The 56,390-nt window shown below is 71.6% G+C and carries 52 protein-coding genes (2 of these 52 running past the window's edge); 30 read left to right on the top strand and 22 right to left on the bottom strand.

Annotated elements, in window-relative coordinates:
• Positions 1-445: the 5' portion of an FAD-binding dehydrogenase gene (locus tag AB0M70_RS17355; RefSeq protein ID WP_365820829.1), read on the bottom strand. It extends 1,211 nt beyond the left edge of the window; the window shows 445 of its 1,656 coding nt (coding positions 1-445); the start codon lies at positions 443-445; its stop codon lies off the left edge, out of view.
• 128 nt (positions 446-573) lie between these two features.
• Here AB0M70_RS17355 and AB0M70_RS17350 point away from each other — a divergent pair, with 128 nt between their 5' ends.
• The 5 genes from AB0M70_RS17350 to AB0M70_RS17330 are packed head-to-tail and all read left to right on the top strand — an operon-like array spanning position 574 to position 3,275.
• Positions 574-1,200, top strand: coding sequence for a TetR family transcriptional regulator (locus tag AB0M70_RS17350; RefSeq protein ID WP_365820828.1), 627 nt, complete (start codon positions 574-576; stop codon positions 1,198-1,200).
• Positions 1,197-1,970, top strand: a complete 774-nt coding sequence (locus tag AB0M70_RS17345) for a glucose 1-dehydrogenase (RefSeq protein ID WP_365820827.1) — start codon at positions 1,197-1,199, stop codon at positions 1,968-1,970. The genes AB0M70_RS17350 and AB0M70_RS17345 overlap by 4 nt, the downstream gene beginning before the upstream one ends.
• A gap of 37 nt (positions 1,971-2,007) precedes the next feature.
• Complete coding sequence (locus tag AB0M70_RS17340) at positions 2,008-2,544, top strand: NUDIX domain-containing protein (protein WP_365820826.1); 537 nt, start codon at positions 2,008-2,010, stop codon at positions 2,542-2,544.
• Positions 2,545-2,553: 9 nt separating this feature from the next.
• Positions 2,554-2,946 carry a DUF202 domain-containing protein gene (locus tag AB0M70_RS17335; RefSeq protein WP_361052801.1) on the top strand — a complete coding sequence of 131 codons (393 nt, stop codon included), beginning with the start codon at positions 2,554-2,556 and terminating at the stop codon, positions 2,944-2,946.
• A complete protein-coding gene (locus AB0M70_RS17330) occupies positions 2,943-3,275 on the top strand; it encodes a DUF202 domain-containing protein (protein WP_365820825.1) in 333 nt (110 codons plus the stop codon). Before AB0M70_RS17335 ends, AB0M70_RS17330 begins: the two co-directional genes overlap by 4 nt.
• A 23-nt stretch (positions 3,276-3,298) precedes the next feature.
• On the opposite strand, the gene AB0M70_RS17325 is transcribed toward AB0M70_RS17330, so the two are convergent.
• Entirely contained in the window at positions 3,299-4,255 is a 957-nt protein-coding gene (locus tag AB0M70_RS17325) for an NADP-dependent oxidoreductase (RefSeq protein WP_365820824.1), read from the bottom strand.
• A 128-nt stretch (positions 4,256-4,383) separates the two neighbouring features.
• Between AB0M70_RS17325 and AB0M70_RS17320 the strand changes: the two genes are divergently transcribed.
• The 3 genes from AB0M70_RS17320 to AB0M70_RS17310 all read left to right on the top strand — a co-directional run bounded on the left by AB0M70_RS17320 (position 4,384) and on the right by AB0M70_RS17310 (position 7,170).
• Positions 4,384-4,680 carry a hypothetical protein gene (locus AB0M70_RS17320; protein ID WP_363312015.1) on the top strand — a complete coding sequence of 99 codons (297 nt, stop codon included), beginning with the start codon at positions 4,384-4,386 and terminating at the stop codon, positions 4,678-4,680.
• Positions 4,681-4,913: 233 nt separating this feature from the next.
• On the top strand, positions 4,914-5,948 hold the full coding sequence (locus AB0M70_RS17315) for a phosphotransferase family protein (protein WP_365820823.1): 1,035 nt from the start codon (positions 4,914-4,916) through the stop codon (positions 5,946-5,948).
• A gap of 7 nt (positions 5,949-5,955) precedes the next feature.
• Complete coding sequence (locus tag AB0M70_RS17310) at positions 5,956-7,170, top strand: acyl-CoA dehydrogenase family protein (protein ID WP_365820822.1); 1,215 nt, start codon at positions 5,956-5,958, stop codon at positions 7,168-7,170.
• Positions 7,171-7,176: 6 nt separating this feature from the next.
• Here AB0M70_RS17310 and AB0M70_RS17305 read toward each other — a convergent pair whose 3' ends face one another.
• From AB0M70_RS17305 to AB0M70_RS17295, 3 genes are read right to left on the bottom strand one after another with little or no spacing between them, the layout of a single operon-like run.
• Positions 7,177-7,770, bottom strand: a complete 594-nt coding sequence (locus AB0M70_RS17305) for a TetR/AcrR family transcriptional regulator (protein WP_365820821.1) — start codon at positions 7,768-7,770, stop codon at positions 7,177-7,179.
• A gap of 25 nt (positions 7,771-7,795) precedes the next feature.
• Entirely contained in the window at positions 7,796-9,514 is a 1,719-nt protein-coding gene (locus AB0M70_RS17300) for an AMP-binding protein (protein ID WP_365820820.1), read from the bottom strand.
• Positions 9,511-10,278, bottom strand: a complete 768-nt coding sequence (locus AB0M70_RS17295; protein WP_365821134.1) for an SDR family NAD(P)-dependent oxidoreductase — start codon at positions 10,276-10,278, stop codon at positions 9,511-9,513. Before AB0M70_RS17295 ends, AB0M70_RS17300 begins: the two co-directional genes overlap by 4 nt.
• 155 nt (positions 10,279-10,433) lie before the next feature.
• Here AB0M70_RS17295 and AB0M70_RS17290 point away from each other — a divergent pair, with 155 nt between their 5' ends.
• The 4 genes from AB0M70_RS17290 (at position 10,434) to AB0M70_RS17275 (ending at position 15,895) form a co-directional block, all read left to right on the top strand.
• Entirely contained in the window at positions 10,434-11,702 is a 1,269-nt protein-coding gene (locus tag AB0M70_RS17290; RefSeq protein WP_365820819.1) for a DUF1343 domain-containing protein, read from the top strand.
• 118 nt (positions 11,703-11,820) lie between these two features.
• Positions 11,821-13,146 (top strand): erythromycin esterase family protein, encoded by a 1,326-nt coding sequence (locus AB0M70_RS17285; RefSeq protein ID WP_365820818.1) that lies wholly within the window; start codon positions 11,821-11,823, stop codon positions 13,144-13,146.
• Between the two features lie 139 nt (positions 13,147-13,285).
• Positions 13,286-14,539, top strand: coding sequence for an MFS transporter (locus AB0M70_RS17280; protein ID WP_365821133.1), 1,254 nt, complete (start codon positions 13,286-13,288; stop codon positions 14,537-14,539).
• Between the two features lie 75 nt (positions 14,540-14,614).
• Positions 14,615-15,895 (top strand): serine-threonine protein kinase, encoded by a 1,281-nt coding sequence (locus AB0M70_RS17275; protein WP_365820817.1) that lies wholly within the window; start codon positions 14,615-14,617, stop codon positions 15,893-15,895.
• 11 nt (positions 15,896-15,906) lie between these two features.
• Here AB0M70_RS17275 and AB0M70_RS17270 read toward each other — a convergent pair whose 3' ends face one another.
• A complete protein-coding gene (locus tag AB0M70_RS17270) occupies positions 15,907-18,735 on the bottom strand; it encodes a penicillin acylase family protein (protein WP_365820816.1) in 2,829 nt (942 codons plus the stop codon).
• Positions 18,736-18,973: 238 nt separating this feature from the next.
• Between AB0M70_RS17270 and AB0M70_RS17265 the strand changes: the two genes are divergently transcribed.
• Positions 18,974-19,582 carry a hypothetical protein gene (locus AB0M70_RS17265; RefSeq protein WP_365820815.1) on the top strand — a complete coding sequence of 203 codons (609 nt, stop codon included), beginning with the start codon at positions 18,974-18,976 and terminating at the stop codon, positions 19,580-19,582.
• Between the two features lie 33 nt (positions 19,583-19,615).
• On the opposite strand, the gene AB0M70_RS17260 is transcribed toward AB0M70_RS17265, so the two are convergent.
• On the bottom strand, positions 19,616-20,134 hold the full coding sequence (locus AB0M70_RS17260) for a hypothetical protein (protein ID WP_365820814.1): 519 nt from the start codon (positions 20,132-20,134) through the stop codon (positions 19,616-19,618).
• 51 nt (positions 20,135-20,185) lie between these two features.
• Between AB0M70_RS17260 and AB0M70_RS17255 the strand changes: the two genes are divergently transcribed.
• Positions 20,186-20,908, top strand: coding sequence for a 3-keto-5-aminohexanoate cleavage protein (locus tag AB0M70_RS17255; RefSeq protein WP_365820813.1), 723 nt, complete (start codon positions 20,186-20,188; stop codon positions 20,906-20,908).
• Between the two features lie 58 nt (positions 20,909-20,966).
• Here AB0M70_RS17255 and AB0M70_RS17250 read toward each other — a convergent pair whose 3' ends face one another.
• Positions 20,967-21,557 (bottom strand): XRE family transcriptional regulator, encoded by a 591-nt coding sequence (locus tag AB0M70_RS17250; RefSeq protein WP_365820812.1) that lies wholly within the window; start codon positions 21,555-21,557, stop codon positions 20,967-20,969.
• Positions 21,558-21,654: 97 nt separating this feature from the next.
• Between AB0M70_RS17250 and AB0M70_RS17245 the strand changes: the two genes are divergently transcribed.
• Positions 21,655-22,794, top strand: coding sequence for an aryl-sulfate sulfotransferase (locus AB0M70_RS17245; RefSeq protein ID WP_365820811.1), 1,140 nt, complete (start codon positions 21,655-21,657; stop codon positions 22,792-22,794).
• A 4-nt stretch (positions 22,795-22,798) separates the two neighbouring features.
• On the top strand, positions 22,799-24,133 hold the full coding sequence (locus AB0M70_RS17240) for a solute carrier family 23 protein (protein WP_365820810.1): 1,335 nt from the start codon (positions 22,799-22,801) through the stop codon (positions 24,131-24,133).
• On the opposite strand, the gene soxR is transcribed toward AB0M70_RS17240, so the two are convergent.
• Positions 24,090-24,557 carry a redox-sensitive transcriptional activator SoxR gene (gene soxR, locus AB0M70_RS17235; protein WP_365820809.1) on the bottom strand — a complete coding sequence of 156 codons (468 nt, stop codon included), beginning with the start codon at positions 24,555-24,557 and terminating at the stop codon, positions 24,090-24,092. The two genes, AB0M70_RS17240 and soxR, sit on opposite strands and share 44 nt — an antisense overlap.
• 116 nt (positions 24,558-24,673) lie before the next feature.
• On the opposite strand from soxR, the gene AB0M70_RS17230 reads away from it, so the two are divergent.
• Positions 24,674-25,138 (top strand): MaoC family dehydratase, encoded by a 465-nt coding sequence (locus tag AB0M70_RS17230; RefSeq protein WP_365820808.1) that lies wholly within the window; start codon positions 24,674-24,676, stop codon positions 25,136-25,138.
• Positions 25,139-25,153: 15 nt separating this feature from the next.
• Here the strand turns inward: AB0M70_RS17230 and AB0M70_RS17225 are convergent, their stop codons facing one another.
• The 3 genes from AB0M70_RS17225 to AB0M70_RS17215 all read right to left on the bottom strand — a co-directional run bounded on the left by AB0M70_RS17225 (position 25,154) and on the right by AB0M70_RS17215 (position 27,364).
• On the bottom strand, positions 25,154-25,786 hold the full coding sequence (locus AB0M70_RS17225) for a TetR/AcrR family transcriptional regulator (protein ID WP_365820807.1): 633 nt from the start codon (positions 25,784-25,786) through the stop codon (positions 25,154-25,156).
• Positions 25,787-25,855: 69 nt separating this feature from the next.
• On the bottom strand, positions 25,856-26,152 hold the full coding sequence (locus AB0M70_RS17220; protein WP_365820806.1) for a YiaA/YiaB family inner membrane protein: 297 nt from the start codon (positions 26,150-26,152) through the stop codon (positions 25,856-25,858).
• 60 nt (positions 26,153-26,212) lie between these two features.
• Positions 26,213-27,364, bottom strand: coding sequence for an acyl-CoA dehydrogenase family protein (locus tag AB0M70_RS17215; RefSeq protein WP_365820805.1), 1,152 nt, complete (start codon positions 27,362-27,364; stop codon positions 26,213-26,215).
• 84 nt (positions 27,365-27,448) lie between these two features.
• Between AB0M70_RS17215 and AB0M70_RS17210 the strand changes: the two genes are divergently transcribed.
• From AB0M70_RS17210 to AB0M70_RS17200, 3 genes are read left to right on the top strand one after another with little or no spacing between them, the layout of a single operon-like run.
• Complete coding sequence (locus tag AB0M70_RS17210; protein ID WP_365820804.1) at positions 27,449-28,099, top strand: TetR/AcrR family transcriptional regulator; 651 nt, start codon at positions 27,449-27,451, stop codon at positions 28,097-28,099.
• Positions 28,100-28,142: 43 nt separating this feature from the next.
• Positions 28,143-28,847 carry a winged helix-turn-helix domain-containing protein gene (locus tag AB0M70_RS17205; RefSeq protein ID WP_365820803.1) on the top strand — a complete coding sequence of 235 codons (705 nt, stop codon included), beginning with the start codon at positions 28,143-28,145 and terminating at the stop codon, positions 28,845-28,847.
• 60 nt (positions 28,848-28,907) lie between these two features.
• Entirely contained in the window at positions 28,908-29,951 is a 1,044-nt protein-coding gene (locus AB0M70_RS17200) for an urea transporter (RefSeq protein ID WP_365820802.1), read from the top strand.
• Here the strand turns inward: AB0M70_RS17200 and AB0M70_RS17195 are convergent.
• The 3 genes from AB0M70_RS17195 to AB0M70_RS17185 all read right to left on the bottom strand — a co-directional run bounded on the left by AB0M70_RS17195 (position 29,917) and on the right by AB0M70_RS17185 (position 34,064).
• Positions 29,917-31,281, bottom strand: coding sequence for an MFS transporter (locus AB0M70_RS17195; RefSeq protein ID WP_365820801.1), 1,365 nt, complete (start codon positions 31,279-31,281; stop codon positions 29,917-29,919). The genes AB0M70_RS17200 and AB0M70_RS17195 overlap by 35 nt on opposite strands.
• A 276-nt stretch (positions 31,282-31,557) precedes the next feature.
• Positions 31,558-32,640, bottom strand: a complete 1,083-nt coding sequence (locus AB0M70_RS17190) for a Zn-dependent alcohol dehydrogenase (protein ID WP_365820800.1) — start codon at positions 32,638-32,640, stop codon at positions 31,558-31,560.
• Between the two features lie 35 nt (positions 32,641-32,675).
• Positions 32,676-34,064 (bottom strand): aldehyde dehydrogenase family protein, encoded by a 1,389-nt coding sequence (locus AB0M70_RS17185; protein ID WP_365820799.1) that lies wholly within the window; start codon positions 34,062-34,064, stop codon positions 32,676-32,678.
• Positions 34,065-34,393: 329 nt separating this feature from the next.
• Between AB0M70_RS17185 and AB0M70_RS17180 the strand changes: the two genes are divergently transcribed.
• Positions 34,394-35,608: a S8 family peptidase gene (locus AB0M70_RS17180; RefSeq protein WP_365820798.1), complete on the top strand. Its 1,215-nt coding sequence runs from the start codon at positions 34,394-34,396 to the stop codon at positions 35,606-35,608.
• 166 nt (positions 35,609-35,774) lie between these two features.
• Entirely contained in the window at positions 35,775-36,788 is a 1,014-nt protein-coding gene (locus tag AB0M70_RS17175; RefSeq protein WP_365820797.1) for a LacI family DNA-binding transcriptional regulator, read from the top strand.
• 191 nt (positions 36,789-36,979) lie between these two features.
• Here AB0M70_RS17175 and AB0M70_RS17170 read toward each other — a convergent pair whose 3' ends face one another.
• The 4 genes from AB0M70_RS17170 to AB0M70_RS17155 all read right to left on the bottom strand — a co-directional run bounded on the left by AB0M70_RS17170 (position 36,980) and on the right by AB0M70_RS17155 (position 42,844).
• Positions 36,980-38,269, bottom strand: a complete 1,290-nt coding sequence (locus tag AB0M70_RS17170; protein WP_365820796.1) for an MFS transporter — start codon at positions 38,267-38,269, stop codon at positions 36,980-36,982.
• The gene (locus tag AB0M70_RS17165; protein WP_365820795.1) at positions 38,269-39,726 is read right to left on the bottom strand and encodes a citrate:proton symporter; all 1,458 of its coding nucleotides are present in this window, start codon (positions 39,724-39,726) and stop codon (positions 38,269-38,271) included. Before AB0M70_RS17165 ends, AB0M70_RS17170 begins: the two co-directional genes overlap by 1 nt.
• 121 nt (positions 39,727-39,847) lie before the next feature.
• Positions 39,848-42,121 carry a molybdopterin-dependent oxidoreductase gene (locus AB0M70_RS17160; RefSeq protein WP_365820794.1) on the bottom strand — a complete coding sequence of 758 codons (2,274 nt, stop codon included), beginning with the start codon at positions 42,119-42,121 and terminating at the stop codon, positions 39,848-39,850.
• 90 nt (positions 42,122-42,211) lie between these two features.
• Entirely contained in the window at positions 42,212-42,844 is a 633-nt protein-coding gene (locus AB0M70_RS17155; protein WP_365820793.1) for a TetR/AcrR family transcriptional regulator, read from the bottom strand.
• Positions 42,845-42,945: 101 nt separating this feature from the next.
• Between AB0M70_RS17155 and hmgA the strand changes: the two genes are divergently transcribed.
• The 3 genes from hmgA to AB0M70_RS17140 are packed head-to-tail and all read left to right on the top strand — an operon-like array spanning position 42,946 to position 46,300.
• Positions 42,946-44,292, top strand: a complete 1,347-nt coding sequence (gene hmgA / locus AB0M70_RS17150; protein WP_365820792.1) for a homogentisate 1,2-dioxygenase — start codon at positions 42,946-42,948, stop codon at positions 44,290-44,292.
• Between the two features lie 34 nt (positions 44,293-44,326).
• On the top strand, positions 44,327-45,076 hold the full coding sequence (locus AB0M70_RS17145; RefSeq protein WP_365820791.1) for a GntR family transcriptional regulator: 750 nt from the start codon (positions 44,327-44,329) through the stop codon (positions 45,074-45,076).
• A gap of 15 nt (positions 45,077-45,091) precedes the next feature.
• On the top strand, positions 45,092-46,300 hold the full coding sequence (locus AB0M70_RS17140) for a type ISP restriction/modification enzyme (RefSeq protein ID WP_365820790.1): 1,209 nt from the start codon (positions 45,092-45,094) through the stop codon (positions 46,298-46,300).
• Between the two features lie 12 nt (positions 46,301-46,312).
• Here AB0M70_RS17140 and AB0M70_RS17135 read toward each other — a convergent pair whose 3' ends face one another.
• On the bottom strand, positions 46,313-47,704 hold the full coding sequence (locus AB0M70_RS17135; RefSeq protein ID WP_365820789.1) for an MFS transporter: 1,392 nt from the start codon (positions 47,702-47,704) through the stop codon (positions 46,313-46,315).
• Between the two features lie 235 nt (positions 47,705-47,939).
• Here AB0M70_RS17135 and AB0M70_RS17130 point away from each other — a divergent pair, with 235 nt between their 5' ends.
• The 3 genes from AB0M70_RS17130 (at position 47,940) to AB0M70_RS17120 (ending at position 52,881) form a co-directional block, all read left to right on the top strand.
• Positions 47,940-48,923, top strand: coding sequence for a zinc-binding dehydrogenase (locus tag AB0M70_RS17130; protein ID WP_365820788.1), 984 nt, complete (start codon positions 47,940-47,942; stop codon positions 48,921-48,923).
• Positions 48,920-49,867 carry an NADP-dependent oxidoreductase gene (locus tag AB0M70_RS17125; RefSeq protein ID WP_365820787.1) on the top strand — a complete coding sequence of 316 codons (948 nt, stop codon included), beginning with the start codon at positions 48,920-48,922 and terminating at the stop codon, positions 49,865-49,867. Before AB0M70_RS17130 ends, AB0M70_RS17125 begins: the two co-directional genes overlap by 4 nt.
• A gap of 251 nt (positions 49,868-50,118) precedes the next feature.
• A complete protein-coding gene (locus AB0M70_RS17120) occupies positions 50,119-52,881 on the top strand; it encodes an AAA family ATPase (protein ID WP_365820786.1) in 2,763 nt (920 codons plus the stop codon).
• A gap of 31 nt (positions 52,882-52,912) precedes the next feature.
• Here AB0M70_RS17120 and AB0M70_RS17115 read toward each other — a convergent pair whose 3' ends face one another.
• A complete protein-coding gene (locus tag AB0M70_RS17115) occupies positions 52,913-53,623 on the bottom strand; it encodes a TetR/AcrR family transcriptional regulator C-terminal domain-containing protein (protein WP_365820785.1) in 711 nt (236 codons plus the stop codon).
• Between the two features lie 63 nt (positions 53,624-53,686).
• Here AB0M70_RS17115 and AB0M70_RS17110 point away from each other — a divergent pair, with 63 nt between their 5' ends.
• Together AB0M70_RS17110 and AB0M70_RS17105 are read left to right on the top strand one after the other, a co-directional pair.
• Entirely contained in the window at positions 53,687-54,616 is a 930-nt protein-coding gene (locus AB0M70_RS17110) for an ATP-binding cassette domain-containing protein (protein ID WP_365820784.1), read from the top strand.
• 111 nt (positions 54,617-54,727) lie between these two features.
• Entirely contained in the window at positions 54,728-55,510 is a 783-nt protein-coding gene (locus AB0M70_RS17105; protein ID WP_365820783.1) for an ABC transporter permease, read from the top strand.
• A 30-nt stretch (positions 55,511-55,540) separates the two neighbouring features.
• Here the strand turns inward: AB0M70_RS17105 and AB0M70_RS17100 are convergent, their stop codons facing one another.
• Positions 55,541-56,390, bottom strand: partial view of an amidohydrolase gene (locus AB0M70_RS17100; protein WP_365820782.1) — the end only. It continues 878 nt past the right edge of the window; 850 of the gene's 1,728 nt are visible here — the last part of the coding sequence; the start codon falls outside the window, past its right edge — the gene reads right to left on this strand; it ends in the stop codon at positions 55,541-55,543.

Genomic DNA, 56,390 nt, shown 5'->3' with positions numbered 1-56,390 from the left:
CGGGACCCGTGCCCCAGGTGATGTGGAAGCGCGGCACGGAGTTGCCGTGCCCCTGCGCGTCATAGCCGCCGCGCTCGGCCCAGCCCACCACGGGGAAGAACCGCACGCCCTGCCCGTACAGCCAGGGCCGCTTCTCGCCCGCGGCGAAGTCGACGTACGCCTCGGCCCATTTGCGGGGCCAGTGGTCCTCGGGGCGGTCGAAGGCGGCCGTGCCCATCCAGTCCTGGAGGGCCAGGGCGCGGGAGTCCTTGATGCGGAGCCTGCGCTGCTCCGGGGAGTCGACGAAGAAGAGCCCGCCGAAGGACCAGTGCGCCTGGCCGCCGAGCGACTGCTCGGGCTCCTGGTCGACGAGGATGACCCGGCGGCCCGCGTCGACGAGTTCCGCGGTGGCGGCGAGACCGGCGAGGCCCGCGCCGATCACGATGACGTCTGCGTCGTAGGCCATCCGGGGGTTCCTCCTAAGCAGGGGCTTACTGATGAGTCAGATCCTGAGTAACCACGTGAGCGGCGTCAACCGTCTGGCTCCTGGAACAGCGCCTCGCTTTTAATAATGGCCAGCATTACAATGCCCTCATGGCCAGGACGTCAGGACCCGAGACCCGCGAGAAGCTGATCCGTGCGGGCGAGGAGGTGTTCGCCGCGCAAGGGGTGCACGGCGCGCAACTGCGGGACGTCGTGCGGCTCGCGGGCCAGAGCAACCCCTCCGCCGTGCAGTACCACTTCGGCAGCCGCGCGGGCCTCCTGGACGCCGTGATGGCCGAGCGCCAGACCCGTACGGAGAAGATGCTCACCGCCGAGCTGAAGCAGGCCGCGGACGGACTCCGCGGGCTGCTCACGGCCCTGGTGCGCGCGGAGGCGACCGAGCTCCGCTCGGAGCGCGGCCGCCGCTGTCTGCGCGTCTCGGCCCAGCTCAGCCACGAGAGCGGCGTCCGTACCCGCACCCCGCACCCGACCCTCGACGGCACCGTCTACTGGGACCTGATCGGCCGCGCGGAGGACTGCCTGACCGACCTTCCCGAGCCGCTGCGCCTTGAGCGGCTCGACCTCGCGCTCACCCTGATCGGCGCCGCCATGGCCGACCGCGCGGGCCAGTACCTGGCCGGCACCACCCCCCTGACCGACGAACCGCTCTTCCTCGCGGACCTCGTCGAGACCACCACGGCCCTGCTCCGGGCCCCCGTCCCGCGGAGAGAACCATGAGCGAAGCGCACGACCTGACCGGCAAGACCGTCGTCATCACCGGAGCCGCCCGCGGCCTCGGCGCCGAGGCCGCGCGCCAGGCGGTCGCCGCCGGTGCGAACGTCGTCCTGACCGACGTGCTCGACAAGGAGGGCGAGGTCACCGCCGCCGAGCTCGGCGAACGCGCCCGCTTCGCGCACCACGACGTGACCTCGGAGGAGGACTGGCAGCGCGTCGTGGCCCTCGCGGTCGGCGAGTTCGGCGGCGTGCACGGCCTGGTCAACAACGCCGGCATCTCCACGGGCCAGTTCCTGGAGTCGGAGTCGGTCGAGCACTTCCGCAAGGTCCTCGACATCAACCTCACCGGCGTCTTCATCGGCATGAAGAGCGTCGTCCCGGCCATGAAGGAGGCCGGCGGCGGCTCCATCGTCAACATCTCGTCGGCGGCCGGACTCATGGGCCTGGCCCTCACCGCCGGTTACGGCGCGTCCAAGTGGGGCGTCCGCGGCCTCACCAAGATCGGCGCCGTGGAGCTCGGCACCGCCCGCATCCGCGTCAACTCCGTCCACCCCGGCATGACGTACACCCCGATGACCGCGCAGGTGGGCATCGAGAGGGGCGAGGGCAAGTACCCCAACACGCCGATGGGCCGGGTCGGCGAGCCGCACGAGATCGCGGGCGCCATGGTCTTCCTGCTCTCCGACGCCGCCTCGTACGTGAGTGGCGCCGAGCTCGCCGTCGACGGCGGCTGGACCGCGGGCCCCACCGTCAAGTACGTCATGGGGCAGTGAGGGCGGACGACCGGCGGGGTGGGGTTGGATGGTCGCCATGACGTCGAACAACCGGTCCGTGCCCGATCCCGCCGAAGAGATCCTGTCCATCGTCGACGAGAACGACGAGGTCGTCGGCGAGGCCCCGCGCGGTGAGGTGTACGCGCGCGGCCTGCGCCACCGTTGCGTGTTCGTCCAGGCGCGGGACGCCGATGGCCGCGTGTTCGTGCACCGCCGCACGCCGGTCAAGTTGGTCTTCCCCTCGATGTACGACATGTTCGTCGGCGGTGTCGTCGGGGCCGGCGAGTCCTACGACGACGCCGCCCTGCGCGAGGCGGAGGAGGAACTCGGCGTCCACGGACTGCCGCGGCCCACACCGCTGTTCAAGTTCCTGTACGAGGACGGCGCGGGGCACAGCTGGTTCTCGTACCTCTACGAGGTGCGCTGCGACCTGCCGGTGGACCCGCAGGCCGAGGAGGTCGCCTGGCACGCCTTCCTCAGCGACGCGGAGCTCCAGGAGCGGCTCGGCGAGTGGGACTGGGTGCCGGACGGGCTCGCGGCGTACGAGCGGCTGCGGGAACATCGCGCCAGCTAGGGTCGGCAAGTGAGCAACTTCGTACAAAGCCTGCGTCTGTGGTTCGCGCCCGAGCGGATCCGCGACGAGGGCGACACCCCCGACTACCGCTTCTCGCTCGCCAACGAGCGCACCTTCCTCGCCTGGCTGCGCACCGCCCTCGCCCTCATCGGCGGCGGTTTCGCGGTGGACCAGTTCCTGCCGGACCTGCGCTGGGGGTGGCGCATCGGGCTCGCTCTCGCCCTGCTCGCCGCGGGCGTGCTCAGCTCGCTGCGCGCGGTCAACCACTGGGTGCGCTGTGAACGGGCGATGCGGCGCGGCGACGATCTGCCCGTCTCGCGCTTCCCGACCGTCCTGAGCCTGGCCGTCGCGGTCGTGGCGCTCGCCATGGTCGTCGTCGTGCTCTTCGGGTGGGAAGGGTGAGCGACCGGGGCGAGACGGCGGTTCCCGAGCGCGATCCGGGGCTGCAGCCGGAGCGCACCCGGCTCGCCTGGCGGCGTACGACCTTGTCCTGCACCGTCGCGGCGGTCCTCGCCGCCCGCGCCGCCCTTCAGGAGGGCACCACTGCGGTGGCCGTCGTCGCCTGCGCGCTCTGCCTGCTCCTGTGGCTCGGATTCCTGGTCGTGGCGCACCGCAGGATGACCGAACTCGCCGCGAGCAGCAGGCCGCCGCGGCTTCTGGCGCGGGCCGCGGCGACGGCCGCGCTGTGCACGATGGCACTGGCGGCGTGCGCGACGGCCATGGTGTTCTGAGCGGCCCACCGGACATCCGGTCCTCAGTGCTCGGAGGGCCCGTCCTCCGCCCTCCAGTCCACCGTGACGACGATCTTGCCGCGGGTACGGCCCTCCGCGTTCAGGCGGTACGCGTCCGCCGCCCGCTCCAGCGGGAACGTCTCGGAGACGTGGACCGTGACGACGTCCTGCTCCACGAGCTGCGTGAGGCGCCGGAGATCCTCCGCGTCCGGCCGTACGAAGCAGTAGTGGCCGCCGAGTCCGATGACCGCGCCGTCCGCGATCGACGCGAGGCGGCCGTCGGGCGCGAGGAGTTCGGCGGACACCTTGAGGGTGTCGCCGCCGACCGTGTCGAAGGCCGCGTCCACCCCGTCCGGGGCCAGGGCCCGCACGCGGTCGGCCAGACCGTCGCCGTAGGTGACCGGCTCCGCGCCGAGTTCCCGCAGGTAGTCGTGGTTGTGCTCGCTCGCGGTGCCGATGACGCGGGCGCCCGCGTGCCGGGCCAGCTGGACGGCGACCGAACCGACGCCGCCTGCCGCCGCGTGCACGAGGACGACGTCCCCCTCCGTCACCGCGAGCGTCTTGACGATCACCTGATAGGCGGTGAGCCCGGTGAGCGGCAGGCCCGCGGCCTCCTCGAAGGTGAGGTTGCGCGGTTTGCGGGCCAGGGTGCGCACGGGGGCCGCCACGTACTCGGCGAAGGTGCCGCGGGAGAGGAAGTCCTCGCGTACGTAGCCGATGACCTCGTCCCCCACCACGTACTCCGGGACGGAGGCGCCCGGCTGCACCACGACGCCCGCGACGTCCCAGCCGGGGATCACCGGGAAGACGGGGTCGAGGATGCCGTCGAGGTGCCCGGCCATGCACTTCCAGTCGACGGGGTTCACCGACGCGGCGCGGACTTTCACGAGGACGGAGTCGGGGCCGACCTTGGGGTCGCGCACATCGCCGTACTCGAGGACTTCGGGGCCGCCGTACCGGCGGTAGCTGATCGCCTTCATGGGGTCGGCTTCCTGGGAGCGCCTTCGCGGGGTGACGGAAACATCAACGAGGCTTCCATATCCCCATCAAAGGGGCATTGAGTACTAGCCTGAGAGGGTCACCCCCTCCCACAGAAGGTGTAGGCGCCATGACCACGCTCCACCACGAACACCCCGTCCACGAGCATGTCCACGGCCCGGCCTGCGGCCACCCCGAGGTGCCGCACGGCGACCACGTCGACTACGCGCACGACGGCCACATGCACCGCCTGCACTCCGGCCACTGGGACGAGTGCGAGCCGGACGAGCACTCCGTGCACGAGGGGCACGACCACCGGCACGGCGAGGGCTGCGGGCACAGCTCGGTGCTGCACGGCGACCACGTGGACTACGTGCACGACGGCCACCGGCACGCGGCGCACGACGGCCACTGGGACGATCACTGAGGCCCGGGGGCCGCACCGAGGAACCGCCTCCGCCGACTTCCCCCGCACGGGCGCCGACTGGCAGTCTGTGGCGGGGGATCGGCCTGTCCGGAGGCTTTCGTCCGCCGCGATCCTGATCACGTTCCCCCTGCGCTCTGGACTACATACCGACTGGTCGGCATCATGAACGTCAGCGCGACGCCGCGCGTCAGCGCCGCGGCATCCAGACGACGACCGTCCGACCAGGAGCGAAGATGAGCTCAGACCATCCACCAGGCCTCGACCTCGACCAGTTGCGCGGCCATCTGGACCGCGAGCGGCCGGGCCTCGTGGGCGGTCCGCTCACCGCCCGGCTGATCGAGGGCGGCCGGTCGAACCTGACGTACGCCGTGACGGACGGCCGCGCGCGCTGGGTCGTACGGCGGCCACCGCTCGGGCACGTCCTCGCGACCGCGCACGACATGAAGCGCGAGCACCGGGTGATCAGCGCCCTGCACCGCGGGACCGAGGTTCCGGTGCCGGCGCCCGTGCTGCTCTGCGAGGACGCCGACGTGCTCGGGGCGCCCTTCTACGTCATGGACTTCGTGGACGGCACGCCGTACCGCACCGCCGAGGAGCTCGCGCCGCTGGGCGCCGAGCGCACCCGCGCGGCGGTCCTGGGGCTCGTCGACACCCTCGTCGACCTGCACTCCGTGGCCCCGGAAGCGATCGGGCTCGGTGACTTCGGACGGCCCGACGGCTTCCTCGACCGCCAGCTGCGCCGCTGGGGCAAGCAGCTCGACGCCTCGCGCAACCGCGACCTGGCGGGGATCGACGAGCTGCACGCCGCCCTGGGGCGGCAGCTGCCCGTCTCCCCCGCGCCCACGGTCGTGCACGGCGACTACCGGCTCGACAACGTCCTGATCGGCGAGGACGACCAGATCAAGGCGATCCTCGACTGGGAGATGTCCACCCTCGGCGATCCGCTCACCGACCTGGGCCTGCTGGTCATGTACAGCACCCGCCTCGAGCTGCCCGACTCCCCCATCAGCACCACGGCCGGCGCACCGGGCCACCCGCAGGCCGCCGAGCTGATCGAGCGGTACGCCGCGCGCTCGGGGCGCGACGTCTCAGCGGTCTCCTGGTACACGGCGTTCGCGTGGTTCAAGCTCGCCGTGATCCTGGAGGGCATCCACTACCGGTACACGCTCGGCCAGACGGTCGGCGCGGGCTTCGACCGCATCGGGGAGCTGGTCCCCGTCTTCATCGAGCACGGCCTCACCACCCTCCAGGGACGACAGGAAGGCTGAGACAGCCATGGACTTCGCATTCGACGCCCGCACCGAAGAGCTGCGCGACCGGCTCCTCACCTTCATGGACGAGCACGTCTACCCCGCGGAGAAGGTCGCCGATGAGCAGCGCGCCCAGCTCGCCTCCCCCTGGGACACCCCGGCGATCGTCGGCGAGCTGAAGGCCGAGGCCCGCAAGCAGGGCCTGTGGAACCTCTTCTTGCCGGACGCCGAGCACGGCGCCGGGCTCACCAACCTCCAGTACGCCCCCCTCGCCGAGATCACCGGCCGCTCCCCGCACCTGGCGCCCACCGCGCTGAACTGCGCGGCCCCGGACACCGGCAACATGGAGGTCCTCGCCCAGTTCGGCAACGACGAGCAGAAGAAGCAGTGGCTCGAGCCCCTGCTCGCGGGCGAGATCCGCTCGGCGTTCGCGATGACCGAGCCCGAGGTCGCCTCGTCCGACGCCACGAACATCACCACGCTCATCGAGCGCGACGGCGACGAATACGTCATCACCGGGCGCAAGTGGTACATCTCCGGGGCGATGAACCCGGACTGCCAGATCTTCATCCTGATGGGCAAGACGAACCCCGAGGGCTCCGACCCCCGCCGCCAGCAGTCCATGGTCCTCGTCCCGCGCCACACCCCCGGCGTCGAGGTACGGCGCGCCATGCAGGTGTACGGCTACGAGGACCACTCCCACGGCGGGCACGCCGAGGTCGTCTTCGACGGGGCCCGCGTCCCCGTGAGCAACCTGATCGGCGAGGAGGGCGGCGGCTTCGCCATCGCCCAGGCGCGGCTCGGTCCCGGCCGCATCCACCACTGCATGCGCCTGATCGGCATGGCGGAGCGGGCCATCGAGCTGATGTGTCAGCGTGCGGTGGCGCGTACGGCCTTCGGCAAGCCGCTCGCCCAGCAGGGCGTGGTCCAGGAGTGGATCGCGGACGCCCGGGTCGCGGTGGAGCAGCTGCGCCTTCTCGTCCTGAAGACCGCGTGGCTGATGGACACCGTGGGCAACAAGGGCGCGCACACGGAGATCCAGTCCATCAAGATCGCCACCCCGCGCACGGTCGTCGACATCCTCGACCAGGCGGTCCAGCTGCACGGCGCGGGGGGTGTCAGCCAGGACTTCCCGCTCGCCGAGCTGTGGGCCTCGGCGAGGACCCTGCGGTTGGCCGACGGTCCGGACGAGGTGCACCAGCGGTCGCTGGCCCGACGCGAGCTGAAGAAGTACCTGTAGGTACCGCTACGGCCGCAGCGCCCTCAGCAGCAGGTCCGCCAGGTGGTCGGCGACCTGCTGCGGGGTCAGCGGGCCGTTCGGGCGGTACCAGGTGGACAGGTGGTGGACCGAGCCGAAGTGGTAGTCCACCACCAGGTCCGCGGGGGTCGCCTTGGAGAAGACGCCGGCGTCCTGGCCCTCCTCGATCAGCGCGCGGAACCGCTCGTGATAGCGGCGGCGCTCGGAGCGCACCTGCTTGTTCTTCTCCGGGCTCAGATGGTGCATGGAGCGGAAGAAGATCGAGGCGTCGTCGAGGTTGTCGATCGTCGTGACGACCACGTCCGCCGCCGCGTCCCGCACCCGCTGCTCGATGGGCGCGTCCGCGTCCGCGTAGGCGTCGAGACGCTCCTGCTGGACGCGCAGCACCCGCGCGTACACCTCGTGCAGGAGGTCGTCCTTCGAGCCGAAGTAGTGGTAGAGCGCGCCCTTGGTGACGCCTGCCGACTCCACGATCTCCTGCACCGATGTGCGGTCGTAGCCGCGGTCGGCGAAGAGCCGCGTGGCGGCGGCGAGCAGCCGCTGAGGGACGGGCGTGCCGTCACCGTCCGTCGTCCTGGCCACTGCCGCCACCTGCCTTTCGGGGTATTCAGCTCTCGTCGTGCCGAGAGCCCGTGTCGTTGCGGGAACGCAGTTCCCGCCGGAGGATCTTCCCACTTGTGGTCTTCGGCAGCTCCGGCAGGATCTCGACCGCGCGGGGGTACTTGTACGCCGCGAGCCGTTCCTTGCAGTACGCCGCCAGGTCGTCCGGCGCGACGTCGGCCTGCGGGCGCAGGCTGACGAAGGCCTTGACCGTCTCGCCGCGGTAGCTGTCCGGGACGCCGATGACCGCCGCCTCACGGACGGCTGCGTGACTGTAGAGGACGTCCTCCACCTCGCGCGGCCATACCTTGAAACCGGAGGCGTTGATCATGTCCTTCTTGCGGTCGACCACGTAGAGCCAGCCCTGCTCGTCCATGAAGCCGATGTCGCCGGTGCGCAGTTCGCCGTCGGGGAACGCCTCGTCCGTGGCCGCGGGGCGCTTCCAGTAGCCGGGCACGACCTGCGGGCCGCGCACGGTGATCTCGCCCTGTTCCCCGAAGGGGACGTCCGCGCCGTGGTCGTCGACGATCCTGACGACCGTCTCGGGGCCGGGGACGCCGACCGCGAGGGTGCCGGAGACCGGGTCGACCGGCGCCTCCTGGCCCGGCGGCACGGAGGCGCAGGGCGCGGTGCACTCGGTGAGACCGTAGCCGTTGTGGATGTAGGGGCCGAAGCCCGCGCGGAACTTCTCCACCAGGGCGGGCGGCAGCGGCGCGCCGCCCGAGGAGATCATCACGAACGAGTCGAAGTGCTCCCGTGTCGCGGCGGGGTGGGCGGCGAGCGCCATGAAGGCCGTGGAGGGGCCCACGGTGTAGGCCGGCTTGTGCTCGGCGAAGGCGTCGAGGACGACCCCGGCCTCGAAGCGGTACGCGAGCGCGAGGGTGCCCGCGTTGGTCAGGCAGGCGGCGACCTGCGCGACCATGCCGGTGATGTGGAAGAGCGGCGCCATCGCGAAGTAGCAGGCGCCTTCGGGGATGCCGGAGCCCGTGCGCTGCCGCTCGGCGTTGTAGGTGATGTTGCCGTGGGTGTTCATGGCGCCCTTGGGCTGACCGCTGGTGCCCGACGTGTAGCTGATCAGGGCGATGTCGGCGGGGCCCAGCTGCCGGTCGCCGGGGGCCGGGAGTCCCTGCCGGGCGACGGTCAGCAGGTCGTCGGCGTCGGCGGCCTGCGGGAGCCGCTCGAAGTCCAGGACGCGGGTGTCGTCGCGGGTCTGCAGGTCGAGCTGGCAGGCGGTGAGCACGACGCGCACGGGCGAGGCGGCGGCCGTCTCGCGCAGATACGTCTCCCACGCGCGGTCCGAGCAGATCAGCGCCGTCACGTCGGCGTCCGCGAGGACGTGCGCGACCTCCGCCGACTTGTACATGGGGTTCACCGGCACGACCGTGGCGCCCGCCTTCCACGCGCCGAGCAGCGCGATCACGAAGTGCGGGGTGTTCTGCAGGAGGATCGCCACCCGGTCGCCCTGCGCCACCCCGCGCGCGGCCAGGTGCCCGGCGACGGAGTCGGTGAGGGCGTCGACCTCGCGGTAGCTCAGACGCCCGTCGAAGTAGGCGAGGGCCGTGTGCTCGGGGGCCCTCAGCACCGCGGCGCGGAAGGCGTGCACGACGGACGCGGCGGGTTCGACCGGGCCGCGCTGGGCCTCGCTGAGGCGGCCGAGCCAGGGCTTGGCGGCGTATATGGACGCACCGGAGGCTGTGCGGGAGCCGGTCGTGGTGGAGTCGCTCACCGGTCCGTCGCCTCCCACTTCTGCTGGATGTGGTTCATGCCGGTGAGCCACTTGTCCGGTTCGGCGGCGCGGATGCGGTAGTACTCGGCGACCTCGGGGTGCGGCAGGATCAGGAAGCGGCCCTCCTCCATCCCGGCGAAGAGCGCGTCCGCGACGTCGGACGGCTCGATCGCGGTCGGGGTGAGCACGAGGTCGCCCGCGGTGCCGGTGGCGGCGAGCATGTCGGTGCGCACGCCCTGGGGGCAGATCGCGTGGACGTCGATCCCGCGGTGGCGGTAGGTCAGCGAGAGCCACTCGGCGAAGGCGTAGGCGCCATGCTTGGTGACGCTGTAGGGCGCGGCGCCGATCATGGTGAGCAGCCCCGCCGCCGAGACGGTGGAGACGAAGCGGCCGCTGCCGCGCTCGAGCCACTCGGGCAGCAGAGCGTGGGCCGCGCGTACGTGGGCCATGACGTTGACGTCCCAGGCCGTGGCCCAGACCTCCTCGGGCGCGGCCTCCGAGCCGCCGGAGCCGAGGCCCGCGTTGGCGCAGTACACGTCCACGGTGCCGCTGAGCGCTTCTCTCGCCTCCGGCACGATCAAGGACGCGTCGCCCGGGACGGAGACGGCGCCGATCTCGTCGGCCACCGCCTTGGCCTTGGCGGCGTCCAGGTCGTTGACCACGACGCGCGCCCCGGCGGCGGCGAACCGGCGGGCCAGCGCGGCCCCGATCCCGCCTCCGGCACCGGTGACGACAACTCCCTTGTCCTGCAGGGTCTCCACGATCAGTCTCCTTCGACTGCGGCTCCGCTGTGATCGCAGACTAACCAGTCGGTATGTTCGGATGGAAGAGGGTCGGGCAGCCAGGTTCGTTCCCCGGCCGCGGTGCGCGCGCTAGCGTGCGTGGCCATGACAGCCACCGCGCACACGGAGGTCTCTGCATGAACCTGTCCCGCCGCGACTTCTCCAGACGGGGCCTGCTGGCCGCCGGCACCGCCACGGCCCTGACATCGGCGGCCCCGGCGGCCGCCGCGGGAGGCGGGGGCGGATCGGGCGGCGGCCGGCGGCTGCGCACCGGCTTCGACCGCCTGGCCGCCGACGGCTACGCGCTCCTGGACGGTGAGCGGGTCGGCGTCGTCACCAATCCGACCGGCGTGACCAGGGACGTGCGGCACATCGTCGACGTCATGCACGCCGACGAGCGCGTGAACCTGGTCGCGGTCTTCGGCCCCGAGCACGGCTTCCGCGGGACGGCTCAGGCGGGCGGTTCCGAGGGCCGGTACGACGACCCGGCCACCGGGCTTCCGGTCTATGACACGTACCAGAAGAGCGGCAAGGCCCTCGCCGACATCTTCACGGCGTCCGGCGTCGACACGATCGTCTTCGACATCCAGGACGTGGGGGCGCGCTTCTACACGTACATCTGGACGCTCTTCGACTGCATGGAGTCGGCCGAGCTCGCGGGGAAACGGTTCGTCGTCCTCGACCGGCCGAACCCGGTGACGGGACGCGCCGCGCAGGGTCCCGTGCTGCACAAGGAGTTCGCCACGTTCGTCGGCCGGCAGCCGATAGCGCAGGCGCACGGGATGACGGTGACGGAGCTGGCGCTGCTGTTCAACGGCGAGTTCCTGGAGCGGCCGGTCGAGCTGGAGACCGTACGGATGACGGGCTGGAAGCGCTCGGACTTCTACGACGCCTCCGAGCTCCCGTGGGTGCCGCCGAGCCCGAACATGCCCACGCCCGAGACCGCCCTGGTCTACAGCGGCACCTGCCTCTTCGAGGGCACGAACCTCTCCGAGGGGCGCGGCACGACCCGCCCCTTCGAGCTGCTGGGCGCCGAGGGCATCGACCGGAAGTGGGCGGCCGCCGCGAACGACGCCGGGCTGCGCGGCGTGGACTTCCGAGAGGCCTATTTCGCGCCGACGTTCTCCAAGTTCCAGGGCAAGACGATCGGCGGCGTGCAGCTCCATGTGCACGACCGGGAGTCGTTCGACCCGGTGCGCACGGGTATCGCCCTTCTGGTGACCGCCAAGAAGACGTGGAGCGGTTTCGCCTGGCGCCCCGACAACTGGATCGACAAGCTGACCGGCACCACGCGGGTCCGCACCATGATCGACGCGGGCGCGGACACGGATGAGGTGGTGGGCGGCTGGCAGGACGATCTCACGCGGTTCCGTGCCGTGCGGAAGAAGTATCTGCGCTACAAGTAGCGGGGGGCGGGGGTGGGGCAGGCCCCACCCCGGCAGCGGGTGCCTCCTGGCTGGTGTGCCGCCGGGCGGACCGGGATCGTGATCTTCAGCTCCGTACAACCGAGTTGAGGAGGTCCACATGGCCCGGACAGCACGACGCACCGTCCCCCTGGTGGTGGCCGGCACGCTCGGCCTGGGGGTGCTCGTCGTCCCTCGGGCGACAGCGGCGCCGGCGTCCACCGATCCGGTCCCGGCGATCGAGCGCGCGGCCCATCCCCTGCGCTCGACCGATCCGGGCGGTTCCACGAAGGACCTGCGGCCGATGGGCCGGATGGTGGGTGACGCTTCGGTGGTGGGCCTGGGTGAGGCCACACATGGTTCGCACGAGTTCTTCACCATGAAGGACCGGGTCTTCCGCTATCTCGTGGAGGAGAAGGGGTTCACCACCTTCTCTCAGGAGGTCAGCTGGACCACGGGCCTGCGTTTCGACGCGTACGTGCGCGGGGGCGAGGGAGACGTACGCGAGCTGGTGCACAAGGAGCTGGCGAAGACGCCCTGGGACACCGAGGAGTACGTCGAGCTCCTGACCTGGATGCGCGACTACAACGACAAGCACCCGCACCGCCAGGTGCGCTTCATGGGCAACGACCTCAACTACCCGGAGCTCGGCCGTGAGTTGTTCGACGGCGTGGAGGACTACGTCCGCGCCCACAAGCCCGGTCTGCTGCCCAGGATCACCGAGCTGTACGCGCCGATCCGCCGGCTAGCGGACGGGGACACGTACATGGGCAGGCCGCTGAAGGAGCGGAAGGAACTGGCCGGGAAGGCACGGGAGGCGCAGGACCTGCTGAAGGAACTGCGACCCGCCTCCCCTGACCGCGCGTTCGTCCTGGCCCTGCAGCACGCCCGGTCCGTCTCGCAGACCGCCACGATCTACGCCTTCCCCTTCGACACTCCCGAGGGCATCAAGGACGGCATGCTCTACCGCGACCGGCTCATGGCGCGGAACACCGCGTGGTGGCAGCGGCAGACCGGCGACAAGGTGCTCCTGTCCGCGCACAACGCCCATGTGGGGTACGAGAGTTACGACCCCCGCTATCCGAAGATGCAGGGTGCCTTCCTGCGCGACCGGCTCGGCGAGCGCTACGTCAGCATCGGGTTCACCTTCGACCGGGGCTCGCTCATGGCGCAGAGCGCGGAGTCCGAGGTGTGGAAGCCGCGCTCCGTGGGCGCCGCCACGCGCGGGATGAACGAGCACACGCTCGACAAGGTGCGGCACGACGACTACTTCCTGGACCTGCGGACCGCCCCCGCGACCGCCCGGAAGTGGCTGGGCAAGAGCCGCCTGACCAAGAGCATCGGCACGGCGTTCCCGGACGGCCCGCACCAGATCCGGCTCGCGCCCTCGCACGACATCCTCATCCATCTGCACCGCGTCACCGCAGCTCACCGCCAGGCCCGGTGAAGCGGTCTCAATGACCGAGACAAGGCGTCCCGGGTATTGACTGTCCCCTACATCCAACGCGACAGTGCCGGTCGTGCGGAGCGAAACGACAGCAGCAGAGAAAGACCAGGTCCCGGGCGCGGACGGCAGCCCCGAGAGCATGCGCCGGGTGGCCGTGGCCTCGTTCATCGGGACGGCCATCGAGTTCTACGACTTCTACATCTACGGCACGGCGGCCGCGCTCGTCCTGAACGAGGCGTTCTTCCCGACCCTGGACCCGGTCAACGCCACCCTCGCCTCCTTCTCCACCTACGCGGTGGCGTTCGCGGCGCGGCCCATCGGCTCGGTGGTCTTCGGGCACTTCGGCGACCGGGTCGGCCGCAAGTCGGTGCTCGTGGCCTCGCTGCTCCTGATGGGTCTGTCGACGGCGCTCGTCGGACTCCTGCCCGGATACGGCACCCTGGGCATCTGGGCGCCGGTCCTGCTGATCCTGCTGCGCTTCCTCCAGGGCATCGGGCTCGGCGGCGAGTGGGGCGGGGCCGCGCTGCTCGCGGTGGAACACGCGCCGAAGAAGAAGCGCGGCCTGTACGCGGCGTTCCCGCAACTCGGCCCGTCCGTCGGGTTCTTCGCGGCGACCGGCATCTTCTGGCTGCTCTCGGCGGTCCTGACCGACGACGCGTTCCGCTCCTGGGGCTGGCGCGTGCCGTTCCTGCTCTCCTTCCTGCTCGTCGGCGTCGGACTCTTCGTCCGTCTGCGGATCAGCGAGACGCCGGTCTTCGCGAAGGTCATGGACGCGCAGGAGGCCAGCAAGGTGCCCACGCTCGACGTGCTGCGCCACCATCCGCGTGAACTGCTGCTCGGCGCGGGCGGGATGGTCGTCGCCTACGGCCTGTTCTACACGGCGACGACGTACTGCCTCGCGTACTCGACCGGCACCCTGGGCGTCTCCCGCGACACCATGCTGGGCCTCTCGCTGGTGGCCTGTCTCTTCCTCGCGGCCGGTACGTGGCTCGCCGCGACGCGCTCCGACGGCGCCGGACGCCGCAAGCTGGTCCTCGTGGGCGCCGGGCTCGCCGTGGTGTGGGGCCTGGTGCTGTTCCCGCTCCTGGACACCGAGCAGCCGGTGCTCATGGCGCTGGCGCTGGGCGGCGCGCTGTTCTGCATGGGGGTCGTCTACGGGCCGATGGGCGCCTACCTCCCGGAGCTGTTCGGCACGAAGGTGCGCTACTCGGGCGCCTCGCTCGCCTACAACCTGGGCGGTGTGCTCGGCGGCGCGGTCTCCCCGCTGGTGGCGACACGGCTGCAGTCCGCGTTCGGCTCGTCATCGGTGGGCTGGTACGTGAGCGCGATGGCCGTCGTGTCCCTGGTGTGCGTCCTCGCGCTGCCGGAGACCCGGGAGCGGGAACTGGCTTGAGCCGGTGACCGTGGTGGGCGCCTGCCCCAATGCGTGCTGCGGGACATCTGGTCAGTACACCGGGGCCGCAGGACGATGGTCGGCGTGGAGCCCTACTGGGAATTGACCTTCGACGCCGACGGGGATGTCGACACCACGCAACGCGACCATCTCCTCGCCGAGATGGCCGACGAGAACGTCACCGATCTCCTCGTCCTCGCGCACGGCTGGAACAACGACCAAGACATGGCGACCGACCTCTACCGGCGGTTCTACACGCCGTGCCGGGACCTCGCGGGACCGCGCGTACGCTTGGGGTACGTGGGCGTGCTCTGGCCCGCCATCCGCTTCCCCGACGAACGCATCCCGGACTTCGAGCCCACGGTCACGGCCACCGGGCCGGGGCCCGTGCCGGGCGCGGGCCCCCTGCTCGACGAGCCGACGCGACTGCTGCTCGCCCGCACGTTCCCCGATCACGACGACGACCTGCGGCGGATCGGGGCGCTGCTCGAGGAGCGCTCCGAGGTGCCCACGCGCCTCTACGAGTACAGCCGCCTCGTGCGCAACCTGGTCGCCGTGCACCAGAACAGTGCCGCGTGGCGCTTCGCCGACGACACCTGGACGGGCCTGCCCGCCATGCTGACCGACGACGCGGTCGAGGTATGCCAGGTGTTCGCCGCGGCGATGGAGGGCACCGGCCAGCAGGAGCTCTTCGGCAGCCTGCGCAAACGTCTCTGGAACGGGGCGCACGAAGTTCTCCGCCAGGCCAGCTACTACGCCATGAAACGCCGGGCGGGCTCCGTGGGCCAGCTGGGGCTCGGCCCCGCGATCGGACTGCTGGCCCGGGAGGCGCCGAACGTACGGGTGCACCTCATCGGGCACAGCTTCGGCGCACGGCTCGTGTCGTACGCCCTGCGCGGGATGCCGGCGTCGGTGCGCAGCGTGAAGTCCACGACCCTGCTCCAAGGGGCCTTCTCGCACTACGCGTTCTCCAAGCGGCTGCCGCACGCGCCCTCGCGCAGCGGCGCGCTCAACGGCGTGCAGCGGCGGATCGACGGGCCGCTGGTGTCCTGCTACTCCCGGCACGACGACGCCCTGGGCAAGATCTACCCCCTGGCGTCGAAGATCGCCGGTGACTCCTCGACCTTCCTCGGTCTCTGGGAGCGCTGGGGCGCCATCGGGTACGACGGCATCCGGGCGGTGGACGGCGCCAAACGCGTCAAGCTCGGCCGGGCGATCCCGGCCAAGGGGTGCGTCAGCGTGGACGCGTCGGCGGTGGTGCGGCGCGGGGGCCCGCCCTCCGGCGCGCACAGCGACATCTGCCACGAGGAACTGGCGCGTGTCGTGTTCGCCGCAGGGCGGATCCCCCTCGCGTAATTGCCCTTCCCTCAGCGGTGCTCGGGGAACTCGACGACCTGCTGGTAGGTGGGCCGGTTCTGCCACTGGACCGGCCCGTGCGTGATGCCGCCGAGCGCCCGGTGGATGATCGAGTCCGCACACCACTGCTCGCCCGGCTTGCAGCTGTCGTCGCCGGGATAGACCTCGGTCGCGGGCTTGGCTGCGGCCTGCGTCAGGGTGGCCAGGAGCGCGTCACGGCAGGCGTCCAGCTTCCCCTCGCCGCAGTACGCGTCGCCGAGCGCGCCTTCCACGGGCTGCCCGAGCACGGCCCGCAGATCCTTGTCCGCGTACCCCCACCAGCCGTACTGGAAGGCCGATCCGGCGTGCGCCCCGGTCGGGCCGTGCCCGGCCGACGGTGCCTCGTCGGTGCTCAGCTGCGCCGTGAGCGCCTCGTACAGCTCCTTGCCCAGGCCCGGCTTGAACTCCGCCTCGATCAGCAGGGGCCACCAGGCGTCCATGATGCGTACGGTGTCGGGGTGGGCGTAGGTCTTCGAGCCCGCCGCGGTCTGGTTGCGCTGCGACCCGGCCTTCTGCCATGCCTCCAACTGCTGCACGGTCTTGGCCTGTTGCGGGTCGGTGACGGGCTTGCTCCGCACCACCTTCAGGAGCTCGGGAAGCACCTGCTCGCCGCGCAGATCGGTGACCGCCGCCTCGGACATGGCCTGCGTCAGCTTGGCCCGGGTGACGCCGCCCTGCTCGGTGAGTTTCTTCACCCGTCCGTCGAGCAGGTCACCGCGGTGCACGGCGCTCACACCGAAGCCCGCCGTGCTGAAGTCCTTGGCCTGTTTGTTGTTCCAGGAGATGTAGTAGTCCTGGTTGACGGACTGCGGGTGCTGGGCCGACGGGGTCCGTGCCGATGTGTTGTCCTCCGGGTCGAAGTCCCGCCATTCGTAGGCCTTTTGAGCCTTGACGGGCAGGGCGGGGTCGATGTCCTTCGCGCGCTCGGGGTTGGCGCCGCTGTTGTAGTACGCGGTGTCGCGCGCGTCGGCGTAGAACCAGTTGAAGGCGTAGCTGATGTTCTCGGCGGCCTTCTTGAAGGTCGAGGCGTCCTTGACGTACGTCGGGTCGTTCAGCATCTGGAAGCCGATGATCGAGTCGGCCTCGTGGCGGTAGGTGGAGCGCAGCGAGACGTAGGCGACGGGCTTGCCCTCCACGCTCGCGCGGTGCGTCACGACGCCGTACTTCGTGCGGAACACCTGCATGCGGTAGGAGCCCGCGGCCGTGGAGTCGGCGAGGGTCGGCTTCCAGGCGTTCTTGCGCTCCAGCTTCTCCATGGGGGTGCAGGTGCCGTCGTGCAGATAGTGGGTGGACTGCTTGGTGGGGGCGCCGCCGCCCGGTTCGCAGAGCTCGACGGCGTACGTGTCGGTGATGTCCTGCCCGGCGGACGTGGCCGACCAGGCGTAGTCCTGGCCGCGCCCCAGCTGCACGTACATGCCGACGCCCGCGAAGGAGACGCCGCGCGCGCTGATGCCGGGGCCCTGGAGCTCCTGCTGCATGAGGAGCTGGGGGGCGAAGTAGCCGGTCTGCGGGCCGAAGACGGCGACCGGGTTTCCGCTCGCGGTGTGCTTCCCGGAGACGAGCAGAGCGTTCGACATGCCCTTCTTGTGGCCGTCCTGCCGGAACAGGTCGGCGGGCAGCACCCCGTCGTCGTACATCCCCCGGAGCGGCTCGAGCTTCTTGGGCGCCTTCACCGGGTCCTTGGGGGCCTTGCCCCCGGACGTGGGCCTTGCGCCGCCCTCGCGGTCGTACACGAGCTGCTCGCGCTCGACCGAACCGGCGTCGGGCATCGCGGTGCCGCGGGCGTTCTCGGGTTTGCCCGCGTACGGGAAGCTCGTGCCGTCGTGGAGGGTCTGCACGGCCTCGGGGTCGTTGCGGGCGCGGAAGGACTCCCAGACCTTCGTGCCCTTCTCGACGCCGTACTTCTCCTGGGACTTGAGGAGGGAGAGGGCCGCCTCGACCTCTCCGCCGCCGCCGTTGCCGAAGAGTCCGCCGACGACGGACGCGAGCGCGATCATGTCGGTGATCTTGAAGGGCTCTATCTCGCCGATGTTGGTGATCGCGTCGATCTTGCCGGTGAGGACGTACTCCCCGGGGAAGTAGCGGCCGTTCTTCGACTTCGTGCGATAGGCGTTGAGGCCGTCGATGTACGCCTGGGCGTCCTCCATGGCCTGCTTGCCGCGCTCGCCCTGCGTCGACCTGATGTACTCGACCTGCTTCTCCAGGTCCTTCTCCGTGTACGGGGCCTGCGGCCAGAACTGCTGCTCAAGGCCCTGGTTGGCGAGCGCGCCGCCCGCGAAGGAGGTCAGCTCGCCGCGGCCGATGTGCCGGAACAGGTCGATCAGCCAGAGCCGGTCCTGCCCGGCCGCGAAGCCCGCGCCGAACTCGGTGCCGTAGCGCGTGGAGCCCTTGATGTGCGGGATGCCGTACTTCTTGTCCCGGGTGATCGTCACGTCGTCGCGCGGCCTGGTGACGGAGGCGATCTGGCCATCGCGGACACCGAAGGACGCGTCGTTGAAGAATTCCGTCAGTTTGCCGTCGGTGAGTGACGGATAGCCGGAGGAGAGTGCGTCGTACGGACCCAATTGGTCATTGGCGTGCTTGGGCTGAGTTCCGAAGACGCGATGGGCGAGTATGTCGGCGAGCGTGGCGTTGCCGTTGGCGCCGGGCGGCAGCACGTCGGCACACTGCCCCTCGCAGTAATCGGTGACCGGTGGCGGCTCATCGGCCGCCGTCCCCGGCTGTGGTGAGAGGAGGGACGCGGCGAGCGCGAACGCCGCAGTGGCGGTGAGGGTTCTGAGCCGGACGATGCGTCGTCGCATGTGTGCTCCTCTGGGCTCCGCTTGTGCTCCTGTGGGGTGGAGTTGAGGCGGAGGCTACTGGCGGGTTGCCCAACCCGGAAGATGAACATGCGTCGCTTTTTCAACATGCTCACATAGCTCCAGCTCACCGCCGTCTTATGTCGTCCATCGAAAATCAGATGGAAGTCGAGGGAGCCGAATCGCAAGTCGATACGTCTACTCGGCAACGTCCGAGAACGTGCGACGGAGGTGCAGGGCGATGGCCGGATTCCGGAGTCTCGCGAGACAGGTGCGCGATCCGCTGAGCGATTTGGCACTGCGGCGGTATTCACTGCGCAAGTGCCTGGAGAGGTTCGCCCCTTACGGCCACCGGGCGACCTGGGATCATTTGTGCTCCCGGGCGGGCTTCGGGCCCGAGGACCGCTCACCCGACCCGGCGCGGCTGGTGGCCGCGCTCGACGAACTGGAGGCGGCGCGCGCGGTCTGGCTCGCCTACGAGCAGGACTTCGCGGAGCGCCGCCGCAAGGAGAAGCACGACGGTCTGCGCCGGCCGGGCAGCGTGGACGACTGGCACCGGTGCACCTGGGGCGGGTTCGGCGTCGCCTGGTGCGACGATCCCGGCATCCACCCCTCGGGACCGCTCGCCGAGGTGCTGCGGCGGCTGATCGCGGCGCTGGAGCGGGAGCCGGGCACGGTCTGCCCGGTGTGCGACCGCACCGACCTCGTCTGGACGCACGGCCTGGCGCACGAGCCCTCCGCGGGCGCCGTCTGCACGGGCTGCGGCATCGTCGTGCCGGCCCCGGTGCTCACGCCCGCCGCGATGGCGAGGGCACGGGCACGACGGACACGGCCGCTGGTCTCGGCATGAGGTGCGGCCGGAACGTGCGCGGGCGCAGGGCGGCTAGGGCGTCGCCACGTCCGTCTGTATGGCCAGCTTGAACTCGGCGAACAGGAGCGGCGCGGCGATCTTCACGTCGCCGGGGCCGCGCGCCGACATCTTCAGGCCGACCGGTGTCCGCGGGTGGACGAACATCTGCCACATGTGCGTCCGGTACTGCCCGCCCCTGGTGGGCGTCCAGTCGGTGGTGGCCGTCGAGTCGTAGCCGGTGGAGGCGCCGAACGGATCGCGCACGAAACGCGCGCGGTACTCGGTGGGCCGGTCGTCCGGCTCCCAGAAGATCATCGCCGACAGGGTGCCCCAGCCGTGATGGCTCGGCCAGATGAGCCCGGACCTGGCGTCCGGGAAACCTGACGGGCTGGTGGCGCCCTTGCCGGGGTCGTGCATGTGCCAGGGGTCGTACGACTCGTCGGTGCCCGTGTACGGAAAACGCACGAGGTGGTAACCGTCGCTGTCATAGGTGATCTTCTGCCGCCCCGAGCGCTCGGCACTCCACAGCAACGAGCAGATGGCTATACCCATCGGCCTTCCCCCTGTGAGTCGTCTGTGTGTCGTCGTCTGTGCTGTCCTGTGGTGATGCAGGTATGTCTGAACGGCGCCCGCGGCGCGGGCGATGGTGCGTTGATCCCCCTGTCGCCCGGGGCGATGGCCGAGTCCGCGGCGGCGGCCGTCGCGGCGGGCGCGCGGGACGTTCATGTTCACCCCAAGTCCCCCTGTGGGCAAGACACGTTGGCGCCACGTGCGGTTGCGGCCGCGCTGGAAGCGGTCCGTTCCGTGACCTCCGTACCGGTCGGGGTGACCACCGGTGCCTGGGCAGACCCCGACCCCGGCGAGCGGGTGGCGCACATCCGCGCGTGGACCGTGCTGCCCGACCACGCGTCGGTGAACTGGCACGAGCCCGGGGCGGAAGCGGTGGCCGAGGCACTGCTGGACCGGGGCGTGGGCGTGGAGGCCGGCATCTGGTCCGGCACGGACGGCACGGAACGCTTCATGGCGTCGGCGCTCGGCCCGCGCGTCCTGCGGGTCCTCGCGGAGGTCACGGACCCCGACCCCGGCACGGCCCGCGACTCGGCCCGCGCCCTCCTCGCCGTGATCGGCCGGGCCCACGGCCGCCCCGTCCTGCTGCACGGCGAGGAGGGCGGCACCTGGCCCGTACTGCGCCTCGCGGGCCGCCTGGGCCTCGCCACCCGCATCGGCCTGGAGGACACCTTGGTCCTGCCGGACGGCGAACGGGCGGAGTCGAACGCCCAGTTGGTGTCGGCGGCGCTCACGATGCTCGGCACGCCGTCGCGGTAAAGGGGTGCTGGCTGGACCCCGCGGTCGAGCGGTGCTCCCCCCGTGACCGGCGGCCGCGTCAGCGGCCCCTCTCGTCCGTGACGCGCACCCCGTCCGCGATCCCCACCACCAGCACCCGCGTCCCCTGCTCCAACGGGCGCCAGCGGTGCGGCAGTTCCGCCGCGCAGTACAGCGTGTCCCCGCGGTCCAGGCGGTACACGGAGCCGTCCGCCTCCACCTCCGCCGAGCCGTCGGCCACGTAGAGGATCTCGTCGTTGCGGTGGCGGTACTCGCGGCCCCAGTCGTGGTCCCCGGTGAACTCCAGTGCGTGCAGCCGCTGGTGGCCGCGGACCAGCGGACGCATCCGGGCCTCGCGGTCGCCCTCGCCCTCACCCACCGAAGCCGAGCCGCCGCGCACCACGTCCACCGGTTTCGGCGGGTCCGCCGAGGCGAGGAGCTGCACGGCCGTGGTGTCCAGGGCGTCGGCGATGCGCTGCAGGGACCCCATGCTGGGCCGGGAGCGGCCGTTCTCCACCTGGCTGAGGAAGGGTGCCGAGACCCCCGCCCGCGCCGCCACGTCCGCCAGCGTCAGGTCGAGCGCCCGGCGAAGCCTGCGGATGCCGGGACCGACCTGCGGGACCCCCGCCGCACTTTCCTCACTCGTACCCATGTCCCTCAGCCTATCCGGCGGGTTAACCTCTTCCGCACCACTTAAGAAAGTTAAGTAGGTGCGGTGGTGCGCACCTGACCGAGAGGACGGGATCTCCATGACCCGCGTGGACCAGAATCAGCGCCGCCGCCGCGGCACCGGCCTGATGGCCCTGGACGAAGAAGCCAGTTACGGCGGCTACACCCTCTTCGCCCCGCTCACCGGCAGCGGCGAGGTCTACCTCGTCGACGCCCACGGCGAGATCGCCCACCAGTGGAACCTCCCGCACCGCCCGGGACGCCACGCGCGGATCCTGCCGAACGGCAACCTCGCCTACAACGGCGTACTCCCCGACGAGCCCGCCCTGTTCCCCATGTGGCACAAGTACCGCGGCGGGATCATGCAGGAGATCGCCCCGGACGGCACGGTCCTGCGCGAGCACCGCGACCGCTTCCAGCACCACGACGCACACCACTACGGCGACGGGCGGCTCCTCTACACGGCACTCGAGCCCCTGACCGGCGAGGCCGCCGCGGCCGTACGCGGCGGTGTGCCCGGATCCGAGGCCGACGGCGGCACGATCTGGGCCGACACCATCGTCGAGGTGGACGCCGAGGGGAACACCACCTGGGAGTGGAAGGTCTCCGAGCACCTCGGACGCGCGGACTTCCCGCTCCACCCCGACTACGCCCGCGAGCACTACCCGCTGATCAACAGCGTCCTGCCGACGAGCGACGGCAACATCCTCGCCAGCTTCCGCTCGGTCTCCGCCGTCGTCGTCATATCCCGCGCCACGGGCGACATCATCTGGCGCTCGGAGCCCGGCGTCGTCTCCCAGCAGCACTGCCCCACCGAGCTGGAGAACGGCAACTTCCTCGTCTTCGACAACGGCGTCTTCCGGCCGCACTGGGACGTCCCGTTCAGCCGGGTCGTCGAGATCGAGCGCTCGAGCGGCAAGGTCGTCTGGGAGTACCACGACCCGGCCCGCGAGTCGTTCTTCGCGCCGTTCATGGGCAGCGCCCAGCGCCTGCCGAACGGCAACACCCTGGTCACCGACTCCCCCGCGGGCCGCCTCTTCGAGGTCACCGCGGACGGCTACCTCTGCTGGGAGTACGTCGTGCCGTTCTTCGGCGGCTACGAGGAGGAAGAGGTCCGCAAGCTCTTCCCGTCGGAGCCCAACGCCGTCTTCCGCGCCTATCGTTACGCCGCCTCGGAACTGCCCTGGCTCACCCCGGCTCCCGCACCAACGAAGGGCTGAGCCCGTGGTGGCCGCCGTCGACGAGCGCCTTCCGCTGCCGCGCCTCGCACCGCTCGCCCTCCAGCACCTCCTCGCCGGGATCGCCGCGCCCGTCTCCTCGGTGATCCTGATCGGCACGACGCTGCGGCTGACCACCGCTCAGACGGCCTCGCTGCTCAGCGCCACGCTGGTGCTGTGCGGCATCGGGGCGCTGCTCCAGTCCCTCGGGGTGCGGGCGCTGCGGGTCGGCGCCCGGCTGCCGTTCCTGATGCTGCCGGGCGGGGCGGCGGTGGCGATCTTCCTGCAGATCGGGAAGGAGTACGGGGCCGCGACGGCGTCCGGCTCCGTCCTGATCGCCGGGGTGTTCCTGATCTGCGTCCTGCCCTTCTACGGACGCGTGGTGCGCCTCTTCCCGCCCCTGGTGATGGGGACGACGGTCGTCCTCATCGGCATCAACATGATCAAGGTGACGGCCCCGATGGTGGCGTCGGGGCCGGGACCCGGCTTCGCGACGCTCGGCGTCATCGCGCTGCTCTTCCTCGTCCTGCGGGGCGTGTGGCGCCAGATGGCGGTGCTCTTCGGCCTCGTGGGCGGCACGGCCATCGCGCTGCTGCTCGGCACGGACATCCACCTCGCCTCCGGCGCCGCGTTCGCGCTGCCGGACCCCTTCCCGTACGGCGCCCCGCGCTTCGACCTGCTCGCGGCGATCCCGTTGCTGGTCTTCGCGCTCGCCTCGCTCGCCGAGGCCACCGGCCAGACCGTGCTCAACAGCGAGGCGGTTGGCCGCACCCCGGACGCGGGCCGGGACGTGCCGCGCATCGCCCGCGCCGACGCCCTCGTGTCGCTGGGCGCCGGTGTCTTCGGCACTTCCCTGATGGTGACGAGCGCCGAGAACATCGGCATCGTCCAACTGACCCGCGTACGCAGCAGGTTCGTCACGGCGGGCGCGGGCGTGCTGCTCGTCGTCTGCGGTCTGCTGACCCCGCTGACGCGCCTTCTCGCCGCCATCCCCGAGCCGGTGGTCGGCGCGGCGGGCCTGGTGATCTACGCGGTGATCGCCGTCCTCGGCTTCAGCATGCTGTCCCGGGTCGACCTCACGCACGGCACCGACAGCGTCGTGGTGGCTCTCGCCCTGGTCGTGGGGCTGCTGCCGGTGATGACCCCGAGCCTGTACGCGCCGCTGGCGCCCTGGGCGCACACCGTCTTCGGCAGCGGAGTGGCCGCGGGAGCGCTCGCCGCGGTGATCCTGAGCGTGACCTTCCGCCACCTGGGGCCGCGCGACCGCCCCGAAGGCACGCCCGAGGCCACGCCTGAAGTCACGACTGAGGCCGGCGCTCCGCCAACAGACGGGAGCCGGTGAGGCGTTCGCCGAAGACGTCGTCGGGGTTGGAGAGCACGCAGTTCTCCAGGGAGAGACAGCCGCAGCCGATGCAGTCGGTGAGGTGATCGCGCAGCCGCCCCAACTGCTTGATCCGCTCGTCCAGTTCGGAGCGCCAGTCCTCCGAGAGGCGTGCCCAGTCCTCGCGGGTCGGGGTGCGCTCCTCGGGGAGCGAGTCGAGCGCCTCGCGGATCGTGGCGAGCGGGATGCCCACGCGCTGGGCGGCGCGGACGAAGGCGACGCGGCGCAGCGCGTCACGGTGGTAGCGGCGCTGGTTGCCCGAGGTGCGGCGGCTGGTGATCAGGCCCTTGGTCTCGTAGAAGTGCAGGGCGGAGACGGCGGCGCCGCTGCGGGCCGAGAGCTGGCCGACCGTGAGCTCGTGGATCTTCTCTGGGATCTGGGGCACCCCTCCAACCCTAATGGCAGATCCGCCGGCCCCGATGCCCGGTCCGTTGACACACGTCACCACACGCAGCATGCTGAGCAACCGCTTAGTTCGTAATTTTTGAGGAGGCCAGGGACATGGCAGAGCCGAGGATCTTCGCGTCGGCCGACGACCTGCGCGCCGGGGTCGGCGAGCAGCTCGGGCACAGCGAGTGGCTGGAGGTCGACCAGAAGCGGATCGACCTGTTCGCCGAAGCCACGGGCGACCACCAGTGGATCCACGTGGACGCGGAGAAGGCGGCGCAGGGCCCGTTCGGGACGACCATCGCGCACGGCTATCTGACGCTGTCGCTGCTGCCGAGCCTGGTGCCGGAGGTCATGTGCGTCGAGGGCATGAAGATGGGCGTCAACTACGGCACCAACAAGGTGCGCTTCCCCTCGCCGGTGCCCTCGGGCTCCCGGGTGCGGGCGACCGCCGTGCTCAAGGAGGTCGAGCCGACCAAGGACGGCGGCGTCCAGGTCACCGCCGTGGTCACCGTCGAGCGCGAGGGCAGCGAGAAGCCCGCCTGCGTCGCGGAGTCGGTCTCCCGCTACTACTTCTGAGCCGGGCCGAGGGGCTCAGGGGGCCTGCTTCTTGGCCCCCACCATCCGCAGCACGAGGTCGGCGTAGAGCGCGCCGACCTCGTCGGGCGTCCGGGTGCCCGCGACGTTGAACCAGCGGGCCACGTCGATGCAGAGCGAGAGCACGGCGAGGGTGGTGCCCGGCACGTCGGGGACGTCGAACTCCCCGTCCCGCACCCCGTCGTTGATCATGTCCCGCACGGCGGCGTCGGACTGGCGGCGCAGCGCGACGATCTCCGTGCGGTGCTCCTCGCCGAGCGCGTCCAGCTCGTACTGGACCACGCGGGCGGTGGTGTGATGGTCGGCGTGCCAGCGCACGAAGGACCGTACGGCGTCGGCGAGCCGCTCCGCCGCGCCGCCCGGACCGTCGGCCGCGCTGCGCAGGACCCGCAGGGCCTTGTCGTGGCCGATCCGGCTGATGCGGTGAAGCAGCTCTTCCTTGGTCTTGTAGTGGATGTAGAGCGCGGCCGGGCTCATGCCGGCGCGGCCCGCGATGTCCCGGGTCGTCGTCGCGTGGTACCCACGCTCGGCGAAGGCCTCGACGGCGGCGATCAGCAGCCGCCGCGCCGCATCCGGCGTGACCTCGCCCCATGGCAGGTCATCGCCCTCGGTCTGCTCCGCCGTGCTCATCGCCCACTCCTTCCGCCGGTCGGGAGGGACACCATACCCCTGACGGTGAGCAAGCGCTTAGGACGCCGGTCAGGCCACCGGCTTGAACGGGTCGTGTTCGGCGAGAATCTTCTCCAGACGGGCCTGGTCGACGCGGCTGACGAGCTGGTCCGCCTCCTGCCGGTCCCTGATCACCTTGGCGAGGGTGAACGCCGAGGTCGTCAGGTACAGGACGGAGACGGCGAGGAAGGCGCGGATCCAGCCGCTGACGTCGAGGCTGTAGACCCCGATCGCCACGGCGCCGATCGCCACGGCGAACGACGCGATGGCCTGACCGTAGTAGGCGGTGCTGTTCTGCTGCTTGACCGGTGCCGGTGTCTCACTCATGGTCAGAGCTTCGCCCGGGAGCAGCCGCGCCACATCCGCTCCCGTACTCAGGTCACGTACTCAGAAGGCCGAGATCCCGGTGAGCGCCCGTCCGATGACCAGCTTCTGGATCTGGCTCGTGCCCTCGTAGAGCGTCATCACGCGCGCGTCGCGCAGCAGCTTGCCCGCGGGGTACTCGTCGATGTAGCCGTACCCGCCGAAGACCTGGAGGGCGTTGTTGGCGGCGCGCACCGCGGCCTCGGATGCAAACAGCTTGGCCTTGGAGGACTCCGTGGCGAAGGGCTGCCCGCGGTCGATGAGGTCGGCGACCCGCCAGGTCAGCAGGCGCGCGGCGTCCACGTCCACCGCGATGTCGCTGATCAGCTCCTGCACCAGCTGGTGTCCCGCGATGGGCTTGCCGAACTGTTCGCGCTCGGTCGCGTACGACACGGCCGCGTCCAGGGCGGCCTGGGCGATGCCCACGCACCCGGCGGCGACCGACATCCGCCCCTTGGCGAGCGCCGACATGGCCACCGAGAAGCCCTTGCCCTCGGGCGCCATCATGGCCGACGCCGGGACGCGGACGTCTTCAAGGACCAGCTCGGCGGTGGCCTGGCCGCGCAGCCCGAGCTTGCCGTGGATGGTGCGGCGGCTGAGGCCCGGGGTGTCGGTCGGCACCAGGAACGCGGAGACGCCCTTGTGCCCGGGTGCGTCGCCCGTCCGCGCGAAGAGCAGCACGACGTCGGCCCAGGTGCCGTTCGTGATGAACATCTTGGAGCCGTTGATGACGTAGTCGCCGCCGTCGCGCACGGCCTTCGTCGAGAGGTTCCCCGCGTCGGACCCGGTGCCCGGCTCGGTGAGCCCGAAGCACCCGACGAGCTCACCGGAGGTGAGGCCCGGCAGCCACTGGCGCTTCTGCTCCTCGCTCCCCCAGTACGCGATGGTCTTGGCCACCAGGCCGAGGGAGACCGACACGATGCCGCGCACGGACGAGTCGCCGCGCCCCAGCTCCTCGGTCACCAGGCAGTAGGCGAGGTGGTCGCCGCCCGAGCCGCCGTACTCCTCGTCGACGGTGAGCCCGAGGAAGCCGACCTCGCCGAGCTTCTTCACGATCGAGCGGTCGACGCTCTCGGCGCGGTCCCACTCGATCACGTGCGGGGCGATCTCACGGGCGACGAAGTCCTTCGCCAGCTGCCGGACGGCGGACTGCTCCTCGCTGAGCTCCAGGTTCATCGGGGGCACCTCTTCGGATCGACGCGTGGGACCAGATTTAAATTAGCACTGCTAGTTTCTTGCGGCAGCCCTACTATGTGCCGCATGGCCCGACCGCGCAAGCCCCTCCTCAGCAGAGATCGCATCGTCGAGACGGCGCGCGCGCTCGTGGACGCCGAGGGCCTCGCCGCCGTCTCGACACGTCGCCTCGCCGCCGAGCTCGGGGTCAGCGGACCCTCGCTCTACAACCACTTCCGCACGAAGGACGAGATCCTGGAGGCGGTCGCGGACTCGGTGAGCGCACAGGTCGACCTGTCGATGTTCGAGGCCGCCGACGCGCGCGACTGGCGGACGGCGCTGCACGACTGGGCCGTCTCGTACCGCGCGGCGCTCACCCTGCACCCCAACATCGTTCCGGTGCTCGCGAGCGGCCCCGGCCGCCGCCCGGCCGGGCTGCGCCTCGCGGACGCGGTGTTCGGGGCGATGGTCGACGCGGGCTGGCCCGCCGCGCAGGCCACGTCGATCGGCGCGCTGATGCGCTACTTCATCATGGGTTCGGCGCTCGGCTCCTTCGCCGGCGGCTTCGTGGACGACGCGACCGCGTACGACCCGGCCGACTATCCGCACCTGGGCCAGGCCCACCTCCTCGCCGACCGCCAGCAGGAGATCGACGAGCGTGCCTTCGAGACGGGCCTGCGGGCGCTGCTCGACGGGCTGGCGCTGCAGTACGCACAGGTGGCGGCGCCCGCCGTCTGACCGTTCGGCGCCGGCCGAACGGTCCCCGGCGCATCCTTGAGCCATGACCGACCCCGCCACCCGTCACCTCGCCGCGCTCGCCGGGCTCATCGCCGACGAGACGCGCGCCGCCTGTCTGCTCGCCCTGCTCGACGGCCGGGCCTGGACCGCCGGTGAGCTGGCGCGGCACGCGGGGGTCGCCGCCTCCACGCTGAGCGAGCACCTGGGAAAGCTCGTCGCGGGCGGCCTGCTCGCCGAGGAGCGGCAGGGACGCCACCGCTACGTCCGCGTCGCCGACGCGCGCGCGGCGCAGCTGATCGAGGACCTGACGGCGTACGCGCGGCCGGGCGGGGCCGTCGTCCGGCCGCCGCGCACGCTGCGGGAGTCCGGTGCGAGCGAGGCGATGGCGCGCGGACGCACCTGTTACGACCATCTCGCGGGCCACCTGGGAATCACGATCACCCGGGCGATGACGGACCGCGGCCTGCTGCTTCAGGACACGGGCTTCGCCCTGGCCGACGCAGGACTCGACTGGTTCGGCGAGTTGGGGATCGGCCTGGAGCGCACCGGCAGGCGCCCGCTGGCCCGCGCCTGCGTCGACTGGACGGAACGCAGGCCGCACCTGGCGGGGGTCGCGGGCGCGGCGCTGTGCCGCCATGCGCTGGACGCCGGTTGGTGCGTGCGGATCGGTTCGGAGCGGGCGGTCAAGGTGACACCGGCGGGAGCGCGGGCGCTGGAGACGCACCTCGGTATCGCCGTACCCCACTAGGTAGATGTAAAGTGCACCTGCCTTGTCGGGGGAAACATGGACGTAACACGGGAGTGAGCCGTGCGGCACTCAACGGATGCCAAGAGCCTGCCACTTCGGGCCCTGCCCTTCGCCGCCCACGTCCTGCGCGGCCAGGCGCAGGTCACGTTCCTGCCCAGCGCTGCGGCGGGCGCGGTCTTCTGCGTGGCGCTCTTCGCGGCGGGATGGCAGTACGGCCTCTACGGGCTCGCGGGCACGGCCGTCGGCACGGGGACGGCGCGGCTCCTCGGGGCGGCGCACGACCGCGTCTCGACGGGGCTCGAAGGCTTCAACGCCTGCCTGACCGCGCTGTGTTTCGCGGTGTTCCTCGGGGCCGGGCACCTGTCCACGGCCGTACTCGCCCTCGCGGGCTGCGTGGTGGTCACGGTGGTGACGGCGGCGGCCGTGAACCTCCACGCCGTCTGGGACCTGCCCTCGCTCACCCTCCCGTACTGCCTGCTCGCGAGCGTGACGACGATGGCGGCGCCCGGCTTCGAGCGGGTCTGGCACCACCGGGTCGACCCGGCGGCGCTCACGCAGGCGGCGAGTGGTCCCACGGCGCTCCGGCTCGTCGATCTGACGCGCGGCTTCTTCGCGGGGTTCGCCCAGATCTTCTTCATGCCGCAGTGGTACGTCGGCGCGATCCTGCTCGTGGGTCTCTTCGTCGCGAGCCGTCGCGCGGGGGCCGTGGCCTGCCTCGGCAGCCTGACCGGCATCGGCACGGCGGTCGCGCTCGGGGCGCCGACCGCGCGGATCGCCGACGGCACGATGGGATACAATGCGGTGCTCGTGGCGCTCGCGCTGTGCGGCGTCTTCCTGCCCGCCCGGGGCGTGACGCTCGCCTACGCGCTCATCGGCGCCGCCACGGCGACCCTCGCGGGTTCGGCGATGACGGCGCTCCTCGCGCCGTCCGGCGGGCACGCGTTCACCTGGCCGTTCGTGCTGACGACTCTCGCGTTCCTGGCCGCCGCCAAGTCCTTCTCGCGCCTCGGTGGACCGGTTGCGGCGCCGTCGGCGAAGACGGCGCCGCAACCGGCCACGAGTGCCTCCGTCAGCGGGAACTCGCCCGCCCCGCAAGCACCTTGATGGAGATCAGGGCGATCACCGCGAGGCCGATGATGTACGCGGAGACGGCCATCGAGGTGCCCGTCGCCTCCAGGAGCAGCACCATCACGAAGGGCGCGAGCCCGCCGCCGAACACGGCCGCGATCTGGTAGCCGAGCGAGGCTCCCGTGTAGCGCATCTCGGCGGTGAAAAGCTCCGCGAACAGCGCGGCCTGCGGCCCGTACATGATGCTGAGGAAACAGCTGGTGACGAAGGTGCCGACGGCCAGCCACAGCAGCGAACCGGTGTCGATGAGCAGGAACATCGGCACCGCCCAGACCGCGAGCCCGGCGGCACCGATGGCGTAGATCCGCAGCCGCCCGATGCGGTCGGAGAGCGCGGCGGAGGCCGGGATCAGGGCGAGTTGGGTGAGGCTCACGCAGAGCGAGACGGTCAGGACCGCGCTGCGCTTCATGTCGAGTTCGCGGGTGGTGTAGTCGAGGACGCCGGTGATGATGATGTAGAAGGTCGCGGTGTTCACCGCGAACGATCCGCCCGCCAGGAAGACCGTGCCGAGGTGGTGGCGCAGGATCGTCCGCAGGGGCGAGTTGCCCCCTTCGCCGCCCGCGCCCTTCTGGGCCTTCTCCTTCTCCGCGAGGGCCTTCTCCGCCTCACGGAACTCCGGGGTCTCCTCCACGCGCGTGTGGATGTACCAGGCGAGCACGAGGACGAGGAGCCCGACCATGAAGGGCACCCGCCATCCCCATGCCTCGAAGGTGCTCTCGCTGGTGACGGCACCGGCGATCAGGAAGACCGTGTTGGCGGTCACCACGCCGATGGGGACGCCCAGTTGGACCAGGCTGCCGTAGAGGCCGCGCTTGCCCTCGGGGGCGTACTCGGTGGCCATCAGCATCGCGCCGCCCCACTGCGCGCCGACCGCGATGCCCTGGAACACGCGGAGGGTGACGAGGAGGATCGGCGCGGCGATGCCGACGGTGTCGTATGTGGGGAGCAGGCCGATGCCCGTGGTGGACAGGCCCATCAGGGTCAGGGCGAGGACCAGCATGGGCTTGCGGCCACGCTTGTCGCCGAGGTGGCCGGCGATGATGCCGCCGATGGGGCGGGCCAGGAAGCCGACGGCGAAGGTGGCGAACGCGGCGAGGACACCGGCGGAGGAACTGCCGGAGGGGAAGTACAGGTCGCCGAGGACGAGGGCGGCGGCGATGCCGAAGACGAAGTAGTCGTACCACTCGACGGCCGAGGCGAGGGCGGCCGCGGTGGCCACCTTGCGGCGGTGGGGATCCGCCGGGCTTTCGGTCTGAGCGGATGGGGGGTGGGGGGTCGCCGTGGGGGCGGACGGTGCGGGGTCCATGCGGTGCACACTCCGGTGGGTCCGGGGACGGGACGGGGGGTGGGCGTGTGATTGCAGGGACCGTACCGACCGGTGGGTATGTGGTCAACGGTTTTCACGGGCGCGGGGGCCTCGCGTGCCGTCATCACCGGCTTCGCGGAGTTCGTCCTCAAACGCCGGACGGGCTGATCTTGCAGCCCGTCCGGCGCTTGAGGACATCTTGCAGGGGGTCCAGGGGGCCGAGCCCCATGGTTTCGGGAAGGGGCGGGATGGGGGAAAGTCCCGCAGGGACCGCCCCTAGAACACCACCAGCGCCCGGCCCCCCTTCCCCGCGACCATGTTCTCGAAGGCCGCCGGGATGCCGTCCAGGGCGATCCGGTCCGTCACCAGACCGCTCAGGTCGAAGCGGCCCGCACGGATGTGATCGGCCAGGACCGGCAGATCCACCGCCGGGTCGGAGTTCCCGTACACGCACCCGGAAAGCGTCCGCCCCCAGTGGAAGATCTCCAGGGCGTTGAAGCTGACCTGCTGGTCCTTGCCGCCGATGCCGACCACCGTCGTACGCCCGCCGCGCCGCGTGGACTCCCAGGCCGTACGGATCGTCACCGCGCGGCCCACGCACTCCACAGCCACGTCCACGCCCTGTCCGCCGGTCAGCTTGCGAATGTCCTTGGCTGTCTTCTCGGAGGCGACGACGTACTCCGTCGCTCCGGCCGACCGCGCCAACTCCTCCTTCTCCGGGGACACATCGACGGCGATGATCCGCGAGGCACCGGCGATCCGTGCCGCCTGGAGCGTGGCGAGGCCCACGCCGCCGACGCCGAAGACCGCCACCGTCTCGCCCTCGCGCACCTTCGCGGAGTGGTGCACGGCGCCGTAGCCGGTGAGCACGGCGCAGCCGAGGAGGGCGGCGTCCGTCAGCGGGACGCCGTCCGGGGCGGGCAGCACGCAGGTGCCCGCCACCACCGTCTCCTCGGCGAACGCAGCGACGTTCAGGCCCGGGTGCAGGTCGGCGCCGTCCGAGGAACGCCGGGCGTACACGTCGGCCGCACCGGCAAGCGCGTTCACGCACAGCCACACCTCGCCGAGCGAGCAGGGGTGACAACTGCCGCAAGAGGGCGCCCAGTTGAGGACGACCCCGTCACCGGGGGCGACATGCGTGACACCCTCCCCCACGGAAACGACCGTCCCCGCGCCCTCGTGTCCGAGCACGGCGGGCACGGGCACCCGCATCGTGCCGTTGGTCAGGGACAGGTCGGAGTGGCAGACCCCGGCGGCGGCGAGGCGCACCCGCACCTGGCCTGGACCCGGCTCGGGCAGGTCGATCTCGGTGATCTCCAGCGGAGAACCGACGGCGGGCAGAACGGCGGCGCGGACCACGGTGACGTACTCCTTGAAAGGCGGGCGGGAAGGGATCAGAACTGGAGGGACTTCGTCTGGAGGTACTCGGCGAGCCCGTGCGGGCCCAGCTCGCGCCCCACTCCCGACTGCTTGTAACCGCCGAACGGGGCGAGGGGGTTGAAGCTGCCGCCGTTGATGTCGACCTGGCCCGTGTCCATGCGGCGGGCGAAGGCGACCGCCTCCGCGTCGTCGGCCGCCCAGACCGCGCCGGCGAGCCCGTACACGGTGCCGTTGGCGATGCGCAGGGCCTCGTCCTCGTCCGCGTACCGGATGATCGAGACGACCGGGCCGAAGATCTCCTCCTGGGCGATCGTCATGTCCGGGGTGACGTCGGCGAAGACCGTCGGCTGGACGAAGTAGCCCTGCTCGCGCGGTGCTTCGGAGCCGCCGGCCACCACGCGGGCGCCTTCCTCGACGCCCTTGTCGATGTAACCGCGCACGCGCGCCTGCTGCTTGGCGTTGACGACGGGGCCGATGCGCGAGCCGTACTTGACCGCGGCGGCCGACGCGAGCGCGACCGCCTCGTCGTACCGCTCCGCGTCCACCAGCATGCGGGTCCACGCGCTGCACGTCTGGCCCGAGTTGGACATGACGTTCGCGACGCCGACGTTGACGGCCTTGGCCAGGTCGGCGCTGGGCAGGATGACGTTGGCGGACTTGCCGCCGAGCTCCAGGGCGACACGCTTGACGGCCGCGCCCGCGGTCGCGCCGATCTGCTTGCCGACCGCCGTCGAGCCGGTGAAGGAGACCAGGTCGACGTCCTCGTGCTCGGCGAGCGCCTGTCCGGCGACCGGGCCGAGCCCGGTGACCAGGTTGAAGACACCGGCGGGGATGCCCGCCTCGTGCGCGGCCTCGGCGAAGAGCTGGGCGGTGAGCGGGGTGTCCTCGGCGGGCTTCAGGACCACCGTGCAGCCCGCGGCGAGCGCGGGGGCGACCTTGTTGACGATCTGGTGGAGGGGGTAGTTCCAGGGGGTGATCGCGCCGACCACGCCGACCGGCTCCATATAGACCGTGGAGTTGCCGATCTTCTCCTCGAAGGCGTACGTCGCGGCGAGCTCGGCATAGGAGCCGGAGACCAGGATCGGTACGCCCGCGTGCACCATCTGCGAGAACGGGAGCGGGGAGCCGAGCTCCGCCGTCACCGTCTCGGCGATCTCGTCCTTGCGGGCGACCAGCTGGTCGCGGAGCGCGCCGATGAGCGCGCCGCGCTCGGCGGGCGGGGTCGCGGCCCAGGCGGGGAAGGCCTCGCGGGCGGCGCGCACCGCGGCGTCGATGTCCTGCGCCGTGCCTGCCGGAATCTGGCCGATCGGCTGCTCGTCGGCCGGGTTCAGGACCGTGATCGTGTCCGTACCGACGGCGGGCCGCCAGGCGCCGCCGATGTACATGCCGTCGTGGGCCTTCATCGCACTCCTCAGGTAGTCGTCCGCACCCCAAACTAGCGCTGATAGTTTTTTGGCACCAGGGGCGCCGGAAAGGCGTCGGAGCCGGGGACATTCACCCCGGTTCGACACCTACCCCCCAGGCGTACCTCCGACGTTCCGTTTCATGTACGTGACAGACACATGTCAAGTCGCCAACTCCCTTGATCTACGCCTGTAGAGCCGACATTCTGCTGAGCGCGCCGGGAGCGGAACGCACCGCTCCCGGCTGTGTGTGCGATCACGCACACGCCCCCACAGTTGCGCCGCCCGACCCCAGGGCGAGCGCCGCCTATGAGGAGGACTCCCTCGTAATGGCAATGCTGCGCAGCAAGAAGACCGTGATCGCCGCGGCGATCTCGACCGCCACCGCCGCCACTCTGTTCGGTGCGGCCACCGCCCTCCCGGCCCAGGCCGCTCCCGCCGAGGGCACCGTGATCGGGGCCGGTTCGGCCGACGCCGTCAAGGGCAGCTACATCGTCACGCTGAAGAAGAGCTCGGGCTTCAAGGCCGCCTCGACCCAGGGCAAGGGCCTGATATCCGAGTACGGCGGGTCGGTGAAGAAGACCTTCAGGTCCGCGCTCGACGGATACACCGTCGAACTGAGCGCGGCGGAGGCGAGACGCCTCGCCGCCGACCCCGCGGTCGCCTCGGTCGAGCAGAACCGCACCGTCCGGGCCGACGCGACCCAGACCAACGCCCCCTGGGGCCTGGACCGCATCGACCAGACGAGCCTGCCGCTCTCCGGGACGTACACCTACCCGGACACCGCGGGTTCGGGCGTCACCGCGTACGTGATCGACACCGGCGTACGCATCACGCACTCCGAGATCAGCGGGCGCGCGGTGAACGGCTACGACGCCGTGGACGGCGACTCCACCGCCCAGGACGGCAACGGCCACGGCACGCACGTGGCCACCACCATCGCGGGCAAGACGTACGGCGTCGCCAAGAAGGCCAAGATCGTGGCCGTCCGCGTGCTCGACAACAACGGCTCCGGCACGACCGCCGGTGTCATCGCGGGCATCGACTGGGTGACCAGCAACCACGCGGCGGGCGCCCCCGCCGTGGCCAACATGTCGCTCGGCGGCGGCGCGTCCACCACCCTCGACAACGCGGTGAAGAACTCCATCGCCGACGGTGTCAGCTACGCGGTCGCCGCGGGCAACGAGGGCGTCAACGCCTCCTCGTCTTCCCCGGCGCGGGTCCCCGCGGCCATCACGGTGGGCGCCACCAGCAACACGGACGCCAAGGCCAGCTGGTCCAACTACGGCTCGGTCCTGGACATCTTCGCGCCGGGCGTCTCGATCAAGGCGGGCTGGAACACCGGCGACACGGCCACGAACACCATCTCCGGCACGTCGATGGCCACCCCGCACGTCGCGGGCGCCGCGGCGATCTACCTGGCGGGCCACACCTCGGCCACGCCCGCCCAGGTCTCGTCCGCGCTGGTGAACGGAGCCACCACGGGCAAGGTCACGAGCCCGGGCAGCGGCTCGCCGAACAGGCTGCTGAAGATCGTCCAGTAGTCACCGGGTCCTACCCGAGCAGTACCCGTTCCCCGGAGGCAGCCGGCGCCTCCGGGGAACATCCGCATGTCAGCTCCTCGGCGGCTCTCTCCTCTAGGCTTCACCTCAACTCCGGTGCTCCGGAAGACTTCTGCAAGGTTTCGACGGAGTGAGACGGAGGTGCGAAGTGAGCCGGTCGAAGAGCAAGGTGACCATCACGGAGATAGCCCGGCAGGCGGGCGTCTCGGTGCCGACGGTGTCACGGGTGGTCAACGGCAGGTCGGACGTCTCCCAGGACACCCGCGCGCGCATCGAGGACCTGCTGCGCGAGCACGGTTACGAACGGCGGGCGAGCGCGCCAGGCAACCGTGCCGCCCTGGTCGACCTGGTCTTCAACGACCTCGACAGCCCCTGGGCCGTGGAGATCATCCGCGGCGTGGAGGAAGTGGCCCACGCGGCAGGCGCGGGCACGGTCGTCTCCGCGATCCACGGGGCATCGGGCTCGGCCCGCCAGTGGATGCAGAATCTGCGGGCCCGCGCGTCGGACGGCGTGATCCTGGTGACCTCCGTCCTGGAACCGACGCTCCACGACGAGCTGCGGCGGCTCGGCGTACCACTCGTCGTGATCGACCCGGCGGGATCGCCCGCCCTGGACGCACCGACCGTGGGCGCCACCAACTGGGCCGGAGGGATGGCCGCGACGGAGCATCTGCTCTCCCTGGGCCACCGCAGGATCGGCTTCATCGCGGGGCCGCCGCGGCTCCTGTGCTCCCGGGCCAGGCTCGACGGCTACCGGGCGGCCCTGGAGAGCGCGGGCGTGCCGGTCGACGACGCGCTGATCGTGCCCGGCGACTTCTACCACGCGTCCGGGTTCGCCGGGGCGGGTGAACTGCTCGGCCTCGCCGAGCCGCCGACCGCGCTCTTCGCCGCGAGCGATCAGATGGCGCTGGGCGCGATCGAGGCTCTGCGGCGGCGTGGCCTGCGGGTTCCCGAGGACCTCAGCGTGGTGGGCTTCGACGATCTGCCGGAGGTGAGCTGGTCGGCTCCGCCCCTGACGACCGTGCGCCAGCCGCTGTCCGACATGGGGAAACTGGCGGCCCGTACGGTGCTTCGGCTCGCGCTCGGCGAGGAGCCCGCCTCGCCCCGCGTCGAGCTGGCCACGGAGCTGGTGGTGCGGGCGAGCACCGCGGCCCGCTTCTGAGCCCCGCCCTCACGTCTGAGCCCCGCCCTCACGTCCGGACGCCGCCCGTAACTTCCGTGCGCATCGACCGATACTTTTCGGAACACTTCCGGAAAAGCGCTGCGATGCCTACCCCTCACCGCCAATCACCGGCTCCGCCGAGCTCGTCCTCAAACGCCGGACGGGCTGACATACCCGGCGCCGCGATGTTGTCAGCCCCTCCGGCGTTTGAGGAGCGGGGTCTGGGGCGGAGCCCCCTCCGCGGCGGAGCCGCTGATGTCACTGCCGGGGAGGGGTGGGGTTGGGGAAGGCCCCGCAGGGCTCCGCCTCAACCCCAGCCCCGCAGCCACCAGCAAGAGCCCACCCAGCATCACGAACGGCGCCGCCACCCCCGCCACCCCAGCAATCAGCCCCGCCCCAGCAGGAGCAGCAACCTGGCCGAGCCGGTTACCGGTGAGCCGCAAGGCCAACGCAGTAGACCGCGCCCCATCCGGCGCCGCCTGCACCACAGTCGTCATCGACAACGGCTGCCCCACCCCGAGACAGAACCCCAGCAACACCAGCATCACCCCCAGCCCCCACACAGGCACCGGCAGCGCAACCCCCGCGCACAGCAAGGCAGCCAGCAGGCACGTGACGACTATCAGCGCCGTACGCCCTAGCAGATTGATCAGCGGCGTCATCACGAGGCGGCAGGCGATCGTCGCGGCGGCCCGCAGCGAAAGCAGCACCCCCACCGTCGCGGGCGCGATGCCCCGGTGCTCACCGACCACCGGCAGATAGGCCGTGAGGATGTCCGTGGCGGAGAGCACCGCGAGGCTGATGAAGATCCCGGCCGGAACACCCCGGGTGCGCAGGATGCCGAACACCGGGACCTTGTCGCCCCGCTTCGGCGAAGCCCCGCCGGAACGGACGTGCTCGATGCGCCACAGCGAGGCGAACGAGACCGCGGCCACCCCACCCGACACCAAGAGGGCGAACGCACTCGTACGCCCCATGTCCCCGCCGATCAAGGCCCCCGCGGCAATCGGCCCGATCAGCTGCCCCAGCGAGGCCCCGATCGTGAAGTGCCCGAAGTTGCGGTCCTGTTCGTCGGGTGCGGACTGCCGGGCGACGATCGACTGGGCGCCGATCACGAAGCACAGGTGCCCGAGCCCCATCACACCGCTCCAGGCGGCGAGCGGGCCGAGCGACCCCGCCGTACCGCTGAGCGCGCACCCTCCGGCGATGAGCACGACGCCGATCGGAAGGAGCGGCGCGCACCGCCCGTGGTCCGTCCTGCGCCCGAGCGGTACGGCGGCGAAGAGCGGGAGCAGGGCGTACACACCGGCGATGACACCGATCGCCCGCTCGTCGGCGCCAAGGGAGAGCGCCCGGTAGGAGACGGCCGGACGCGCCATCGACACCGCCCCCTGCGCGAAGGCGAAGGCGATGACGAGGCGCAGCAACCAGGCCCGGCCCGGTGGCGACGACACCACCGGTGCCACCGGTGTCCATGGCATCAGATGATGCCGAAGAGGATGCCGGAGCCGAGCACCACGAGCGAGGTGAGCACGGCCCATTTGACGGTGAACTTGGTGTGGTCGCCGAACTCGACCTTGGCCATGCCGACGAGGACGTACACGGCGGGGACCAGCGGGCTCGACATGTGCAGGGCCTGGCCGGCGATGGAGGCGCGGGCGATCTCCAGGGTGCCGACGCCGTGCGCCTGGCCCGCCTCGGCGAGGACCGGCAGGACGCCGAAGTAGAAGCCGTCGTTCGACATGAAGTAGGTGAGCGGCAGCGACAGGAGGCCGGTGACCAGGCCCATCTGCGGGCCCATGCCCTCCGGGATCGCGTCGACGAGCCACTTGGCCATGCTGTCGACCATGCCGGTGCCCTGGAGGACGCCGGTGAAGACGGCGGCCGCGAAGACCATGCCGGTGACGTTGAGGACGTTCTCGGCGTGGGCGCCGATACGGGCCTTCTGGTCGGGCATGTGCGGGAAGTTGACCGTCAGGGCGAGCGCGGCGCCGAGCAGGAAGAGGACCGGGATCGGCAGCCACTCCATGATCATGGCGGTGAGCAGGACCACGGTGAGACCGGCGTTGAACCAGTAGAGCTTGGGGCGCAGGGTGGAGCGGTTCGGGTCGAGCCCCTGGAAGCCGTCGTCCTCCTCGGCGTCGTCAGAGGCGCCGGCACCGCCGGAAGCGGAAGCGTCCGTACCCGAGCCTGCTCCCCCGGTGGCCTTCTTGATGAGCGACATGCGCCCGTCGCCGCCCGCACCGGCACCGGCACCGGCACCGGCACCCACCAGAACCGTCTCGCCCGCCGTCTCCTTCTCCAGGACCTCGTCCAGGGAGAGCATGCCGAGCCGCTTGCGCTCCCGCAGACCCAGTGCGTAGGCGAGCAGGAAGACGCAGACGAGGCCCATGGCGAGCGCCGGGATCATCGGCACGAAGATGTCGGCGGCGTCCACCTTGAGGGCGGTCGCGGCGCGGGCCGTCGGGCCGCCCCAGGGCAGGGTGTTCATGACGCCGTTGGCGGTGGCCGCGACACCCGTCATGACGACGAGGCTCATCTTGAGGCGTTTGTAGAGCGGATACATCGCCGAGACCGTGATCATGAAGGTCGTCGAGCCGTCGCCGTCGAGCGAGACGATCGCGGCGAGCAGCGCGGTGCCGACCACGATGCGCACCGGGTCCGCCTTGCAGAAGCGCAGGATGCCCCGGACGATCGGGTCGAACAGGCCGACGTCGATCATGACGCCGAAGTACACGATGGCGAACATGAGCATGGCCGCCGTGGGCGCCAGATTCCCGACGCCTTCGAGGACGTAGTCCCCGAGATGGGCTCCCTTTCCTACGAACACGCAGAAGAGCGCGGGGATCAGCACCAGTGCCGCGATCGGCGACATCTTCTTCATCATGATCAGCACCAGGAAGGTGGCGATCATGACGAATCCGAGGATTGTCAGCATGGGGGCTACCTAACGTTCACCATCGAACTCCCACCAGGTCTGGCGGTCCGGTTGACGTTAGGACCCGTTCAGATCTGTTAACAAGATGTTGACGTGTGAGCAATAAGCGCAAAACTCCTGGTCAACGACTTGCTGCCGGAACGCCGTCCGGCACGAGGGCGGTGACGGTCACCGGGAAGCCGTTGAGTACGGACGTCCCGGAGAGCGGGTCGAGGAGGGTGCCGTCCAGAAGCTGGTTCACATTGGCCCCCGGGTTCTCGGCGGCGACGGCCAGGCGGGTGCCGGGGCGGTCGTGGCCCCAGCCGTGCGGCAGGCTGACCACTCCGGGGCGCACGGCGTCCGTCACCTCCACGGGGACGGTGAGCGAGCCTCCGGCGGCCTTCACGCGTGCGTGGCCGCCGTTCTCCACGCCGAGACGGGCCGCGTCGTCGGGGTGGACGTGCAGGGTGCAGCGGTTGGAGCCGCCGGTGAGGCTGCGCACGTTGTGCATCCAGCTGTTGTTGGAGCGCAGATGGCGGCGGCCCACCAGGACGAGCTCGTCCGGGGCGGCGTGCAACGCGTTCGTCAGGCGCGGCAGGTCGTCCGCGATCGGGGCGGGGAAGAGCTCCACCCGGCCGCTGCGTGTCCTGAGCACCTGCGGGAGGCGGGGCTGCAGCGGTCCGAGGTCGATGCCGTGCGGGTGGGCGAGCAGCCGGTCCAAGGTCAGGCCGTCGGCGCGGGCGCCGAATCCGTCGCCGTAGGGGCCGAGGCGCAGCATCAGGTCGAGCCGCCGCTCGGGGCCACTCTCGCCGGTGAGGAGGGCGGCCAGCTCCTCGGGGTCACGGCCGTGCACGGCGGAGTGCGGCTCGGTGACGGCCTTGCCGATGGCCTTGTCGACGACCATCGTGTCGACGGCCGCCGGATCGGCGCCGTGCATCCCCCCGGCGGCGAGCACGAGCCGGGCCAGGATCTCGGTCTCCGCCATCCTGCCGTGCGCCAGGGGCAGCGCGGCGCGGGTGTAACGGACCTGGTTGCGTACGGCGAATCCGTTGAAGGCGAAGTCGAAGTGCGGGCTCTGGGAGGGCGGGGGCGGCGGCAGCACGACGTGGGCGTGGCGGGAGGTCTCGTTCAGGTACGGGTCGACGCTGACCATGAAGTCGAGCGAGGCCAGGGCCTTGTCGAGGCGATCGCCGTCGGGTGCCGAGAGGACGGGGTTGGCCGCGACGGCGACGACCGCGCGGATGCGCTCGTCGCCGGGGGTGTCGATCTCCTCGGCGAGCGCGGCGATGGGCAGTTCACCCTTGGCCTCGGGGTGGCCGCTCACGCGGCTGTGCCAGCGGCCGAGCGCGAAGCCCTTGCCGGGGCCCGCCGGGCGGGGTGCGCGGTCGGTGGCCGAGAGCGGGAAGAGGGCGCCGCCGGGCCGGTCGAGGTTGCCGGTGAGCACGTTCAGGACGTCGACCAGCCAGTTGGTGAGCGTGCCGTGGGCGACGGTGCTGGCGCCGACGCGGGCGTAGACGGCGGCGGTGGGCGCGGCGGCCAGGTCGCGGGCGAGGGTGCGGATGGTGTCGGCGGGCACGTCGCAGGCCGCGGAGACGGCGTCGGGGGTGAGGTGGCCCACGGCCTCGCGCACCTCCTCGACGCCTTCCACCTGGTCTTCGAGCACCCCGAGGGCGGTGAGTTCCTCCGCGAAGAGCACCTGGACCATGGCGGCGAGCAGCAGCGCGTCCGTGCCGGGGCGGATCGCCAGGTGCCGGTCGGCGAGTTTGGCGGTGCGGGTGCGGCGGGGGTCGACGACGGTGAGCGTGCCGCCTCGCGCGCGCAGTGCCTTCAGCTTCCCCGGGAAGTCGGGGGCGGTGCACAGGCTGCCGTTGGAGTCCAGGGGGTTGGCGCCGAGCAGGAGCAGATGGTCGGTGCGGTCCAGGTCGGGCACGGGGATGGCGAACGCGTCGCCGAAGAGGAGTCCGCTGGACACGTGCTTGGGCATCTGGTCGACGGTGCTCGCGGTGAAGATGTTGCGGGTGCCGAGCGCGCCGAGCAGCACGGGCGGGTAGAGGCCGCCGGCCATGGTGTGCACGTTCGGGTTGCCGAGCACCACGCCGACCGCCTGCGGCCCGTGCCGCTCGATCAGAGGGCGAAGCCCGGCGGCGACGGCGTCGAAGGCCTCGTCCCAGCTCGCCTCGTGGAGTACGCCGTCCTTGCGTACGAGGGGGCCCTTCAGGCGGTCGGGATCGGAGTCGGCCTCTGGGAAGGAGGCGCCTTTGGGGCAGATGAAGCCGTGGCTGAACACGTCGTCCCGGTCCCCGCGCGCTCCGGTCACCCGCGCGGCGTCGGTGCCGTCAGAGGGTCCTTCGATGGTGAGCGTGAGCCCGCAGGTGGCTTCGCAGAGGGGGCAGATACGCAGGGCTGTGCTGGGCATGGAGACCCTCCAGGGCGGCGGCTACGGCGCACGTGCGCTCTCACCATACCGACCGGTATGCATGGCGTCAGGGCCCCGCGGCGATCCGGTTCAGTCCAGTGAACCCGCGAAGTAGGAGTGCAGCAGGGTCCGCGTCTCGTCGATCAGGTCGGCATCGCCCGACGGAGCGGCGCGAAAGGCGAGTTGGAGCACCGCGTCCACGGCTTCGACGCCGACGAGCACGATGCGGCGCAGCTTCTCGTCCAGCGGCCGGTCCAAGTGGTCGGCGAGCAGCCCCGCCACCCGCTCGGCGACGTCCGAGTTGGCGTCGGGCATCACGCCGGGGGCCGAGGGGACGCCGAAGTCGACCAGGCCGAAGCCGGGGACGCTGCGCTTCATGGCGAGGTACTCGTCGAAGGCCGCGTCGACCGCGCCGCGCCAGTCACCGCGCTCGACCCCGGCCATGCGCGCCGCCACACGCTCTCCGTAGGCGTCGAGGTTGCGGTGGGCCAGGGCGTCGGCCATGGCGCGCTTGTTGCCGAAGAAGCGGTAGACCGAGCCGATCGGGACGCCGGCCCGGGTGGCGACGGCGCGGGTGCTCAGGTCCTCGTAGCCGACCTCGTCGAGAAGTGCGGCGCACGCGTCGAGGATGCGGGTCAGGCGCTCGGCGCTGCGCTCCTGCACGGGCACGCGGCGCAGGGTCTTCGGGGGCGGCGGGGGCTTTGGCTGATCACGGTGGGACATTCCCGGGAGAGTAGAGCAATGTTCACATCCATGGACCCCCTTGCGGAAGGAAAACGTGAATCCTACGGTGTCCCATAGGAATCGTTGACGAGGGAGCGATGATGAGCCGGGAACACACCAGCGACGCCAGCCGTGGAGACGGGAACGACCCGCGCAAGACGGCCGAGGCACTGACGTACCTCTCCGGCTTCGGCAACGAACACAGCTCCGAAGCGGTGCCCGGCGCCCTGCCGCACGGCCGGAACTCGCCCCAGCGCGCCCCCCTCGGCCTGTACGCGGAGCAGCTGAGCGGCACCGCCTTCACCGAGCCCCGCGCGCACAACCGCCGCTCCTGGCTCTACCGCATCCGCCCCTCGGCCGCGCACCCGGCGTTCACCCGCGTGGACAACGGCGCCCTGCGGACGGCGCCCTTCACCGAGACGCCCGACCCCAACCGCCTGCGCTGGAACCCCCTCCCCGAGCCCGCCCCCGGCACGGACTTCCTCGCGGGCCTGTGGACGCTGGGCGGCAATGGAGACGCCACCCAGCGCACCGGCATGGCCGTGCACCTCTACCACGCCAACTCCTCCATGCGGGACCGGGTGTTCAGCGACTCGGACGGCGAGCTGCTCGTCGTACCCGAGCAGGGCGGCCTGCTCCTGCGCACCGAGTTCGGCCTGCTGCGCGCCGAGCCGGGCGAGGTGGCGCTCATCCCGCGCGGGGTGCGCTTTCGCGTGGAGCTCCTCGACCACACCGCGCGCGGCTACGTGTGCGAGAACTACGGCGCCGCCTTCCAGCTCCCCGACCTGGGCCCGATCGGCGCGAACGGCCTCGCGAACGCACGGGACTTCCGGGCCCCGGTCGCGGCGTACGAGGACGAGGACCGCCCGGTGGAGGTCGTGAACAAGTTCTGCGGCAACCTGTGGCAGGCCACCTACGACCACTCGCCGCTCGACGTCGTCGCCTGGCACGGCAACCACGTGCCGTACGTGTACGACCTGCGCCGCTTCAACGTCATCGGCACCATCAGCTACGACCACCCGGACCCGTCGATCTTCACGGTCCTCACCTCGCCGTCGGACACCCCGGGCCTCGCGGGCGTCGACTTCGTGGTCTTCGCGCCGCGCTGGCTGGTCGGCGAGAACACCTTCCGGCCGCCGTACTTCCACCGGAACGTGATGAGCGAGTACATGGGCCTGATCGAGGGCGCGTACGACGCGAAGGCGGAGGGATTCGTGCCCGGCGGCGGCTCCCTGCACAACATGATGTCGGCGCACGGCCCCGACCGCGACACCTTCGAGAAGGCCTCGGCCGCCGAGCTGAAGCCACAGAAGATCGACGACGGGCTTGCCTTCATGTTCGAGACGCGCTGGCCGGTGACGGCGACCGAACAGGCAGCTCAGGCCACCCATCTGCAGCGCGGATACGACGATGTGTGGGAGGGTCTGGAGCGCCATTTTCGAAACTGATCGGCACCTGATCGGCAACTGATTCGGAGAGACCGTGACCGCTTTCGCCCCGGACTCGATCGTCCTGAATCGCAAGCTGCCGCTCTGGTATCAGGTGTCGCAGTCCCTGCGCGCCTCGATACTCGGCCGTACTCCCGATGCCCCGCTCCGGCTGCCCACCGAGGAGCAGCTGGCGGGGCACTACGGCGTGAGCGTCCTGACCATGCGCCAGGCGCTCAAGGAGCTGGAGGACGAGGGCCTGATCACCCGGCACCGGCGGCGCGGCACGTTCATCGAGCCCAGCGCCCGGCGCGGCTCCCCGGTCCGGCTGCTCGGCTCGGTCGACGCGATCGTGGCCCAGCAGTCGGGCATGAGCACGCACCTGCTCGCGCACGGCACGTCACCGGTCTCCGGCGAACTCGCCGAGCACTTCCCCGACCTGACCGAGGTGGCGACGTACCACCGGCTGCGCAGCGACGACGAGACGGGCGAGCCGACCAATCACGCCCATAACTACATACGTCCCGAACTGGCCGACCGTGTCGACCTCGACGACCTGACGCGCTGGCCCATGACGAAGGTGCTTCGCGATGTCGTGGGAGTCCGCATCAGCCGCATCACCGACACCGTCGAGGCCACACTCGCCGACCCGGAGACGGCCCGCCTCCTCGAAGTGCCGCTGCTCAGCCCGATCCTGCACTACACGGGCATCACGTACGACGAGGACGGCCGCGCCCTGGACGTGGCGCGCATCCACTACCGCGGGGACCGCTTCTCCTTCACGGTCACCCTCGACGCGACGTAAGGGTCTCGACGTACGATGCCGGGCGTGACGCACGACGAAGCGCCGCTGCTCGCGGACCTCATGCCGTGGTCCGTCGCACCGCTCCGGCCGGGCCGCGGGTGGCCGATGGGACCGGACGCCGCATCCCTCAGAGCCCGTTGGGCCGCGTTCGTGCGGGCGGGCACGGCGGAGCGCGAGAAACTCCTCTCCCCTTCGCGCTCGCGCACCCTGCACACCGCGGTCGCCCAACTCCCGGGCCACCCGGGCGGCACGGTCCCCCTGGCCGCCGAGTCCGGCCCCTGCCCCGAGCCGGTGCGGGTGTTGCACGGCCCCTTCGACGAGCAGTGGCTCATCCCGGACCACCGGCTCATCGACACCGCGCGCCCCGAGCTCTGGCGGGTCGCCGGCGAGGGTCAGCTGTTCCTCGTCGAGCAGGGGCACGTCACCGGGTCCACGGGCCCCGCGGTCCTGGCCTCCGCCGTACTGCCGGACGGGCGCTCCCCCGCCGGACGGCCGGGGCGCATCCGCCCGCTGTTCCGCCGCCCCGGCGGCGACGAACCCAATGCGGCGCCCGGCCTCCTCGCCCACCTCTCCACGGCACTCGGCACGGACGTCGGCGCCGGTGACCTCCTCGCCTGGACGCTGGCCGTCGCGCAAGCCTCACCGGCCGGCTGCCGGGTGCCGCTGACGTCCGACGCCGGGCTCTGGGCGCTAGGCACGGAACTGGGGCGCCGCATGCTCGCGCTCCAGGCCCGCGGTGACGGCGCGCGGCCGAAGCTTCCCGGTGGCCGTCGGCCCTACGTCCGGGCGCCCCTGCCCGCCCGCCCCGCCGAGGTCGCGTACGACGCCGAGGAGGAGGCCCTGTGCGTGGACGCGGGCCGCATCTCGCCGGTGCCGCGGGAGGCGTGGGACTTCGAGGTGAGCGGCGTGCGTGTCCTTGAGCTGTGGTGCGCACGGCGTACGGAGACGGGTGAGGCGGGCTCCCTCGAGGCGATCCGTCCGAAGGAGTGGCCCCAGACCTGGACGTCCGAGCTCCTGGAGCTGATCACGGCACTCGCCCTGCTCGCGGAACTCCGCCCGCTCCAGGAGGAGTTGGCCCGTTCGCTCACGTCGGCAGGCCCCGGCATCTCCACGGACGTGCTGCACCGGGCGGGCGTTCTCCCCGTCCCCGAGGCGGCCCGCCGCCCGGCATCGGTCCTCGATCACCACGAGGAAGGACCGGGCGGCCAGTTCGCCCTCATCTGAAGCCGACCCGGGTCACGTGGCCCGAGTCTCGCGGGAGCCCTTGCCGGAGGCGAGCAACGCCACCAGGCCGGCCACCTGCAGCAGGGTCAGGGTGGCGACCCCGACCCGGAAGCCGTCCGCCCCTCCGCCGCCCAGGCCGTACGCGAGGGCCGCTGCCGCCGGGCCGACGGTGAAGCCGAGGGTGCGGAACGTGTTGCCGACCCCGCCGCTCGTGCCCACCAGGTCGGGGGGTGCGGCGGCCAGGATCGAGGCGTTCACCGGAGTGCCGAACAGCGCCTGCCCCACGCCGATCACGGCCAGCCGCCAGCCGATGTCGAACAAGCCCGAGCCGGGTCCGAGCGTCAGCATGCTCAGCAGGCCGCCGATGACCAGGAGCAGACCGGCGGCCCCGAGGATTCTGCCGGGCAGCCGGTCGGTGAGCTGACCGCTGAGCGGCGAGACCACGGCCACGGCGCCGATGAAGAAGACCATCGCGAGGCCGGTCATGGCGGCGCTCCCGTGCAGGACGTCGGCGACGTAGAACGGCAGCAGGAAGTAGGAGAGCCCCACGAACGTGCCGGTCAGCAGGAGCGAGAGGACCGGAAGCCCGATGGCCCTGCGCCGCAGCAGGCCGATCACCGGGCGCGCCGAGCGCAGCCGCGTCCACCACAGCGCGAGCGCGGCCGCGGCCACCGCGAACAGCGCCGCGACGACCGGCCGTTCGGCCTCCACCCGGTCGAAGGCGACCAGAAGCGCGGTCACCGAGCCGCCCAGGACCAGGCCGTCCCCCACCAGGGACCGGTCGGGCCGGGAGAGCCCGCCGCCGGTGGACGGGATGTGCCGCGCCCCCAGCCAGATCACGAGGATCAGGACCGGCACCTTCATCAGCATCACGGGCCGCCAGCCGTACGCGTCCGCGACGATCCCCCCGAGGGACGAGCCGCCCATCGAGCCGATCGGCATGATCGTGGCGATGTAGCCCATCGCGCGGCCCCGCTGCTCCGGTCGTACGACGGCCGCGACCACCGGCAGGTAGACCGCGACGGCCAGCGCGCCCGCGACGCCCTGGAGGACGCGGGCGGCGAGCAGCACGGGGAGGTTCGGCGCGGCGGCCGCGAGGACGCTGGTGAGGCCGATCGCCGGGACGGAGAAGAGGAACACCGCGCGGAGGTCGACACGGTCGGTCCACCGCCCTGCGGGGATCGCGAGGGCGGCCGTCGGCAGGGCGTAGGCGAGGAGCACCCACTGGGTCGCGGAGGTCCCGACACCGAGGTCGGCGCCGATCGCGGGCAGCGTCACGGAGGAGAGGCTCAGCTCCAGGGTGACCATCAGCATGGCGAGCGCCATGACGGCGACCGGCGTCCAGCGGGTCTCGGCGGGGGCGGTCTCGGCAGGGGGCGTGGAGTCACGGGTCGCGTGCGTCATGGGGTCGACGCTAGGAACGGGGGCGCGTGCGGCGCCTCTGTCGCACGACTGGGGTGACCGGCAGGGCCTACCCCAGTCATCACCCGGTCGCGGCCCAGTCATGGTCCCGGTCACCTGACAGAGGCCCCGGGGCCGGCCCTCTCCGTAGCTTTCTCGGTGTCGGCGAAACCCATCCGCCGCAGCATCTCCGTATCCCCGTAACTCCGTAACTCCGTACGACGAAAGCGAGTCGACCATGCGAGCGATCCGACTGCACGCCTTCGGCGGGCCCGAGAACCTGCGGTACGAGGAGGTCGCCGACCCGGAGCCAGGGCCCGGCCAGGTCCGGGTCGCGGTCAAGGCCGCGGGGGTCCACCTCTTGGACACCGCGCTCCAGAAAGGGGCGGCCGACGAACTCCCCTTCCCGATGCCGGAGCTGCCGATGACACCCGGCCGGGAGGTGGCAGGCGTGGTCGACGCCCTCGGCGAGGGAGTGGACGAGGAGTGGCTCGGCAGGCGGGTGGTGACGCATCTGGGCCTGGTCAACGCGGGCTACGCGGAGCTGGCCGTACGGGAGACGGACGCACTGTTCGCACTGCCCGACGCGCTCTCCTACGAGGCCGCGATCGCCATGGTCGGCACCGGCCGGATGGCCCTTGGCATCCTGCACGTCGCCGCGCTCGAACCGGACGACGTGGCCCTGGTGACGGCCGCGGCGGGCGGCATCGGCACGCTCCTGGTGCAGGCCGCGCGGAACGCGGGCGTGACCGTGGTGGGCGCGGCGGGAGGCCCGGCGAAGACCGCGCGGGTCCGTGAGCTCGGCGCGGACGTGGCCGTCGACTACAACGCGCCCGACTGGCCGGAGAAGGTGCGCGCGGCGCTCGGCGGCCGCGAGGTGAGCGTCGCCTTCGACAGCGTGGGCGGTGACGCGGGGCGTGCCGCGCTCGAACTCCTGGGCTTCGGAGGCCGGTTCGTGATGTACGGCTGGTCGTCGGGCGCGCCCACGGAACTGGGCACGAAGGACCTGCAGAGCAAGCTCCTGACGGCGACGTACGCGCTGGGCCCGCGGATCGCGCGGGTTCCCGGCGGCCTGCGGGGCCTCCAGGAGCGCGCACTGGAGGAGGCGGCACGCGGCACGCTCGTACCGGCGGTGACGACGTTCCCGCTGCGGGACGCGGGGGCGGCGCACGCGGCGCTGCTGGGGCGGGAGACGGTGGGAAAGGTGGTGCTGACACCGTGAGCGCTGGCACGGCAGGGACGATGCGAGCCATGGCGTTCGCGTCGCACGGCCCGGCGGAGGTGCTGCGGCCGGTCGAACTGCCCGTCCCCGAGCCCGGTCCGGGCGAGGTCCGTGTGCGGGTACGGGCGGCCGGTGTGCTGCCGTTCGACATCGGGCTGCGGAAGGGCGAGATCCGGCCGCCGGGGTTGGTGTTCCCCGCGGTGCCGGGCAATGAGTTCGCGGGCACAGTGGACGCGACAGGATCCGAGGTGACCGACTTCGGGCCGGGCGACCCGGTGCTCGGCTTCTCCTTGCTCGGCTCGTACGCGGAGTACGTCGTCGTCACGGCGGAGAACCTGGTCGCCAAGCCGGACGTGATGGAGTGGGCGGTGGCGGGCGGCTTCTCGGGCAACGCGCAGGGCGCGCACATGGCGTTGAGCGCGATGCGGGTGGGCGCGGGCGACACGGTCCTGATCAACGCGGCGGCGGGCGGACTCGGCACGCTGGCGGTGCAGTTGGCGCGGGCGTGGGGCGCGACGACGGTCATCGGCACGGCGAGCGAGGCCAACCACGACCACCTGCGGGCGCTGGGCGCCATCCCCGTGACGTACGGGGAGGGCCTGGAGGAGCGGGTGCGCGCGATCGCCCCGCAGGGGGTGGACGCGGCGCTCGACGGTGCGGGTGGGGAAGCGCTGCGAGCGTCGGCGGCGGTGGCGAAGCATCCCGACCGCGTGATCACGATGGTCGACACGGAGGAGGCCCGCCGCCTGGGCCTGCCCGAACTGACCGGCACGAGAACGGCGTCCCGCCTGGCGGAGATGACGGCCCTGTACGAGAAGGGCGCACTGCGGGTGCATATCCGCGCGCGGTACGCCTTGGAGCGGGCGGCGGACGCGCAGCGGGAGGTGGAACGGGGGCACGGCCGAGGCAAGGTAATCCTGACGGGGGAGCCTCTACCCAACTAGCCACCCCAAACTCCGGGCCCCCCTGCCCCCCTGCCCCCCTGCCCCCTGCCCCCTGCCCCCGGGTAACGGGCGGGTGGGCGGGAAAGATCCGCCGCGAAGCGAGCGGAACAGACGGCAACGAGGCAACGTGACCCAGACCGGAAAGCCCCGGGGGCCCTGGGGTAATGGGTGGGTGGGTGGGAGACATCCGCCGCGAAGCGAGCGGAACAGACGGCCACAGGCCAAAGCAGGCGCCCCGTTAAGGTCAACCCATGCTCTACGGACGCAGCGACGAAATCGCGAAGCTGGACGCCCTGTTGGCCCAGGCCCGGCAGGGCCACAGCGCTGCACTCGTCGTGCGAGGAGAGGCCGGCATCGGCAAGTCCGCACTCCTCACGCACGCCGCCACCACCGCCAAGAGCCACGGCACCCGCCTGCTGCAAGCAACCGGCGTCGAGGCCGAGAGCGAACTCCCCTTCGCCGGACTGCACCTGCTCCTGCACCGCGTGACCGACCGGATCGACGCCCTGCCGGAGCCCCAGGCCAAGGCCCTGCGCGCGGCACTCGGCCTCGCCCCGAGCGCACAGGCCGACCGCTTCCTCATCGGCCTGGCCGTCCTCACCCTCCTCGCGGACCTCGCCGACGAGGCAGGCTCCCTCCTCTGCCTGATCGACGACGCCCAGTGGCTCGACCAGGCCTCCGCGGACGCCCTCCTCTTCGCCGCCCGGCGCCTCGCCGCCGACGGCGTGGTGATGCTGTTCGCCGCGCGCGACGCCCACGCACCGCCCTTCCCCGCCCAGGGCCTGCCCGAGCTGCGGCTCACCGGCCTCGACGACGAGACCGCGGGGGACCTCCTCGCCGAGCACGCGGGCGATCTTCCCCGCTATGTACGCGAGCAGATCCGCGCCGAGTCCGGCGGCAACCCGCTCGCCCTGCGCGAGCTGCCCGCGGCCCAGCGCGAGGGCCACATACCCGGCTACGGCGGCCACTTGAGCGCGCTGCCCAGCCACTCCCGCCTCCTGCGGACCTTCGCGGACCGGATGTCGGCACTGCCCCGGGCCACCCGCACCCTGCTCGTGATCGCGGCGGCGGAAGGCACCGGCGACCTGACCGTGACGGCGGCCGCGGCGAGCCGGCTCGGCGCCGGCATCACCGATCTGGAGCCCGCCGAGCGCAAGGAACTGCTCAGCCTGGACGGCGGCCGCCTCACCTTCCGGCACCCCATGATCCGTGCCGCCGCCTACCAGAGCGCCCCGGTCGGCGACCGGATCGCCGCACACCGCGCGCTGGCCGACGCCCTGCCCTGCGTGGGCAACGTGGACCGCCGCGCCTGGCATCTGGCGGCCGCCACCACGGAACCCGACGAATACGTCGCCGGCGTCCTGGAGCAGACCGCCGAACACGCGCGCTCCCGCGGCGGCTACGCGGCCGTCGCCGCCGCCTGCGAACGCGCCGCCCAGCTCAGCCCGGACGGCGCGCACCGCGCCCGGCGTCTCGCGCTCGCCGCGTCGGCCGCCGCGGACGCGGGCCACAACGAACGCGCCGCCGAACTGGCGCTGCGCGCCGCCCCGCATCTGACCGACCCGGCCGTCCTCGCGCAGCTCGCGCAGGTGCGCGCCGCCGTGGCCCGCGAGCAGGGCCGCTTGGAGGCCTCGTACTCCGTGCTCCTGGACACGGCCGCCGACATCGCCCCGCACGCACCTGAGACGGCGGCGTTCATGGCGTACGAGGCGATGACCGCCGCCTGGCTCTCCGGGCACCGGCAGTCGATCGACGAGATGAGCCACCGGATCGGCGGACTCGACCTCAAGACTCCCCCGCACGCGCTGCCCTATCTGGCGGCCGCCGAGGGTCTCGCCCGGCTCGCGGCGGGCGATCCGGGCAGCGGTCTTCCGCCGCTGCGCGCCCTGTTCGACAACCTGCGGGCCGAGCGGCACGACCGCGGGCACACCTTGCGCGAACGCGTCTCGATCGCCTCCTGGTTCTCGCCGCTCGGCGCCCTTGAGACCGGCAACGACCTCGCCGCCGAGCTGGACCGCGAGTGCCGTGAGCAGGGCGCCCTGGGCCCGCTGCCGCTCGTGCTCCTCCTGCGCACCCGGGCGCGGATCTTCCTGGGCCGCCACAGCTGTGCCCTGATGGGCGCGACGGAGGGCCTGCGGATCGCCCAGGACACCGGACAGCCGCACTACGTGGGCCAGTTGACGGGCATCCTCGCCTATCTCGCCGCGCTCGACGGCGACGAGGAGCGCTGCCGCGAGCTCGCGGCCAAGGGTGATCTGCGGCAGGTGCTGCCCGGACAGGTGTGGGGCGGGATCGCGGTCGCCATGCTGGAGCTCGGCCTCGGCCATCACGAGGCCGCGCTGCGGGCGTACGAGGACGTGGCGGCGAGCCCGTCCGGCCACACGATCGTCGTCCTGTACTGCGTGCCGGACCGGGTCGAGGCGGCCGTACGGACCGGTAAGGCCGATTCCGTACGGGAGCCGGCGAGGGCGTTCGGCGAGTGGGCCCACCACACGGGTGCGGCCTGGGCGCGGGCGCTGGCCGCCCGCTGCCGTGCGCTGCTCGCCCCGGAGCCGGAGGCGCAGGCCGCGTACGAGGAGGCCCTGGCGCTGCACACCGACGACGGCCGCCCCTTCGAACGGGCGCGTACGGAGCTCCTCTTCGGGGAGTGGCTGCGCCGCGCGGGCCGCAGGAGCGAGGCCCGTGTGCCGTTGCGCTCGGCCCTCGACACGTTCGAGCTGCTGGCGTCGCCGCCGTGGGCCGAGCGGGCCCGCGCCGAGCTGCGGGCCACCGGCGAGAGCAGGGCGCGGCACGTCGGCGACGAGGCGCCGCTGGAACGGCTCACCCCGCAGGAGCGGCAGGTCGTGCGCCTCGCGGCGACCGGCATGACCAACCGGGACATCGGCGCCCAGTTGTTCCTGTCCCCGCGCACGGTGGGATACCACCTCTACAACGCCTATCCGAAGCTGGGCGTGGCATCGCGCGGCGAACTGGCCCGCCTGCGGTTCCGGGACGAGGAGGAGGCCACGGCCTGAGCGGCACGGGCGCCGGCACCGGTACCGCCGCTCAGGCGAACGAGTCCAGGAGCCGGTTCAGCATCCGGTCGAAGAGCTCGTCGGCGTCCCCGGGCGAGGGCCCCTCCGTCAGCGCCGCCGCAAGCTGCGGATAGGCCCCGTCGGCGACCTGCCCGGCGAGGTACGCGAACCGCACCTGCTGCTCCTGCTCCTCCGTCCAGGGCAGCGCCCGCGCGCGCTCCGCCATGGCGAACTCGTTGACGACGTACGTCATGACCGAGCCGTTGACCATCCCGATGAGTTCCATCTTGGTGCCGTAGGGCGCGTCGAGGCCCTCCAGTGCGCCGAGGCAGTGCTCCAGGTAACGCAGGGCGTTCGGGCTGAAGCCGTACAGCGTCGACATGATCCGCGGCAGCCACGGGTGGCGGCGCATGATCTCGCGGGTCTGGCGGCCGAGCGCCAGCATCTCGGCTCGCCAGTCGCTGCCCGGCGGTCCGGCCGGCAGCACGTACTCGCCGCTCACCGCGTCGACCATCAGCTCGTTCAGGTCTTCCTTGCGCGGCACGTAGTTGTAGAGCGACATGGTGCCGCAGCCGAGCTCGGCCGCGACCCTGCGCATGGAGAGCGCGTCGATGCCGTCCGCGTCGGCGATGCGGACGGCCGCCGCCGCGATGTCCGCCCTGCTGTACGCGGGCTTCGGGCCACGGCCCGCACGCTCGGGGCGCGCCCAGATCACTTCCGGTTCGGCCGCTCGGCCCGCCATCGATCATCACCTCGCTCCCCATGTTAGTTACGTACAGCGTACGTAGTGGGGTACGGTGCGGCCATGAATTCTACGTACGCTGTACTTAGTGAGGGTCTGGAGAAGCGCTTCGGGGACGTCCACGCCCTGCGAGGGCTCGACCTCGCCGTCCCGGAAGGCACCGTCTGCGGCCTGCTCGGCCCCAACGGCGCGGGCAAGACGACCGCCGTGCGCCTGCTGACCACGCTCCAGGCACCGGACGCCGGGAGGGCGTTCGTGGCGGGGCACGACGTGGTGCGGGAGGCCGCCACGGTGCGGCGGCTCATCGGGGTGACCGGGCAGTACGCCTCCGTCGACGGGGATCTGACCGGCCGGGAGAATCTGCGGCTCTTCGCCCGTCTGCTGCGGGCTCCGCGGGCGCGGGGCGACGAGCTGCTCGACCGGTTCGGCCTCATGGAGGCGGCCGACCGTCCCGCGCGGACGTACTCCGGTGGCATGCGGCGGAGGCTCGACCTCGCGGCGAGCCTCCTCGTGCGGCCTCGAGTGCTCTTCCTCGACGAGCCCACCACCGGGCTCGATCCGCACAGCCGGGGCGGCATCTGGGACGCCGTACGGGAGTTGGCCGCCGAGGGGACGACCGTGCTGCTGACCACGCAGTATCTGGAGGAGGCGGATCAGCTCGCCGATGAGGTCGTCCTCGTCGACGGAGGGCGGGCGGCGCATCGCGGTACGCCTGCCTCGCTGAAGGCGCAGATCGGGAGTTACGTCGAGGTGGTCGTCGCCGAGGATGCCGCGCTGCATGCCGCCGCGATCGTTCTGGACCAGTTGACCGGCTCCGAGCCGGTCCTCGACTCCGGGCGGCGGGCCGCGGGGGCGGTCGCCCTCGACACGACGCTGACCCTGCCCCAGGTCGTACGGGAGCTGGACTCCGCCGGGGTTCCCGTCGTGGACGCGACGCTTCGGGCGCCGACTCTCGACGAGGTCTTCCTTCGGCTGGTCGCCCGCGTCTCCTAGACCGCCGCTTCGCGGCGGGATTTTTCCCGCCCACCCACCCGAGCACCCCGCAGCCCGACACGCGTCGACTGGGGGCGGGGCGGGTGGTCACCCGACCCTTGGAGATTCCCCTTGAGCGCCATCCTCTACGACGGTTCCGCCGTTCTCTGGCGGCATGTGCGGCGCGTCCGGCACGCGCCCGCCATCCTCCTCATGACGCAGACGATGCCCATCGTCTTCCTGCTCTTCTTCGGCTACGTCTTCGGCAGCGCCCTCGCCATGCCCGGCGCCGACTACCGCGCCTTCCTCGTCCCGGGCATGCTCGTCGCGACCGCCGCGAACGGCATCATGACCGGCATGTTCACCGCAGCCCAGGACTCCCACCGGGGCGTCATGGACCGGTTCCGCACGATGCCCATGAGCCGCTCGGCCGTGCCGCTCGGGCAGGCCGCCGCCGATCTGCTGACCACCGCGGTGGGGCTCGTGCCGCTGATGCTCGTCGGGCTCGCGATGGGCTGGCGGATCGAGGGCGGGCCGCTCCGGGCCCTCGTCGCCTTCGGCCTGTTGCTGCTCTTCCGGTTCGCGACGACCTGGATCGGCATCCTGCTCGGCCTCCTCTCGCAGAGCGAGGAGGCGGCGGGACAGCTGGGCGGCGCGACGTTCATGCTGCCGCTGCTCTCGAACGCGTACATCCCCGTGGACGGGCTCCCCGCGTGGCTGCGCACCCTCGCCGAGTGGAATCCGATCAGCGCGGTCGCCACGGCGGTGCGTGATCTCTGCGGCAACGCGCCCGTTCCGGCGGACGCCGCCTGGCCGGTGGCGCATCCCGTGGCCGGGGCGGTCCTGTGGTCCCTCGCGCTGCTCGCCGTGTGCGTGCCGCTCTCCGTCCGCCGGTACACGCGCGGCGGACGGTGAGCGGACTGCCGGAATCTTCCGCGGAGCGCCCTACTTCTGGGGCGCGAGCTCCGGTCCCAGCGAGGAGAACTCCTCCTGGGACACCACACGCTTCGGCGGCCAGGTGATGTTCGACGGCGGCCACTTCTGGCCCGTCTTCTTCAGGAACCACGCCGGGGGCTCGTACATCGGCGGCTCATAGCCGTCCGGCAGCGCGGTCTTCCAACTGACGTCCTTCGTACGCTCCTTGAACTCGTCCTTGACCGCCTTAAGGCGTTCGGGCTGCGTGATCAGGTCGACCGCCGTCGCCGCCAGATACTTCGCGGCGGCGATCACCGCGGCCTGGCCGGGGGCGGCCGCCGCGCAGGCGGCGGTGGACCAGGTGTGCATCTTGGTGCCGATGGGGGCGAGGGCGGCGCCCATCGAGACGGTGGGGACGTTCCAGCTGATGTCGGCGACGTCCGTGGAGCCGCCGCCCATGAACACCGGGTTGGGCGGGGTGAGTTCGCCGATCTTGTCGTGCATGCCCTTCTGGGGCAGGCCCAGGGACTCCTGGAGCTCCTTGGCCAGTTCATGGGCCTCGGAGGTGAAGTCGGGCGGGCCTATCTCGCGCATGTTCGCGTGCAGGAGCTCGGCGAACGCCTTGGCCGGGAGCTGGTTCCAGCAGGCCGAGGTGACGCGGTGGCGGACGGACGTCTGGGACGCCTTCGCGGCCGCCTCGGAGACCGCGATCACCTTGTCCAGGAGGACCTGGACGCGGGCGGGGCTCCCTTCGCGCACGTAGTACGAGATCTCGGCGATCTCCGGGGTGACGTTCGGGATGTCGCCGCCGTTGTTGATCACCCAGTGCAGGCGGCCGCTCGGCGCGAGGTTCTCCTCGCGCAGGAACTCCGACATCGTC

The organism is Streptomyces sp. NPDC051214 (genome assembly GCF_040682375.1).
GTDB lineage: Bacteria > Actinomycetota > Actinomycetes > Streptomycetales > Streptomycetaceae > Streptomyces.
This window is presented reverse-complemented; position numbering and strand designations above follow the sequence as displayed.

Coding starts and splice junctions, on each gene's coding strand:
- AB0M70_RS17280 (WP_365821133.1), top strand. CDS start 13,286: ATGCGCCGGGTGGCCGTGGCCTCGTTCATCGGGACGGCCATCGAGTTC.
- AB0M70_RS17345 (WP_365820827.1), top strand. CDS start 1,197: ATGAGCGAAGCGCACGACCTGACCGGCAAGACCGTCGTCATCACCGGA.
- AB0M70_RS17160 (WP_365820794.1), bottom strand. CDS start 42,121: ATGCCCAGCACAGCCCTGCGTATCTGCCCCCTCTGCGAAGCCACCTGC.
- AB0M70_RS17130 (WP_365820788.1), top strand. CDS start 47,940: ATGCGAGCGATCCGACTGCACGCCTTCGGCGGGCCCGAGAACCTGCGG.
- AB0M70_RS17230 (WP_365820808.1), top strand. CDS start 24,674: ATGGCAGAGCCGAGGATCTTCGCGTCGGCCGACGACCTGCGCGCCGGG.
- AB0M70_RS17275 (WP_365820817.1), top strand. CDS start 14,615: ATGGTCGGCGTGGAGCCCTACTGGGAATTGACCTTCGACGCCGACGGG.
- AB0M70_RS17165 (WP_365820795.1), bottom strand. CDS start 39,726: ATGCTGACAATCCTCGGATTCGTCATGATCGCCACCTTCCTGGTGCTG.
- AB0M70_RS17170 (WP_365820796.1), bottom strand. CDS start 38,269: ATGCCATGGACACCGGTGGCACCGGTGGTGTCGTCGCCACCGGGCCGG.
- AB0M70_RS17325 (WP_365820824.1), bottom strand. CDS start 4,255: ATGAAGGCGATCAGCTACCGCCGGTACGGCGGCCCCGAAGTCCTCGAG.
- AB0M70_RS17310 (WP_365820822.1), top strand. CDS start 5,956: ATGGACTTCGCATTCGACGCCCGCACCGAAGAGCTGCGCGACCGGCTC.
- AB0M70_RS17195 (WP_365820801.1), bottom strand. CDS start 31,281: ATGGACCCCGCACCGTCCGCCCCCACGGCGACCCCCCACCCCCCATCC.
- AB0M70_RS17225 (WP_365820807.1), bottom strand. CDS start 25,786: ATGAGCACGGCGGAGCAGACCGAGGGCGATGACCTGCCATGGGGCGAG.
- AB0M70_RS17350 (WP_365820828.1), top strand. CDS start 574: ATGGCCAGGACGTCAGGACCCGAGACCCGCGAGAAGCTGATCCGTGCG.
- AB0M70_RS17245 (WP_365820811.1), top strand. CDS start 21,655: ATGACCCGCGTGGACCAGAATCAGCGCCGCCGCCGCGGCACCGGCCTG.
- AB0M70_RS17135 (WP_365820789.1), bottom strand. CDS start 47,704: ATGACGCACGCGACCCGTGACTCCACGCCCCCTGCCGAGACCGCCCCC.
- AB0M70_RS17290 (WP_365820819.1), top strand. CDS start 10,434: ATGAACCTGTCCCGCCGCGACTTCTCCAGACGGGGCCTGCTGGCCGCC.
- AB0M70_RS17250 (WP_365820812.1), bottom strand. CDS start 21,557: ATGGGTACGAGTGAGGAAAGTGCGGCGGGGGTCCCGCAGGTCGGTCCC.
- AB0M70_RS17155 (WP_365820793.1), bottom strand. CDS start 42,844: ATGTCCCACCGTGATCAGCCAAAGCCCCCGCCGCCCCCGAAGACCCTG.
- AB0M70_RS17340 (WP_365820826.1), top strand. CDS start 2,008: ATGACGTCGAACAACCGGTCCGTGCCCGATCCCGCCGAAGAGATCCTG.
- AB0M70_RS17110 (WP_365820784.1), top strand. CDS start 53,687: ATGAATTCTACGTACGCTGTACTTAGTGAGGGTCTGGAGAAGCGCTTC.
- AB0M70_RS17260 (WP_365820814.1), bottom strand. CDS start 20,134: ATGGGTATAGCCATCTGCTCGTTGCTGTGGAGTGCCGAGCGCTCGGGG.
- AB0M70_RS17120 (WP_365820786.1), top strand. CDS start 50,119: ATGCTCTACGGACGCAGCGACGAAATCGCGAAGCTGGACGCCCTGTTG.
- AB0M70_RS17210 (WP_365820804.1), top strand. CDS start 27,449: ATGGCCCGACCGCGCAAGCCCCTCCTCAGCAGAGATCGCATCGTCGAG.
- AB0M70_RS17220 (WP_365820806.1), bottom strand. CDS start 26,152: ATGAGTGAGACACCGGCACCGGTCAAGCAGCAGAACAGCACCGCCTAC.
- AB0M70_RS17270 (WP_365820816.1), bottom strand. CDS start 18,735: ATGCGACGACGCATCGTCCGGCTCAGAACCCTCACCGCCACTGCGGCG.
- AB0M70_RS17285 (WP_365820818.1), top strand. CDS start 11,821: ATGGCCCGGACAGCACGACGCACCGTCCCCCTGGTGGTGGCCGGCACG.
- hmgA (WP_365820792.1), top strand. CDS start 42,946: ATGAGCCGGGAACACACCAGCGACGCCAGCCGTGGAGACGGGAACGAC.
- AB0M70_RS17115 (WP_365820785.1), bottom strand. CDS start 53,623: ATGGCGGGCCGAGCGGCCGAACCGGAAGTGATCTGGGCGCGCCCCGAG.
- AB0M70_RS17320 (WP_363312015.1), top strand. CDS start 4,384: ATGACCACGCTCCACCACGAACACCCCGTCCACGAGCATGTCCACGGC.
- AB0M70_RS17205 (WP_365820803.1), top strand. CDS start 28,143: ATGACCGACCCCGCCACCCGTCACCTCGCCGCGCTCGCCGGGCTCATC.
- AB0M70_RS17185 (WP_365820799.1), bottom strand. CDS start 34,064: ATGAAGGCCCACGACGGCATGTACATCGGCGGCGCCTGGCGGCCCGCC.
- AB0M70_RS17265 (WP_365820815.1), top strand. CDS start 18,974: ATGGCCGGATTCCGGAGTCTCGCGAGACAGGTGCGCGATCCGCTGAGC.
- AB0M70_RS17215 (WP_365820805.1), bottom strand. CDS start 27,364: ATGAACCTGGAGCTCAGCGAGGAGCAGTCCGCCGTCCGGCAGCTGGCG.
- AB0M70_RS17140 (WP_365820790.1), top strand. CDS start 45,092: ATGCCGGGCGTGACGCACGACGAAGCGCCGCTGCTCGCGGACCTCATG.
- AB0M70_RS17180 (WP_365820798.1), top strand. CDS start 34,394: ATGGCAATGCTGCGCAGCAAGAAGACCGTGATCGCCGCGGCGATCTCG.
- AB0M70_RS17315 (WP_365820823.1), top strand. CDS start 4,914: ATGAGCTCAGACCATCCACCAGGCCTCGACCTCGACCAGTTGCGCGGC.